Annotated in this window: 48 protein-coding genes and 2 tRNA genes (2 of these 50 running past the window's edge); 39 read left to right on the forward strand and 11 right to left on the reverse strand. The window is 62.8% G+C overall.

Annotation, left to right across the window (positions count from 1 at the left end; genetic code table 11):
• Window positions 1-997 carry the 5' portion of a response regulator gene (locus LCH97_RS01505; RefSeq protein WP_227303044.1) on the reverse strand. 227 nt of this gene lie to the left of the window's left edge, so only the first 997 of its 1,224 coding nucleotides appear in the window; it begins with the start codon at window positions 995-997; its stop codon lies beyond the left edge, outside the window.
• 214 nt (window positions 998-1,211) lie between these two features.
• On the opposite strand from LCH97_RS01505, the gene LCH97_RS01510 reads away from it, so the two are divergent.
• Both LCH97_RS01510 and LCH97_RS01515 read left to right on the forward strand, forming a co-directional pair.
• Window positions 1,212-4,028 carry a valine--tRNA ligase gene (locus LCH97_RS01510; protein ID WP_227305229.1) on the forward strand — a complete coding sequence of 939 codons (2,817 nt, stop codon included), beginning with the start codon at window positions 1,212-1,214 and terminating at the stop codon, window positions 4,026-4,028.
• A gap of 55 nt (window positions 4,029-4,083) precedes the next feature.
• The gene (locus LCH97_RS01515) at window positions 4,084-4,833 is read left to right on the forward strand and encodes a hypothetical protein (RefSeq protein ID WP_227303045.1); all 750 of its coding nucleotides are present in this window, start codon (window positions 4,084-4,086) and stop codon (window positions 4,831-4,833) included.
• Between the two features lie 563 nt (window positions 4,834-5,396).
• On the opposite strand, the gene LCH97_RS01520 is transcribed toward LCH97_RS01515, so the two are convergent.
• The 3 genes from LCH97_RS01520 to LCH97_RS01530 form a co-directional block, all read right to left on the reverse strand.
• Window positions 5,397-6,506 carry a GGDEF domain-containing protein gene (locus tag LCH97_RS01520; RefSeq protein WP_227303046.1) on the reverse strand — a complete coding sequence of 370 codons (1,110 nt, stop codon included), beginning with the start codon at window positions 6,504-6,506 and terminating at the stop codon, window positions 5,397-5,399.
• Between the two features lie 151 nt (window positions 6,507-6,657).
• Window positions 6,658-6,733, reverse strand: a tRNA-Glu gene (locus LCH97_RS01525).
• 42 nt (window positions 6,734-6,775) lie between these two features.
• Window positions 6,776-6,851: transfer RNA gene (locus LCH97_RS01530), tRNA-Ala, on the reverse strand.
• A gap of 168 nt (window positions 6,852-7,019) precedes the next feature.
• Between LCH97_RS01530 and hpnC the strand changes: the two genes are divergently transcribed.
• The 8 genes from hpnC to LCH97_RS01570 are packed head-to-tail and all read left to right on the forward strand — an operon-like array spanning window position 7,020 to window position 13,570.
• Window positions 7,020-7,856, forward strand: coding sequence for a squalene synthase HpnC (gene hpnC / locus LCH97_RS01535; protein WP_227303047.1), 837 nt, complete (start codon window positions 7,020-7,022; stop codon window positions 7,854-7,856).
• Window positions 7,853-8,698 (forward strand): presqualene diphosphate synthase HpnD, encoded by an 846-nt coding sequence (gene hpnD, locus LCH97_RS01540; RefSeq protein ID WP_017507910.1) that lies wholly within the window; start codon window positions 7,853-7,855, stop codon window positions 8,696-8,698. The genes hpnC and hpnD overlap by 4 nt, the downstream gene beginning before the upstream one ends.
• Window positions 8,695-9,987 carry a hydroxysqualene dehydroxylase HpnE gene (hpnE, locus tag LCH97_RS01545; RefSeq protein ID WP_227303048.1) on the forward strand — a complete coding sequence of 431 codons (1,293 nt, stop codon included), beginning with the start codon at window positions 8,695-8,697 and terminating at the stop codon, window positions 9,985-9,987. Before hpnD ends, hpnE begins: the two co-directional genes overlap by 4 nt.
• Window positions 9,971-10,723: an SDR family oxidoreductase gene (locus tag LCH97_RS01550; RefSeq protein WP_227303049.1), complete on the forward strand. Its 753-nt coding sequence runs from the start codon at window positions 9,971-9,973 to the stop codon at window positions 10,721-10,723. Before hpnE ends, LCH97_RS01550 begins: the two co-directional genes overlap by 17 nt.
• A 9-nt stretch (window positions 10,724-10,732) precedes the next feature.
• Window positions 10,733-11,404, forward strand: coding sequence for a hypothetical protein (locus tag LCH97_RS01555; protein ID WP_227303050.1), 672 nt, complete (start codon window positions 10,733-10,735; stop codon window positions 11,402-11,404).
• A gap of 50 nt (window positions 11,405-11,454) precedes the next feature.
• A complete protein-coding gene (gene radA / locus LCH97_RS01560; protein WP_227303051.1) occupies window positions 11,455-12,825 on the forward strand; it encodes a DNA repair protein RadA in 1,371 nt (456 codons plus the stop codon).
• Between the two features lie 8 nt (window positions 12,826-12,833).
• Entirely contained in the window at window positions 12,834-13,394 is a 561-nt protein-coding gene (locus tag LCH97_RS01565; RefSeq protein ID WP_227303052.1) for a sigma-70 family RNA polymerase sigma factor, read from the forward strand.
• Window positions 13,395-13,399: 5 nt separating this feature from the next.
• A complete protein-coding gene (locus LCH97_RS01570; RefSeq protein ID WP_227303053.1) occupies window positions 13,400-13,570 on the forward strand; it encodes a zf-HC2 domain-containing protein in 171 nt (56 codons plus the stop codon).
• A 134-nt stretch (window positions 13,571-13,704) separates the two neighbouring features.
• On the opposite strand, the gene LCH97_RS01575 is transcribed toward LCH97_RS01570, so the two are convergent.
• Window positions 13,705-14,067, reverse strand: a complete 363-nt coding sequence (locus tag LCH97_RS01575) for a DUF2325 domain-containing protein (protein ID WP_227303054.1) — start codon at window positions 14,065-14,067, stop codon at window positions 13,705-13,707.
• A 259-nt stretch (window positions 14,068-14,326) separates the two neighbouring features.
• Here LCH97_RS01575 and LCH97_RS01580 point away from each other — a divergent pair, with 259 nt between their 5' ends.
• Complete coding sequence (locus LCH97_RS01580) at window positions 14,327-16,387, forward strand: TonB-dependent siderophore receptor (RefSeq protein ID WP_227303055.1); 2,061 nt, start codon at window positions 14,327-14,329, stop codon at window positions 16,385-16,387.
• Window positions 16,388-16,484: 97 nt separating this feature from the next.
• Here LCH97_RS01580 and LCH97_RS01585 read toward each other — a convergent pair whose 3' ends face one another.
• The 3 genes from LCH97_RS01585 to LCH97_RS01595 form a co-directional block, all read right to left on the reverse strand.
• Window positions 16,485-18,026, reverse strand: coding sequence for a DHA2 family efflux MFS transporter permease subunit (locus LCH97_RS01585; protein WP_227303056.1), 1,542 nt, complete (start codon window positions 18,024-18,026; stop codon window positions 16,485-16,487).
• A 9-nt stretch (window positions 18,027-18,035) separates the two neighbouring features.
• Window positions 18,036-19,184, reverse strand: a complete 1,149-nt coding sequence (locus tag LCH97_RS01590; RefSeq protein WP_227303057.1) for an HlyD family efflux transporter periplasmic adaptor subunit — start codon at window positions 19,182-19,184, stop codon at window positions 18,036-18,038.
• 308 nt (window positions 19,185-19,492) lie between these two features.
• The gene (locus tag LCH97_RS01595) at window positions 19,493-20,923 is read right to left on the reverse strand and encodes an efflux transporter outer membrane subunit (RefSeq protein ID WP_227303058.1); all 1,431 of its coding nucleotides are present in this window, start codon (window positions 20,921-20,923) and stop codon (window positions 19,493-19,495) included.
• Between the two features lie 100 nt (window positions 20,924-21,023).
• Here LCH97_RS01595 and LCH97_RS01600 point away from each other — a divergent pair, with 100 nt between their 5' ends.
• Window positions 21,024-21,641, forward strand: a complete 618-nt coding sequence (locus tag LCH97_RS01600; protein ID WP_227303059.1) for a TetR/AcrR family transcriptional regulator — start codon at window positions 21,024-21,026, stop codon at window positions 21,639-21,641.
• A 71-nt stretch (window positions 21,642-21,712) separates the two neighbouring features.
• Here LCH97_RS01600 and LCH97_RS01605 read toward each other — a convergent pair whose 3' ends face one another.
• Complete coding sequence (locus LCH97_RS01605) at window positions 21,713-22,819, reverse strand: hypothetical protein (RefSeq protein WP_227303060.1); 1,107 nt, start codon at window positions 22,817-22,819, stop codon at window positions 21,713-21,715.
• 207 nt (window positions 22,820-23,026) lie between these two features.
• A complete protein-coding gene (locus LCH97_RS01610) occupies window positions 23,027-24,709 on the reverse strand; it encodes an AarF/ABC1/UbiB kinase family protein (RefSeq protein WP_227303061.1) in 1,683 nt (560 codons plus the stop codon).
• A gap of 270 nt (window positions 24,710-24,979) precedes the next feature.
• Between LCH97_RS01610 and LCH97_RS01615 the strand changes: the two genes are divergently transcribed.
• The 9 genes from LCH97_RS01615 (at window position 24,980) to LCH97_RS01655 (ending at window position 35,581) form a co-directional block, all read left to right on the forward strand.
• Entirely contained in the window at window positions 24,980-25,804 is an 825-nt protein-coding gene (locus tag LCH97_RS01615; RefSeq protein ID WP_227303062.1) for a C40 family peptidase, read from the forward strand.
• Window positions 25,805-25,933: 129 nt separating this feature from the next.
• Entirely contained in the window at window positions 25,934-26,146 is a 213-nt protein-coding gene (locus LCH97_RS01620; RefSeq protein ID WP_017507977.1) for a hypothetical protein, read from the forward strand.
• Between the two features lie 8 nt (window positions 26,147-26,154).
• On the forward strand, window positions 26,155-27,402 hold the full coding sequence (locus LCH97_RS01625) for a lipoprotein-releasing ABC transporter permease subunit (protein WP_227303063.1): 1,248 nt from the start codon (window positions 26,155-26,157) through the stop codon (window positions 27,400-27,402).
• Complete coding sequence (gene lolD, locus LCH97_RS01630) at window positions 27,395-28,081, forward strand: lipoprotein-releasing ABC transporter ATP-binding protein LolD (protein ID WP_227303064.1); 687 nt, start codon at window positions 27,395-27,397, stop codon at window positions 28,079-28,081. Before LCH97_RS01625 ends, lolD begins: the two co-directional genes overlap by 8 nt.
• Window positions 28,082-28,110: 29 nt before the next feature.
• A complete protein-coding gene (locus LCH97_RS01635) occupies window positions 28,111-29,394 on the forward strand; it encodes a mechanosensitive ion channel family protein (protein WP_227303065.1) in 1,284 nt (427 codons plus the stop codon).
• A gap of 9 nt (window positions 29,395-29,403) precedes the next feature.
• Window positions 29,404-30,027, forward strand: coding sequence for a response regulator transcription factor (locus LCH97_RS01640; protein ID WP_227303066.1), 624 nt, complete (start codon window positions 29,404-29,406; stop codon window positions 30,025-30,027).
• Complete coding sequence (nudB, locus tag LCH97_RS01645) at window positions 30,024-30,470, forward strand: dihydroneopterin triphosphate diphosphatase (RefSeq protein WP_227303067.1); 447 nt, start codon at window positions 30,024-30,026, stop codon at window positions 30,468-30,470. The genes LCH97_RS01640 and nudB overlap by 4 nt, the downstream gene beginning before the upstream one ends.
• Window positions 30,471-30,558: 88 nt before the next feature.
• Window positions 30,559-31,272: a response regulator gene (locus LCH97_RS01650; protein ID WP_227303068.1), complete on the forward strand. Its 714-nt coding sequence runs from the start codon at window positions 30,559-30,561 to the stop codon at window positions 31,270-31,272.
• Window positions 31,273-31,297: 25 nt separating this feature from the next.
• On the forward strand, window positions 31,298-35,581 hold the full coding sequence (locus LCH97_RS01655; RefSeq protein ID WP_227303069.1) for an ATP-binding protein: 4,284 nt from the start codon (window positions 31,298-31,300) through the stop codon (window positions 35,579-35,581).
• Between the two features lie 120 nt (window positions 35,582-35,701).
• On the opposite strand, the gene LCH97_RS01660 is transcribed toward LCH97_RS01655, so the two are convergent.
• Entirely contained in the window at window positions 35,702-36,355 is a 654-nt protein-coding gene (locus LCH97_RS01660; RefSeq protein ID WP_227303070.1) for an SOS response-associated peptidase, read from the reverse strand.
• A 141-nt stretch (window positions 36,356-36,496) separates the two neighbouring features.
• Here LCH97_RS01660 and LCH97_RS01665 point away from each other — a divergent pair, with 141 nt between their 5' ends.
• The 18 genes from LCH97_RS01665 to LCH97_RS01750 all read left to right on the forward strand — a co-directional run.
• Window positions 36,497-36,991: a hypothetical protein gene (locus tag LCH97_RS01665; RefSeq protein WP_227303071.1), complete on the forward strand. Its 495-nt coding sequence runs from the start codon at window positions 36,497-36,499 to the stop codon at window positions 36,989-36,991.
• Between the two features lie 134 nt (window positions 36,992-37,125).
• Complete coding sequence (locus LCH97_RS01670; RefSeq protein WP_255619259.1) at window positions 37,126-37,830, forward strand: endonuclease/exonuclease/phosphatase family protein; 705 nt, start codon at window positions 37,126-37,128, stop codon at window positions 37,828-37,830.
• 204 nt (window positions 37,831-38,034) lie between these two features.
• Entirely contained in the window at window positions 38,035-38,691 is a 657-nt protein-coding gene (locus LCH97_RS01675; protein ID WP_227303073.1) for a PepSY-associated TM helix domain-containing protein, read from the forward strand.
• A 6-nt stretch (window positions 38,692-38,697) separates the two neighbouring features.
• Window positions 38,698-40,482, forward strand: a complete 1,785-nt coding sequence (locus LCH97_RS01680; RefSeq protein WP_227303074.1) for an efflux RND transporter periplasmic adaptor subunit — start codon at window positions 38,698-38,700, stop codon at window positions 40,480-40,482.
• A complete protein-coding gene (locus LCH97_RS01685) occupies window positions 40,479-42,425 on the forward strand; it encodes a MacB family efflux pump subunit (RefSeq protein WP_227303075.1) in 1,947 nt (648 codons plus the stop codon). Before LCH97_RS01680 ends, LCH97_RS01685 begins: the two co-directional genes overlap by 4 nt.
• Before the next feature lie 12 nt (window positions 42,426-42,437).
• Complete coding sequence (locus tag LCH97_RS01690) at window positions 42,438-43,829, forward strand: efflux transporter outer membrane subunit (RefSeq protein WP_227303076.1); 1,392 nt, start codon at window positions 42,438-42,440, stop codon at window positions 43,827-43,829.
• Window positions 43,830-43,960: 131 nt separating this feature from the next.
• Window positions 43,961-45,148 (forward strand): DUF3857 domain-containing protein, encoded by a 1,188-nt coding sequence (locus LCH97_RS01695; RefSeq protein ID WP_227303077.1) that lies wholly within the window; start codon window positions 43,961-43,963, stop codon window positions 45,146-45,148.
• A gap of 59 nt (window positions 45,149-45,207) precedes the next feature.
• A complete protein-coding gene (locus LCH97_RS01700; protein WP_227303078.1) occupies window positions 45,208-45,720 on the forward strand; it encodes a DUF2271 domain-containing protein in 513 nt (170 codons plus the stop codon).
• Window positions 45,721-45,735: 15 nt separating this feature from the next.
• The gene (locus LCH97_RS01705; RefSeq protein WP_227303079.1) at window positions 45,736-46,578 is read left to right on the forward strand and encodes a DUF4198 domain-containing protein; all 843 of its coding nucleotides are present in this window, start codon (window positions 45,736-45,738) and stop codon (window positions 46,576-46,578) included.
• A gap of 84 nt (window positions 46,579-46,662) precedes the next feature.
• Window positions 46,663-47,676: an FAD:protein FMN transferase gene (locus tag LCH97_RS01710; RefSeq protein ID WP_227303080.1), complete on the forward strand. Its 1,014-nt coding sequence runs from the start codon at window positions 46,663-46,665 to the stop codon at window positions 47,674-47,676.
• Window positions 47,673-49,028, forward strand: coding sequence for a sulfite reductase subunit alpha (locus LCH97_RS01715; protein ID WP_227303081.1), 1,356 nt, complete (start codon window positions 47,673-47,675; stop codon window positions 49,026-49,028). The genes LCH97_RS01710 and LCH97_RS01715 overlap by 4 nt, the downstream gene beginning before the upstream one ends.
• A gap of 204 nt (window positions 49,029-49,232) precedes the next feature.
• Window positions 49,233-51,476: a catecholate siderophore receptor Fiu gene (locus LCH97_RS01720; RefSeq protein ID WP_227303082.1), complete on the forward strand. Its 2,244-nt coding sequence runs from the start codon at window positions 49,233-49,235 to the stop codon at window positions 51,474-51,476.
• A gap of 102 nt (window positions 51,477-51,578) precedes the next feature.
• Complete coding sequence (gene hemP, locus LCH97_RS01725; protein ID WP_227303083.1) at window positions 51,579-51,767, forward strand: hemin uptake protein HemP; 189 nt, start codon at window positions 51,579-51,581, stop codon at window positions 51,765-51,767.
• A gap of 162 nt (window positions 51,768-51,929) precedes the next feature.
• Complete coding sequence (locus tag LCH97_RS01730; RefSeq protein WP_227303084.1) at window positions 51,930-52,691, forward strand: hypothetical protein; 762 nt, start codon at window positions 51,930-51,932, stop codon at window positions 52,689-52,691.
• Window positions 52,692-52,986: 295 nt separating this feature from the next.
• A complete protein-coding gene (locus LCH97_RS01735; protein WP_227303085.1) occupies window positions 52,987-53,724 on the forward strand; it encodes a methionine ABC transporter ATP-binding protein in 738 nt (245 codons plus the stop codon).
• Window positions 53,725-54,411: a methionine ABC transporter permease gene (locus LCH97_RS01740; protein WP_227303086.1), complete on the forward strand. Its 687-nt coding sequence runs from the start codon at window positions 53,725-53,727 to the stop codon at window positions 54,409-54,411.
• Window positions 54,412-54,454: 43 nt separating this feature from the next.
• Window positions 54,455-55,264, forward strand: a complete 810-nt coding sequence (locus LCH97_RS01745) for a MetQ/NlpA family ABC transporter substrate-binding protein (protein WP_227303087.1) — start codon at window positions 54,455-54,457, stop codon at window positions 55,262-55,264.
• 411 nt (window positions 55,265-55,675) lie between these two features.
• Window positions 55,676-57,545 carry the 5' portion of a TolC family outer membrane protein gene (locus LCH97_RS01750; RefSeq protein ID WP_227303088.1) on the forward strand. It continues 614 nt past the right edge of the window, so 1,870 of the gene's 2,484 nt are visible here — the first part of the coding sequence; the start codon lies at window positions 55,676-55,678; the stop codon falls past the right edge of the window.

The following is a 57,545-nucleotide window of genomic DNA, read 5'->3' on the forward strand; positions in this document are numbered from 1 at the left end:
CAAACTCCTCGCCGCCAAAGCGGGCAATGTGCTTGCCGGGGAACTGGGCGCGCAGCAGGTCGGCCACCAGTTTTAGCGCCAGGTCGCCGATATCGTGGCCAAAGCGGTCGTTGATGTGCTTGAAGTGGTCGATATCGACCATGGCCACGCCAAACGGCTGGGTCTGCTTCAGTACGTTTTCAAAGAAATAACGGCGGTTCGGCAGGCCGGTCAGCGGGTCTTCGTGTGCTGCCCGCGACAGTGCGCGCAAGTTTTCCACAAATTCCACGTTACGTGTCACGCGGCAAAAAAACTCTTCGTGATTGAATGGCTTGTTCAGGTAATCGTCCGCGCCGGCCTTGATGAAGCGGGCAGTCATGGCCGGGTCCTGGCTGGCGGAAATGCCGATAATGGCCAGCTCTTCGTGGCTGCGAAAACGGCGGATCTCGCTGACCATGGTTACCCCGTTTTTGCCCGGCATGTCGTGGTCGGACAGCACCAGGCGGATGGTCGGGTCGTCGCGCAGCATGCGCAGCGCGGTATCGGCTTCCGGTGCTTCCAGCACCTCGTACAGGTGGCGGCGCAGCAGCTGGCGCAGGTAGCTGCGGATGGTTACCGAGTCGTCCACTACCAGCACCCGTATGCCGGGGTTGTGGTGGATGCGGCGTATCATCTTGATGGTGTATTCGAACGCAGCCGGCGTGTCTTTGGGCACGTAGTCCACCACCGCCTGCAGCAATACCTTTTCGCGCGTTTCCATATCGCTGCGCGCTGTCAGCACGATAGTCGGGATTTTCCTGGCCAGTACAATCGGCAGGGTTTCGCCATCGGGGGCATCTGGCAGGCAATAGTCCAGCACGCAAGCCATGAAACTGTGCTCGCCTTGGGCCAGAATGGTTTCCACTTCCCGCAGGGTAGTGGCGCACACCACAGAAAAGCCGTCGTTTTCGATGATGCGCTGCATGGTGCGCAAGACAGAGGTGTTGTCCTCTACCAGTAAAATCTTGTTGCTGGACATGGTGTTCAAATCTGGGCCAGGTTGCAGCCGCCTGGTGGCGGGCCATATAGAAAAGCAGTGTTGCTTAACCATATATACATGGCTTTTGTGCGGATTGTCGCGGCCAACGTGTCATCTGATAACGCTTCATGGCAGCAAGCGGGACGCAGTGCAGCAGATCGGTTTATAATTTCAGCCATTTTTGCCTCACTCAGACCGAATTCACACCATGACCATGGAACTTGCCAAAAGCTACGAGCCGGGCGACATCGAACGTCGCTGGTACGATCAATGGGAACAGTCCGGCTACTTCAAGCCGCACATGGACACCACCAAGCCGTCCTTTGCCATCCAGCTGCCACCACCTAATGTGACCGGCACGCTGCACATGGGCCACGCCTTTAACCAGACCATCATGGATGGCCTGACCCGTTACTACCGCATGAAGGGCGACAACACGGTGTGGATTCCGGGTACCGACCACGCCGGTATTGCCACCCAGATCGTGGTAGAGCGCCAGCTGGCCGAGCAAGGCATCAGCCGCTTCGACCTGGGCCGCGACGCCTTTACCGCCAAGGTATGGGAATGGAAAGAAAAATCCGGCGGCACCATCACCAGCCAGATGCGCCGTGTAGGCTGCTCGGTAGACTGGGGCCGTGAATACTTCACCATGGACGACGTACGCGCCGATGTGGTCACCGAAGTATTCGTGCGCCTGTTCGAGCAAGGCCTGATCTACCGTGGCAAGCGCCTGTCCAACTGGGACGCCAAGCTGGGCACCGCCATCTCCGACCTCGAAGTGGTTTCCGAGGAAGAAGACGGCCACATGTGGCACATCAAATACCCGGTAGTGGGCAGCGATGAGTTCATCACCGTGGCCACCACCCGTCCGGAAACCCTGCTCGGCGACGTGGCCGTCGCAGTGAACCCCACCGACGAACGCTTTGCCCACCTGGTCGGCAAACTGGTCGAGCTGCCGCTCACCGGCCGCCAGATTCCGGTTATCGCTGACGAATACGTCGATAAAGAATTCGGCACCGGCTTCGTCAAGATCACCCCGGCCCACGACTTCAACGACTACGAAGTCGGCAAGCGCCACAGCACCCAGCTGATCAACGTGATGAGCCTGGACGCCACCATCCTGGCCAAAGCGCAAGTATTCGGCTTTGACGGCAGCGCCCAGGGCAGCATCGAGCTGCCGGCTGCCTACGCCGGCCTCTCCACCGCCGACGCCCGCAAAGCCATGCTGAAAGACCTGGAAGCCCAGGGCCTGCTGCTGGAAACCAAACCGCACAAACTGATGGTGCCGCGCGGCGACCGTACCGGTACCGTGATCGAGCCGCTGCTCACCGACCAATGGTTTGTGGCCATGAGCAAAGTGGGCGAGGGCGACGCCACCGGCCAGTCCATCGCACAAAAAGCCATCGACGCTGTGGCCAGCGGCGAAGTGCGTTTCATCCCGGAAAACTGGGTCAACACCTACAACCAGTGGATGAACAACATCCAGGACTGGTGTATCAGTCGCCAGCTGTGGTGGGGCCACCAGATTCCGGCCTGGTACGACGAAGACGGCAACATCTACGTTGGCCGCACCGAAGCCGAAGCCCAGGCCAAAGCGCCGGGCAAAACCCTGCGCCGCGAACAGGACGTGCTGGACACCTGGTTCAGCTCCGCCTTGGTGCCGTTCTCCACCCTGGGTTGGCCGCAAGACACGCCGGACCTCAACGCCTTTGTTACCAGTAACGTGCTGGTTACCGGCTACGAAATCATCTTCTTCTGGGTAGCCCGGATGATCATGATGACCAAGCACTTCACCGGCAAGGTACCGTTCCGTGACGTTTACATCCACGGCATGGTGCGCGACCACGAAGGCAAGAAGATGTCGAAGTCGGAAGGCAACGTCATCGACCCGGTCGACCTGATCGACGGCATCGCGCTGGCCCCGCTGGTAGAAAAACGTACCACCGGCCTGCGCCGCCCGGAAAAAGCCCCGGCCATCGCCAAAGCCACCGAAAAGTTGTTCCCGGACGGCATTCCGGCCTACGGCACCGACGCGCTGCGCTTCACCATGGCCAGCTACGCCACGCTGGGCCGCTCGGTGAACTTCGACTTCAAACGTGCCGAAGGCTACCGCAACTTCTGCAACAAGCTGTGGAACGCCACCCGCTTCGTGATGATGAACGTGGAAGGCAAAGACTGCGGCCAGGACGAAACCCTGCCGCTGGAATACAGTTTTGTCGACCAGTGGATCATCGGCCGCCTGCAGCAAGCCGAAGCCGACGTGACCAACGCGCTGGAAACCTACCGCTTCGACCTGGCCGCCCAGGTGATCTACGAATTCATCTGGAACGAGTACTGCGACTGGTACGTGGAGCTGGCCAAGGTGCAGCTGCAAACCGGTAACGAAGCGCAGCAGCGCGCCACCCGCCGCACCATCGTGCGCGTGCTGGAAGTCGCCCTGCGCCTCACTCACCCGCTGATGCCGTTCATCACCGAAGAGCTGTGGCAAACCGTGGCCCCGCTGGCCAACGCCAAGCACACCGACAGCATCATGCTGGCGCAGTGGCCTGTTGCCGTGCCGGAGAAGATCAATGCCGCCGCCAACGCGCGCATGGACGCCTTCAAGGACATGGTGAACGCCGTGCGTAACCTGCGCGGTGAAATGGGCATCGGCCCGGCGGTAAAAGCGCCGCTGTTCATCGAAACCGCCGACGCCAGCATCGCCGACTTCGTGCCCTACCTGAAGCTGCTGGCCCGCCTGACCGAAGGCAGCATCGTAGCCGCCCTGCCAGCCGACGACGCGCCGGTGGCCATGTCTGGCAATGCCCGCCTGATGCTGAAGGTGGAAGTGGACAAAGCCGCCGAAACCGCCCGCCTCACCAAAGAGCAGGGCAAGGTGGAAGCGGAGCTGGCCAAACTGACCGCCAAGCTGGAAAAACCGGGCTACATCGATAAAGCCCCGGCGCATCTGGTAGAGCGCGACAAGGCGCAGCTGGCTGAGCTGAATGACAAGCTGGAGAAGGTGAAGGCGCAGTTGGTCAAGTTGGCTTGATAGCGCGTTGTCATTCGTGATAAAACCCCCGTCATCGAAAGGTGACGGGGGTTTTATGTATCCTAAAGGTGTGGTCTTGAGTCATGGTTTTGCTCTGTTTTTGCTGATTATGTCTTCAAGGTGTTTTGCTGAGAAATTGAATGGTGGTCAAGTGAGCTCTCCAATTGAAATAAAGCCGGTAGTTGTTGATATTTCAACTAGTGTTACAGATTATGTTCAGCTTGGAACATTGGTTGTGACTTTGCTACTTTTTCTTGGGGCATCTTTTTTGTCTTGGAGAGCACAGAAGGATGTTATTAAAAGTCAGGAAGAGTTAAATCGTCAAAATTACAATGCGGCAAGGATGCAGCTTGCCCAAAAAGATCGTGAACTGCGGTCAGTTGTTTGTAATAATAGATTGCAGTGGATGCAAACTCTGAGGGAGTCTTATGTTGATTATGCAGCTATGCTTCATGAATTCTCTTTGGGTAATAAAAACAGCTCTATATCAGAAATTCTGAAAAAACAAATTGATTTTTTAATGCTGCTAAATCCAACCGATAGAATTCATCAAAAAATTCTTGATCTCGAATTGCAAGCTTTGGAGTTCATGAAGAATAGCGATTCACGCTATAAAGATTGCTTGGATGATATGGAAATATTGATTCAATTTGTAATTAGATTGGAGTGGAGGTTGGCAAAGCTGGAGCTATCGCAAAGATTTCCTGAAAATCATGTGGAGGCGGAAAGGCAAAAACTTATTGATAAGTGGCGAGCCGAGATAAAAAGATTTGATTATGCCTGTAGAAAGTATGGTTTGGATTGATTGATAATCTTGGTCTGGTCTAAGTGAGCACGGTAAGTTGGGCTGAATGAAATGAAGCCCAACGTTTGCCGCATGCCGTCACGGTATCGCGGCCAACCTTTTTGTTTTGTGTGCCGCTGCGCGGCGCGATTGTCTGCCGCTTTCCGCGCGGCGGCGGGGTACTTTCTTTTGCGTCGCCAAAAGAAAGTACCCAAAGAAAAGGCGACCCGGGGCTGCTCGAAACCCCGTGCCAAACGGCCCGCCCCAGGCGCCGCCGAACTCGCCCCTTGCTAACGGCGCGGGGCTCAAACAAATCGGCGTCTTGCGCGTGCGAATCTTCGATTCGCTCAGCACAATCCTGGGGCAAGCCGTTTGACCCGGCTCGCTCCAACGGGATGGGGCGGCGCTGGTGCGGTAGTAGTTTGACGTAGGGTGGGCAAAAACCGGAGGTTGTGCCCACCATGTAGTTTGGGCTAAATGAAGCAATGCGTAGCGTTTGCCGCGCCCCGCAGGGTTGGCCGCCGCAGCTATGCCAGGGCGGCCAACCTTTTTATTGGGTGGTGCCACTGCGCTGCGGGCGGGGCTTACAGGATAACGACCTGGTTGCGGCCCTTGTTTTTGGCTTGGTACAGCGCCTGGTCTGCGCGGGAGAACAGGCTGTCGAAGCCTTCGTCCGGCAATGTGCTGCTGGCCAGGCCGATGCTGACGGTAAAGGTAATGACTTCGTGTTTGCTGGTTTGCAGCTCGGTGGCGGCGGCTTTGAGGCGTACTTGTTCGGCCATGCGGGCGCTGTCGTCGGGTGTCAGGTAGCTCAGAATGGCGAACTCTTCACCGCCTATGCGGTAGCAGCTGCTTTGCGGGTGGTCGATTTGCTGCAGTATCTCGGCCAGGCTGGTAATAGCGCAGTCGCCGTAGTAGTGCCCGAAGCGGTCGTTGATGGCCTTGAAGTGATCTATGTCGATGATGAGCAGGCTTTTGGCAGGTAGCTTGCTGCCGTGTTTGCTGGCGTGCTCCAGGTCTTGCTTCAGCCGCCTGCGGTTGCCTAGCCCGGATAGCGGGTCGTGTTCGGAGGCGTGTTTGAGCTTTTTTTCGATAAGGTGCCGCTTGAGGTAGTTGTCGGCAATGGCGTATTGCGTTACCAGGGTCAGCAATAGCCCGCACCACATGAGTATGCCGTAGTGCAGGTGGGGAAAGTGCTCGGCCAGGCCGGCGGCGGCGTACAGGTGTGGCAGCAGGATGGCGACCACGGTAAAGGACATGCCGGGGATGACGGGCAGGCATTGTGCGGCCAGCACCGAAATGAGCATGCCGTACATGAAGCCGGTCATGCCATAGATAAAGCCGTTGTCCAGCTGCTTGAGGATTTCGATAAAGACAATGATGCTGCCCAGCAAAAAGGCTACCAGCAGCGTAATCAGGGTGTGGCGCGTGTATCTGGCGCGCAAAAACGCGGCGCCCAGTGGCAGGCCAAGCAGGTAGTAGGCGCGGTACGGTATGGTAAGTTCGGCGTGGATGGGGTCGACAGCGAGATCCCACAGCCACAGGGTGGGCATGGTCAGCGCGACGATGATCAGCGCGATGGCAGCGTAGTGGCGGTGCTCGACAAACTTGGCTTCGGCAAACGCCTCATCCGAGCGCAGCAGTACTGATAGGCGGTGCCTGGCGTCTGCCAGCAGCGAAGAAAGCGTTTTCATGGCATTTTCTGCAAGCGGGAGATAAGTTGTCCATAGGCTTGCTCGTGCTGGCGCTCAAGCTTTTATCCATATGTTTCTATAACTTTTTATCAGGCTTGGTATGCGCATGCAAACGATAAAAGCCCGCTGCTTGCGCAACGGGCTTTTGTCTTGGCGTCCCCACGGGGATTCGAACCCCGGTTACCGCCGTGAAAGGGCGATGTCCTAGGCCTCTAGACGATGGGGACTTATCCATCAAACCTGCCAGGCGGCAGATTCTTGTCTGTTAGTGGTGGAGGTAAGCGGGATCGAACCGCTGACCTCTTGCATGCCATGCAAGCGCTCTCCCAACTGAGCTATACCCCCACGAGGCGTTACCGCGTTGTGTGTTGGTCACAACGTGGGGCGCATAATAGACGCCCGTTTTGGGCGTGTCAAGCATGGTGCTGCATTTTTTTCGTTAAATGGCCGGCGCTGCGGTTTGCTGCCTACTTGCCTTTATAATGCGCGCTTTGATTCTGCCAGGTGCGTGCCATGTCGGTAGGGCATTACGAAAACTTTCCGGTGGGTTCCATCCTGCTGCCACGGCGCATGCGCCGGGCGGTACACGCCATCTACCACTTTGCCCGCTACGCCGACGATATTGCCGACGAGGGCGACGCGCAGCCGGCACAAAGGTTGGCCGCACTGCAGGCGCTACGCGACGAGCTGGGCCGTATCGAGGCCGGGCAGGCGCCGCAGACGGCGCTGATGCAGCGCCTGGCGGGGGTCATCGCCGAGTACACGCTGCCGCTGGCGCCGTTTTACGACCTGCTGTCGGCGTTTAGCCAGGACGTGGAAAAAACGCGCTACCAGAATTTTGCCGAGCTGGTGGACTACTGCCGCCGTTCGGCCAACCCGGTGGGGCGGCTGATGCTGCACCTGTACGGCGAGCACGACCCGCGCAGCGTGGCCATGTCGGACGGCATTTGCACCGCGCTGCAGCTGATCAACTTCTGGCAGGATGTAGCGGTAGATTGGGACAAAGGCCGCGTGTATATCCCGCAAGAAGACCTGGCGCGCTTTCGCGTGGCCGAGTCTCAGATCGCCGCGCGCGACGCCGGCGGCGTGTGGCCCATGCTGATGGACAAAGAAGTAAAACGTGCGCTGGCCATGCTGGAAGCCGGCTCGCCGCTGGCGCTGAAGCTCAAGGGCCGCCTGGGGCTGGAGCTGCGCATGATCGTGCTGGGTGGCGAGCGCATACTGAAAAAGATTCACGACGCTCGTGGCGATGTGCTCACACAGCGCCCGGTGCTGGTGTGGAAAGACTGGCTGTACATTATCTGGAAGGCGTTTAGCGCGCCGTACAGCAAAAAGAGGAGGCGGGCGTGACCCCCCAACAATATTGCGAAGACAAAGCGGCCAACAGCGGCTCCAGCTTCTATAGCAGCTTCCGTTACCTGCCGGCCGACAAGCGCGACGCCATGGTGGCGCTATACGCGTTTTGCCGCGAGGTGGACGACGTGGTAGACGAGATTCACGACGACAACGTGGCGCGTACCACGCTGGCGTGGTGGCGTACCGAGCTGGCGGCGCTGTACGAGGGCACGCCCACGCACCCGGTGATGCAGGCGCTCAAGCCGCACGTGGCCGCGTTCGACCTGCCGCAAGCCTGGCTGGCCGAGATTATCGACGGCATGCAGATGGACCTGGACGTGCCGCGCTACAGCCGCTACAGCGACCTGCAGCTGTACTGCCACCGCGTGGCCGGGGTTGTGGGGCAGCTGTCGGCTCAGATTTTCGGCTACACCGACCGCGCCACGCTGAAATACGCGCACGAGCTGGGGCTGGCGTTCCAGCTCACCAACATCATCCGCGACGTGGGCGAAGACGCGCGCCGTGGCCGCCTGTACCTGCCGGTGGAAGACCTGCAGCGCTTTGGCGTACCCGCGGCCGACATCATGGCCTACAAGGAATCGCCAGAGTTTGACGCGCTGATGCGCTTCCAGATCCAGCGTGCGCGCGAAAGCTACCAAAAAGCCTGGCAGCTGCTGCCGGCGGCAGACCGCAAGGCGCAGCGCATCGGCCTGGTAATGGCGGCCATCTACCGCGCCACACTGGACGAAATCGAGCTGGACGGCCCGCGCAAGGTACTGAACCAGCGCCTGTCGCTGTCCCCCGGCCGCAAGCTGTGGCTGGCGTGGAAAACCGCCACCTTCGGCTACAAGCCTTGACCCCACGCATTGCCATTATCGGTGCCGGCTGGGCCGGGCTGGCGGCAGCCATCGAGCTGGCGCCCGCGGCCCGTGTGGTGCTGTACGAGGCCGGCAAAGCCGCAGGCGGGCGGGCGCGGCGCGTGCCGCTGGGTGGCATGGCGCTGGATAACGGCCAGCACATCCTGATCGGCGCCTACCGTGAATGCCTGCGCCTGATGCGCACCGTAGGCGTGGATGTAGACGCACAGTTGGCCGCACAGCCGCTGGTGTGGCAGCAGGTAGACGGCATGGCCATGCGCTGCCCGGCCTGGCCGGCGCCGTTGCACCTGCTGGCGGGCCTGCTCACCGCCCGTGGCCTGCGCTGGCGCGACAAGCTGGCGTTGGCACGGCTGTTGACCTGGCTCAGGTGGCAGCGCTGGCAAATCGGGCAAGATGCGCCGGCTCAGGCATGGTTGGCCGCACACGGCCAGAGCGAGGCGCTGCTGCAGCGTTTCTGGCAGCCGCTGATTCTGGCCACGCTCAATACGCCGTCGGTGCAGGCATCCATGCAGCTGCTGGCTAATGTGCTGCGCGACAGCCTGGGTGCGCCGTCGGCGCGTGACAGCCAGCTACTGCTGCCCCGTGTGGATCTCTCTGCGCTGTTTGTCGACCCCGCGCTGCAATGGTTGGCCGCACAGGGCGTGGCTACCCGGCTGGGCCAGCGCGTGGCCGCGCTGCAGCCCGAAAACGGTGGATGGCGCGTGGATGGCGAGTATTTCGATGCCGTGCTGGTGGCGGTAGCGCCGTACCACGCCGCCGCCTTGCTGGATCATGCGCCGCTGACAGCACTGCTCAAGGCATGGCAATACCAGCCGATAACTACCCTGTACCTGCAGTTTGAGGACAGGGTGCGGCTGCCCGCCGTGATGACCGGCCAGGCCAGCGGTATCGGCCAATGGTGGTTCGACCGCCAGGCATTAAGCGGCGAGCCGGGGCTGGTGTCGGTGGTGATCAGTGCCGACGGCCCGCACGCCGCGCTGGCGCGCGACGCGCTGCTGGCGGCGGTGCTGGGCGAAATGCAGCGCCATGTGCCGGATTTGCCGCCGCTGAAACAGCATTGGCAGATTACCGAGCAGCGCGCTACTTTTGCGGCCAACGTTAGCCTGGCACGCCCGGCAGTGCGACTTGGCGTAGAATCCGCCTATCTCGCGGGCGACTGGCTGTGTGCCGACTACCCGGCCACACTGGAAGGGGCTGTGCGCAGTGGTGTGACAGCCGCCCGAACCCTCATGCAGGACTGGACTAAAAAGAATGACGCAAACGTTTGAAAAAGATTATCTGGCTGGCCGCGTGGTGCTGGTTACCGGTGCTACCCAGGGCATAGGCCGCGAAACGGCACTGGCCGCCGCCGCCCACGGTGCTACCGTAGTATTGTTGGCGCGCAGCGTGAAAGGCCTGGAAAAGGTATACGACGAAATCGTAGCGGCAGGCGGCCCGGAACCGGTAGCCATCCCGCTGGATCTGCTCAAGGCCAGCGATGACGACTTCAACACCATGGCCTACCAGATCAAGCACGCGGTAGGCCGCCTCGATGGCATCGTGCACTGCGCCGCGCACTTTTACGCGCTGTCGCCGCTGGTGGACCAGCGCATTGACGAATGGATGAACCAGTACCGCATCAACACGGTAGCGCCGTTTGCGCTGACCCGTGCCTGCATGCCGCTGCTCACTAGCGCAGCCGATGCCAGCGTGGTGTTTGTGGGTGAAACCCACGGCCAGCAGCCGGGGCCATTCTGGGGTGCGTTTGGCGCGTCCAAGGCCGGCGTGGGCTATCTGATGCAGGTGGCGGCGTCCGAGTGGGACGTGTACCCGAACCTGCGGGTAAACCTGTTGGTGCCAGGCCCGGTGAACTCGCCGCAGCGCACGCGCACCCACCCTGGCGAAGCCAAGAGCGAGCGTGGCGAGCTGGCCGACCTGATGCCGCACATGCTGTACTGGCTAGGCGGCGCCAGCCGTGGCCGCAGTGGCGAAACCACGGTGCTGGATTTGCGCACTATTGCATAAGGATACTGAATGCGGGCTTATCTGTTACTGCCCATGCTGGTGTTGCTCACCGGTTGCAACTGGGTCATGAATGTCAGCGGGCTGGCGGCCGAGTCCAACAAGGCGATAGGTGCGTCTTGTCGGCAGACCGGCCGTTCGCTGGAGGAGTGTTACAACCGTAACCCCGACGCAGATAAGGCGCAGGTGTATGCCGGCTGGCGCGAAATGCACGAGTACATGACCAAGAACAAGCTGGAAACGGTGACTCCGCCACCCGACCCTGTCTTGCCGCCTGCCGCGGCTGCCGAAGCATCGGCACCGCCGCCTGCGCCCGCAGGCGAAGCGGCGCATGGCGACCCGGCTCAAAAAAAAAGTGATCAGCCTGTAGCTGCCCCGGCGGCGCACGGCGGCGCAGCGGCTCCGGCACACGGTGCTGCCGCTGCGGCACCTGCAGTGCCCGCTGGCAAACGGGTGATTACCAATGAAGAGGCCGAAGAGCTGGCCAAGCACGACCCGCTGATTGACTCCATCCTGTCTACCGTACGCGGGGCCGAGAAGGTCGAAAATGCCGACAAAGGCGCGCCTAGCGCCACCGACAACCGTCTGCTGAATATCCTGAACGACCTGGAAGCCGAGAAAAGCGGCACCGCCCCGGCCGCCAAACCCGCACCTGCCCCGGCCAAACCCGCCGCATCACACTAGCCTGCGCTGGCTGCCGTGACCTGACGGCAGGACTGGCTCATAATTCCCCCATGGCAAAACTCAAAACGCAATATCAATGCGGCGAGTGCGGTGGCACCTCGCCCAAATGGCAAGGCCAGTGTCCGCACTGCGGCGCCTGGAACAGCCTGGCCGAAACCGTGGCCACCCCGCCTGCTGCTGCGGCCAACGCGCGCTTCCAGAGCTGGACTGCGCAAACGCAGCCGGTACAGCAGCTGTCGCAAGTACAGGCCGCCGAAGTGCCGCGCGAATCGTGCGGTATCGAAGAGCTGGACCGTGTACTGGGCGGCGGCATCGTGAAAGGTGCTGTCATCCTGCTGGGCGGCGACCCCGGCATTGGCAAATCCACATTGCTGCTGCAGGCGCTGGCGACCATCGGTGCCAACCGCAAGGTGCTGTACGTATCCGGCGAGGAATCGCCGCAGCAGATTGCCCTGCGTGCCAGCCGCCTGGCGGTGGATGCCAGCCGCGTGCGGCTGCTGTCCGAAATCCGCCTGGAAGCCATCATCCCCGCACTGCAGGCCGAAATGCCCGAAGTGGCGGTGATCGACTCCATCCAGACGCTGTATTCCGACCAGGTGACGTCGGCCCCCGGCTCGGTATCGCAGGTACGCGAGTGCGCGGCGCAGCTGACGCGTATCGCCAAGCAAAGCGGCATTACCATTATTCTGGTGGGCCACGTCACCAAGGAAGGCTCGCTGGCCGGCCCGCGCGTGCTGGAGCACATCGTGGATACCGTGCTGTATTTCGAGGGCGATAGCCACTCCAGCTACCGCATGATCCGCGCCATCAAGAACCGCTTTGGCGCGGCCAACGAGCTGGGCGTGTTCGCCATGACCGACCGCGGCCTGCGTGGCGTGTCCAACCCGTCGGCCATTTTCTTGTCCAGCTACCGCGACGACGTGTCCGGCTCCTGCGTGCTAGTGACGCAAGAGGGCAGCCGCCCGCTGCTGGTGGAAATCCAGGCGCTGGTGGACGACGCGCACGGCTTCCAGCCCAAGCGCCTGAGCGTGGGCCTGGAGCAAAACCGCCTGGCCATGCTGATGGCGGTGCTGAACCGCCACGCCAGCATTGCCTGCTTCGACCAGGACGTGTTCCTGAACGCGGTGGGCGGGGTGAAGATCAACGAACCGGCCGCCGACCTGGCGGTGATTCTGGCCATGGTATCGTCGCTGCGGAACAAGCCGCTGCCCGAGAAACTGGTGGTGTTTGGCGAGGTGGGGTTGTCTGGCGAGGTGCGCCCGGTGGCGCGCGGCCAGGAGCGCCTGAAAGAGGCCGCCAAGCTGGGCTTCGAGCGCGCCATCGTGCCGGCGGCCAACAAGCCGCGCCAGGACATAGAAGGCCTGGAAGTCATCGCGGTCGAGCGCCTGTCCGAGGCGGTCGATTTTTGCATTCGTCGCTAAGGAACCTCATGAGTGCCAGCCCAGAACAGATAGAAGCCGAGCGCCCCTGGCTGCTGCGCTACGCCCGCGCCCAGCTGCAAGACCAGGCCGCCGCCGAAGACGCGGTGCAGGAAGCCCTGTTGGCCGCACTGGAGGGGCGCGAGCGTTTTGCCGGCCAGGCCAGCGTGCGTACCTGGCTTATCTCCATACTGCGCTTCAAGCTGGTGGATACCATACGTCGCCAGCAGCGCGAGGTAGCCACCGACCTGAGCGAAAACACCGACCTGTCCGACCTGGATGGCCTGTTTGATGGCCAGGGTGCGTGGCAGCAGGCGGTGCGCGCCTGGGGTGTGCCGGAAGAGGGGCTGTTGGCCAAGCAGTTCTGGCAGGTATACCAGCACTGCGCGCAGGCGATGCCCAAGCGCACCGCCATGGTGTTTGCCATGCGCGAGGTGATGGATATGGACATCGCCGAGATTTGTCAGAACTTATCGATAACAGCGACTAATTGCTCTGTGATGTTGTACCGCGCGCGCATGAGCTTGCGCGAATGCCTTGAGCTACGCTGGTTCCAGAAGGAGGGGGCGTGATGGGGATGAGCTGCAAACAGGCTAGCCGCCTGATTTCTGATGGCATGGACCGCCCGCTGAGCCGCAGCGAACAAGTGCGTTTGTCGTTTCACCTGCTGTTGTGCCGCAATTGCCGGCATTTTCGTCAGCAAATGCAGCAGCTGCGTAGCGGTATCCGCCGCGCCCGCGACGAATAAGGGCAGGGCGTGTGGCCAGCTAGGCCGCGGACGATGCCTCTAAAAAGACGGCCAGCGTGCTACCCGCCGCTGGCCGTATCACATGAAGAGGAAGCGATCGTCCGCGTACGGACTCGTTATGTCTGGTGTGCAGCTTAGTGCTTGCGCACCTTGCCGCTGCTACCGGGTTTCTGGCAGGCATTGGGGCAGCTGGCACAGTGCTGTTTTTCGGTAAAGCCGACACAGTTCAGCTGCTGCTTCAGCGAGCATACCGAGCGGCGGCAGGCGATGAAGCGCACTTTTTCTTCGTTGGCCAGCTCGCGAAAGTGCTTCATCACGTTGTGGCCCAGAAAGTCGGTAAACAGGATCAGCAGGTCGGTGCCGGCCGGCAGGCGGTCCAGCTTGCGCTGGTGCGAGCTGTTACGGCCGCTCAGGTGTTTGTGGATGCTGATGCCGAACTCGTCCAGCACCCCCGGGATATTGCCCAAAGTATCTGCTCCTACCAGCATGGCATTCATGTCATCCGCTCCTGCATTGATTGATTCGATGGCTGGATGATATCCATTCTCATTCTTGTTATCAAGAATAATTCTCATTAAAAGTTTGTGACTGTCGCGCAAATATGACATTGGCCGCAGTGGCGCGGGTCATCTCCGCTTTGTCCGCCTTTGTAGCAGGGTTGATGCTGTAAATAACAATCAGTATTATTCGCGCCCCATTACAACAGCCGTGCCGCCAAGACGGCTACGGCAGCCAACCCTCTCCGGACCCGAACGCATGATGCACACCCTTACCCCCCGAACCCTGCCGCTCTTGGTACTGGCCGCGCTGGCCGGCCCGGCGCTGGCCGACGTGACCCTGCCCACAGTCACCGTTAGCGCAGACGAGGCCGCTGCTAGCGCCGCCCGCCTGCCGGACGTCACCACCGCCACCCGTACCCGCACGCCGGCCAAACTGGTACCGCAAACCATCGATAGCGTGAAAACCGAACAGATCACTGCCTACGGCCAGCGCAGCCTCAGCCAGGCGCTGGTCGGCGTGCCGGGCGTAGACGCCAGCGGCGATACCCGCTTCGATGGCGTTACCATCCGTGGCTTTGGCGCCGGTACCGATATGTATCTGGATGGTTTTCGCGACGACATGCAGTACACCCGCGACCTGGGCAATATTGAACGGGTAGAGGTGCTGAAGGGCCCGGCAGCCGTACTGTACGGCCGTGGCAGTAGCGGCGGCATCGTCAACCGCATCAGCAAGCGCCCGCAAAAAGGCTTGCCGTCTACCCTCAGCGCCGAAGTGGGCAGCCATGACCGCTACCGCCTGCAGGCCGACCTGAACGGCGAGTGGCGCGATGATGTGCGCGTGCGCCTGAACGCCGCGCAAGAAGAGTACGGCAGCTTCCGCAACGGTGTGGAGGGCAGCCGCAAGCTGTTTGCGCCGTCGCTGAACTGGCGCCTGGCACCGGACCTGAACTGGCTGTTGCAGTACGAATATAACGAGCACACCCGCACGCCCGACCGCGGCATCCCCGGCGTGAACGGTGCACCGGCCAATGTGCCGCTGGAAAGCGTGTATAGCGACACCCGCCGCGATAGCATCCACGACGTGTCGCAGTCGCTGCGCTCGCGCCTGAGTTACGACCTCAACGCGCAGTGGCAGCTGCGTCACCTGCTGGGCCTGATCCGCCTGGATAGCCAGTTCGACAATACCTACGTTACCGGCGTCAGCGGTAACAATGTGAACCGCCAGCGCTGGCAGCAAGACCTGAAGGCCGACAACCTGCTCAGCCAGACCGAGCTGGAAGGCGAGGTCTACAGCGGCAACGTCAAGCACCAGCTGCTGCTGGGTGTCGATCAAGGCTGGCAGGAGCGCAGCCCCAAGCTGTACAACAACGCCAGCACTATCGCTGCGGCCAACCTGTATCGCCCAGCGACCCTTGCACAGTACAACGGCGCCATGCGCGTCAACAGCGACGCCCAGCACCGCGTGCGCAGCCGCGGCGTGTACGCGCAAGACCAGCTGACGCTGGGCGATTGGCAATTGCTGGCCGGCCTGCGCCACGACGTGTTCCATGTGAGCAGCCGCCGCGTTGATACCGGCGCCAGCGAGTCGCGCAACAGCAGCAGCCTCAGCCCGCGCCTGGGCGTGGTGTGGAACGGCCTGCCGGCGCACGCGCTGTACGCCAGCTACAGCAAGACCTTTGCCCCGGTGGGCGGTAGCCTGATCGGCCTGACGCCGGGCAGCCAGGGCAATACGCTGGACCCGGAATACACCCGCCTGTACGAAACCGGCATCAAGAGCGACTGGCTGGGCAACCGTGTGGCCACCACGCTGTCGCTGTACCGTCTGGAGCTGTACAACCGCCGCACCACCGACCCGGCCGACCCCAGCCGCACCATCCTCAACGGCCTGCAACGCAGCGAAGGCGTGGAGCTGAGCGCCCAGGCCCGCTTGCCGGGCCAGGCCTATCTGCGTGGCGGTGTGGCGGTGCAGGATGCCAGCCTGGTGCGTGCCGAGCCGGCCAACCAGGGCAAGCGCCCGGCCAACGTGTCCAAGCATAACGGCAGCCTGTTCGTGGGCGTGGACGCCAGCCAGGGCTGGTTTGGCGAGGTGGGCGTTACGGCGGTAGGCAAGCGCTTTGCCGACAGTGCCAACACCACGGTGCTGCCGGGCTACCAGCGCTGGGACGCCCGCGCCGGCTACCGCCAGAAAGCGTGGGACGCCACCTTGGCGGTGGAAAACCTGAGCGATCGCCGCTACTTCGTCAGCGCCACCTCCAGCGCGCAGATCATGCCGGGCAACCCGCGCCAGTTCCAGCTGAGCACGCGTTACCGCTTCTGAGTGGTGTAGTGCCCCGTTAACGCACAAGGCCTGCCGGCAATGCCGGCAGGCCTTGTGCGCATCTTGCGGCCAACCTTGCGCCAGGCGTTAACAGGCCCTAGTGCGCCTGGCTGGTGTCGGCCACGCGGGTGGGGCGCGGTGCCAGCCAGATCATGCAGGCGGCCAGCACGAAAGACAGGCCGGACAGCCAGAACAGCTCGTTGGTAGACAGCATGATGCTTTGCGACTGGATCAGCTGCCCCAGTTGCTGTCGACCGGCATCGATACTGCCACCGCCCAGCTGCTGCAGCGCCTGAGGGCTGCTGTCTACCAGTGCTGTCAGTTCGGCGTGGTAACCGCTTGCCTTGTCGTCCCACGCGGTGGTGACGATGGAGGTGGCAAAGGCGCCGGACAGCGTACGCATGAAGCTCATCAGGCCGGCGGCCGACGCCATTTCTTCCGGTTCCACGCTGGCCATGGCCAGGCCGGTGAGCGGCACAAAGAAAAACGGCATGCCCAGGCCCTGGAACAGCAAGGGCAGCGCCACTTGCCAGAAATCCATGTCGGTAGTGGCAAAGCTGCGGTACAGGGTGACCGCCCCCAGCCACATCACGCCGGCAAATACAAGCGGGCGCGGGTCCATCTTTTGCGACAGCTGCGCGGCCAACGGCGCCACCAGCACCGCCAGAATGCCGCTCATCGCGGTGGCGTGGCCGGCCTCGGTGGCGGTGTAGCCCATATAGGCCTGCAGCCACTGCGGCGTCAGCACCGTGGCGCCAAAGAACGAGCCGAACGCCAGCGAAATGGTGGCCACGCTCACCCAGTAGCCGCGGTGGCGGAACACACGCAGGTTCACTACCGGGTTGCGCTCGGTCAGCTCCCAGATCATAAAGGCGGCAAAGCCGATGGCGCTGACCACGGCCAGGCCCACGATGATGGGCGAGCCGAACCAGTCCAGGTTCTTGCCTTCGTCGATCATGATCTGGAACGCGCCCACCCACAGCACCAGCAGCGCCAGGCCTATGGTGTCAAAACGCATCTTCATGAGGGGGCTCTGGTAGCGTTTCAGCAGCCCCCAGCCAAAGTAGCCGCAGGCAATGGCAATGGGCACGTTGATGTAGAAGATCCACGGCCAGCTGGCTTCGTCGCACAACCAGCCACCCAGAATGGGGCCCATGATCGGCGCCACCAGCGTGGTCATGCTCCACAGGCCGATGGCGGCACCGGCTTTTTCCTTGGGGAAGATCTGCAGCAGTAGTGTCTGCGACATCGGCATCAGCGGGCCGCCGGCCAGGCCTTGCAGCACGCGGAACAGGATCAGCATTTCCAGCGAGGTGGCCATACCGCACAGCAACGAAAACACGCCGAACAGTATCATGGCACCGGCAAACAGCCGTACGGTGCCAAAGCGTGCTGCCAGCCAGCCGGTAAGCGGTACGGTAATGGCCTCGGCCACTGCGTACGAGGTAATGACGTAAGTGCCCTGGCTGGACGACACGCCCAGGCTGCCGGCGATATTGGGTACCGACACGTTGGCGATGGTGGTGTCCAGCACGGCCACGAAGTTGGCCGCGGCCAGCAGCAGGGCCGCCAGCCATAGCTGGCCACCTTGCAGCGGCACAATCGGCGCAGAAGCGGGTGGGGAGTGGGGCGCAGACATGCGGCTTCCTTATTCGCTACGGGTATCGATGGTGGCGGTCATCGACAGCCCCACTTGCAGCGGGTGCTGGCGCAGCTCGGCCGGGTCCAGCGCAATGCGTACCGGTACGCGCTGCACCACCTTGATCCAGTTGCCGGTGGCGTTCTGCGCCGGGATGGTGGCAAACGCCGCGCCGGAGCCGCCAGCCAGGCCGGCTACCTTGCCGTGGTATTCCACCTCGCTGCCGTACAAGTCGGCTTTCAGCGTGACCGGCTGGCCGATGCGCACGGTGCGCAGCTGGCCTTCCTTGAAGTTGGCATCCACGTGTACGGCTTGCAGCGGCACTACTGACAACAGCTGGCTGCCGGCCTGCACGCGCTGGCCCAGCTGCACCTGGCGTTTGGCCACCACGCCGTCTACCGGGGCGCGGATCACGGTGCGCGCCAGATCCACGCGGGCCTGGTCACGCTTGGCGCGCGCCAGTGTTACTTCCGGGTTGGTGTCCACGCTGGTGTTACGGGTCAGGGTCTGGTTGGCTTTCAGGCTGCCTTCGGCGGCGCGCAGGTTGGCCGCACTCTGTTTGGCGGCCGCTTCGGCGGCCTGGTACGCTGCCTCGGCCACGTTCAGCGCACTGCGGGCATTGCTGACTTCCTCGCCGGACACCGAGCCGTTTTTGGCCAGTGCCTGGCGCCGGTTGTAGTCCAGCCGCGCGCGTTCCAGCTCGGCCTGTGCCGATGCCAGCTGTGCCTGGCTGCGCACCTGCTCGGCAGCGCGGGCCTGGACTTGTGCGCCCAGACCCTCGTCGCTGGCCAGATAGCCCTGTACGCGGCGCTGGGCGCGCGCCAGCTCGGCTTCGGCCTGCGCCAGCGCCAGGCGGGCGTCGGTATCGTCCAGCAGCACCAGCACGTCGCCGCGTTTTACCGCCTGGGTATCCACTACGGACACCTGGCGTACGGTGCCGCTCACCTCGGGGGTGAGCTGCGCCATTTCGGCAGCTACGTAGGCGTTGTCGGTGCTGACATGGTGGGACGCTACCAGGTACCAGTAGCTGCCGTAGGCCAGCGCGCCGACGGCGACCACGCCGCCCAGCAGGGTAAACAGGGTTTTGCGGCGTGCCGCCGGCTTGGCCGCATCGGCCGGGATGTCTTGCGCGGGCAGGGCTTGGGTGTGTTCGCTCATGATGTGCTTTCTCTCAATCGGTGTTGTCGGGTCAGGTCGGCTAGGGCCTGTTAACGCTATTTTTGATGCGGCGGCGCTTGTCAGGTGGCGGCAATGCGCGAAAAACCAGGCGCAGCAGGGCGATCCCTGCCAGCACGGTTTGACAAAGCAGTGCCCCGCATGGCGCGCGCCCCGAAGGGCAGGCCCGATAAGCTTCCCACTGCGGCGTTGTCAGGCTTGCGCTGGGAACCACCCAGCGCATCGCCCTCCGCCTGGCATTGGAAAACTTCTCGAGCCTGCGCCGCAGCAAGAAATAGTGTTAACAGGCCCTACTGGTCGCTACCCAGCGCCTTGGTCAGGGCGATGTCCAGCTGTGCCTGCTGGCTTTGCAGCTGGGTCAGCGTGCGGCGGGCGGCAATCACGCTGTCTTCGGCATTCAGTACGTCCAGATAGCTGGCCAGGCCGCCCTGGTAGCGGTCGTGGGTGAGCTCCCACGCCCGTTCGGCCGCCTCGGTGGCCTGCTGGCGCTGTGCCAGCTGTGCGGCCAACCCTTGCTGGCGGGTGTACGCCTGGGCGATGTCCTGTAGCGCTTGCAGCAGGGTCTGGTTGTAGCTGGCAACGGCGTTGTCGTATTCGCCGCGAGCACTGCGGTAGCTGCCTTGCAGCGCGTCCTGGCGGAACAGCGGCAGGCTGATGGCCGGGCCGAAACCGGCAATGCCGGAGCCGGCACGGGTCAGCGCATCCAGCCCCAGGCTCTGCGCGCCGACGTAGGCGCTCAGGTTGACGTTAGGGTAGAAGCCGGCACGGGCAACCTGGACGCGGCTGGCGGCGGCTTCGGCACGCAGGCGGGCGGCGGCGAGGTCGGGGCGGTGGCCGATCAGGTTGGCCGGCAGCGTGGCCGGTAGCGCCTGGGCCTGGCTGACAGTCAGCGCCGGGCGTTGCAGTGCCAGGCCGCGGTCCGGCCCGGCACCCAGCAGCGCGGCCAGTGCCTGGCGTTGCAGGGTGATGGCTTCGTCGGCGGCCAGTAGCTCAGCTTGGGCAGCGGCGCGGCGCGAGGCCGCCTGGGCCACGCTGGCGCGGTTTTCCAGCCCCTGGCTTTCGCGTTCGCGCATCAGGCCTTCGCTCTGGCTGCGTACCTTCAGCGCCTGCTGGCAGGCGTCACGGTCGGCAAACAGGCGCGCCAGCTCGGCGTACTGGCTGGCCACGGCGGTGGTCAGCAGCAGCCGGCTTTGCGCCAGCTCGGCCTCGGCAGCGGCTTGTGCGCTGCTGGCGGCGGCGATGGCGCTGCGGTTCTTGCCCCAGAAATCCAGCTCGTAGCTGACGTCCAGCGCCACGCGGCTGCTGGTGTTGAAACCCGGCGGCACGAAGGCGGCTGGCATGCCGTTATTCAGGCTCTGGCGCAGGCGGGTGAAGTCGCCGTTGGCGCTGACGCCGGGCTGCCGGGTGGCGCCGGCCTGCTGTGCCAGGCCTTCGGCTTGCAGCAGACGGGCGCGGGCACTGTCCAGCGACGGCGACTGCGCCAGCGCTTCTTGCATCAGCTGGTCCAGCTGCGGGTCCTGATAGCGCTGCCACCAGTGCTCGCCCGCCCACTCGCCGTGGCTGTCCGGCAGCGTCTGCTGGCTTTGCAACTGGCTGGCCGGCAGCAGGGCGGGGCTGGCGGGCAGGTCGGGAATGCTGGCACAACCGGCCAGCAGGCTGCCGGCACCCAGCAGCAGGGCCAGGCGGGTACGCGCATGGAAAGCGGGAAGGGTCTGATTCATGATTTTGATCAATAATTAAACTGTACGGTACAGTTATAATCGTGGTGTACAATGGCTGTCAACATAAAATTGAACTGACTGGTTCAGTATTGGGGTGAGCATGCGCGTCAAGACCGAAGCAAAACGCCAGAGCATCGTGGATGCCGCGGCCGGGGTATTCATGGAGAAGGGCTACGAGGCGGCGTCGATGGCGGAGATTGCCAGCCGCGCCGGCGGCTCCAAGGCCACGCTGTACAGCTACTTTCCGTCCAAGGAAGAGCTGTTCCTGATGGTGATGAAAACGCTGGCGGAAGAGCGCATGAGCCAGGCCCACGCGCGGCTGACGGCAGATGGCGACTTGCGCGCGGCCTTGTTGCGCTTTGGCGAGCAGATGCTGCGCAACCTGCTAAGCCCGGAAATCGCCGCCTTGCGCGGTATCGTGCTGGGCGAGGGGCGGCGCTCTGGCGTGGGGCAGCTATTCTTCGATAATGGCCCCGCCATCGGCTGGGGCAAGTTGGCCGCGTTTCTGGAAGGGCAGATGCAGGCCGGCCGGCTGCGCCAGGCCAAGCCGTGGACCGCTGCAGTGCATTTGCTGGCCTTGCTGGAGGCCGAGTTCATGGAGTGGTTTATCGTGGGCGCGCGCGAGATGCCGACCGACGAGGCCATCAGCGAGGCGGTAGTCGCTGCTGTGGATGTGTTCCTGGCTGGTTACGCACCCTCGTCAAGCGAGGGCGACTGAGCCGGGACGGGAATAAGCACAAGGGCGGCCTGCGCATGCAGGCCGCCCTTGTGCTTGGTAAAGCATGTGGCTCAGGCGGTAAGGTCTACCTGCGAAATCAGCCCGGCCTGGCCGCCCTCGGTCAGGTAGACGCCGGCTTTGCGCATCTGCGCCACGGTCTGGTTGGCCGCATCGGTATGGCGGAAGGTGGCGTCCACGTGCGGCAGCAACAGCGCGCCGATGCCCACGTCCATCAGGCTGGTCAGCTGATCCTTGCCGTCTTGCTGGCCCTGCCACAGTTGCAGGCGGGCAAAGAGCGGGTCGCCCTCGTCGATGGCGCCGTTGCCGTCGCTGTCCAGTGCGGCCAGCTCGCCAAAGCCGTCGCCGCTTTGCGGGCCGAACAGCTCGTTTTGCTGGTCGATCTTGCCGTTGCCGTTACGGTCCAGCGCCAGCCAGCCGCCGTTTTTTGGCACCGGCAGCGTGTTTTTCTTGCCGTCGTTATCGATGTCGAACTGTACGGTGGCGCCGGACAGCGTACCGGCGTCGTGGCCCAGGCTGATCATCAGCGGGTCGCGCGCGGCCGCGCCGAAGTTCAGCGTTTCTGTGCTGCTTACCGAGAAGCTGCGTTGCAGGCTGACGTCCAGCTGGAAGTTCAGGCTGCGGCCGTCGCGGGTGGTGATGTTGCCGCTGGCGGAAAACTGCAGCGATTCCTGCTCGCTATAACGCGTTTCGCGCTCGATGCGCAGGCCCCAGTCCTCGTTGCCTTGTTCGCGGCGTGGCGTGCCACGCTCTTGTTGCTGCTCGCCCTGCATGGCCTGATCTTGCGCGGCCGCTTGCAGGTGTTGCTTGTCCAGCGGGTACACGTCGGACAGGTCGATACGGATACCGAAAGTAGACTCCAGGATATTGCGCAGCAGCGACAGTGTGGGGCTGAGGTCGGCTTCCAGCGGGCTATCGCTTGCCTGCACGTCGCTTGCGCCCTGGCTGGCATTGCTCTGGGCCAGGCTTTGGCCAATGGCGGTTGCCGGGCTGGCTTGCTGCGCAGCGGCGCGGCGGCCGCTTTCGCTGATGTCCACCTGGTCTTGCGGGGCGTTTTGCCGCGCGCCTTCCTGCCAGAAGGTAATGCGCTGCTGGGTGCTGTGGGTTTGTTCCAGGTAGTGCTGGCTGCTCAGGTCTAGCGACAGGCTATCGATTCTCATGGCGGTTCTCCTGCTGGCCTGTCTGCGCCGCAGGGGGCAAGAGAGGCGATTCGATGCGCTTATATCGGCAGCATGGCGGCAGGGCTTAGCCTTTTTTGATAGCAGGTGTTAATAAAAACAGCCGCTACCCAAGGGGTAGTGGCTGCGCTTTGCGGAGACGCAAAATCAATATGGATCAGTGGGTTGTGGCAAGGTTGGCCGCAGGGGTTACAGGTGCTTGCCGGCGCGCCAGATCGACCAGATCAACCACAGGCTGTTGAAAAAAGCAGCCATGAAGCCCAGAAAGCCAAACAGCGGCAGGCCGAACAGTGTGGGGCCGCCCTTCACTGTCATCACGATGGACGAGCCGATAATCAGGCAGCCGGTGACAATGCCCATGGTCAGCCGGTTCACGCTCTTGTCCAGCTGGTGGCCAAACTGCTCCAGCCGCTTCAGGTCGAGGTTGATGCGGAAGCGGCCGTGGCGAATGTCCTTGCCAAGGCGGATGATGTCGCCCGGCAGGTTGGCCAGCATGCCCAGGCCCTCGGTTACCGTGGTCTTGCCGCGCTTGAACAGGTTACGCGGGTCGTAGCGCGCCAGGATCAGCTGTTTGACAAATGGCGCCAGGTGTTCCACCAGCTGGAAATCCGGGTCCAGCTGGCGGCCCAGGCCTTCCAGGGTGATCAGCGCCTTGAACAGCATGGCCATGTCCGGCGGCAGCAAAATGCCGTGGTCACGGATCAGCGCCATGATGTCGTTGATCAGCTGGGTGATGTTGAGGTTTTTCAGCGGCACATGGTCGTACTGGAACAGGATCTCGCCGATATCCTCGGCAAACTGTTCTTCGTCTACCGGCGTGCTGCCGGTCCACTCCAGCAACACGTTCATCATGCCGCGTTCGTTGCGCTCGGCCAGTGCGGCCAACATGTCCACGATTTCGTCACGGCGCTTGTGCGATAGCCGGCCCACCATGCCAAAGTCGATGAAGGCGATGCGGTTGTCGGCCAGGAAAATTACGTTGCCGGGGTGCGGGTCGGCGTGGAAGAAGCCGTTGATCAGGATCATCTTCAGTACCGCATCGGCACCGCGCTTGGCCAGCAGCGGCGGGGACAGGCCGGCGCCAGGCAATGCGTCTACCGGTGTGGCTGACCAGCCGGCGATATAGTCCTGTACGTTCACCGCCGGGCGGGTGTAGTCCCAGTACACCGCGGGCACGCGGATATGCGGGTCGCCGGCAAAGTCTTTGCCGAAGCGTTCCATATTGCGTGCTTCCACCGCCAGGTCCAGCTCGCGCCGTAGCGAGCGCGAAAACTGCGCCACGATTTCGGATGGCTGGAAGCGGCGCGCGTCGGGAAACTCCAGCTCGATCAGGTGCGCAATGTGTTCCAGGATGCGCAGGTCGGCCTCTACCTTGTCTACAATGCCGGGGCGGCGCAGCTTGACGGCCACCTCGGTGCCATCTTTCAGTAGCGCGCGGTGTACCTGGGCGATCGAAGCCGAGCCGATGGGTTTGCGTTCGAACTCGGCAAATACCTCGTCCGGTTTGCAGCCTAGCGCCTGTTCCAGCAAAGCATCCAGAAAGCCATCGCCTATCGGTGGCACCGTGCTTTGCAGTTTCTCGAATTCGGTAATCCACTCCGGGCCGAACACGTCCACGCGGGTGGACAGGATCTGGCCCAGCTTGATGAAGGTCGGCCCCAGCTCCTCGAAGGCACGGCGCACACGGATGGGGGCCGGTATGGCATTGGCCGGGTCTGGCAGCGTGATGTTCAGCCATTCGCCCGCCTTTTCTACCGCACGTGGCAGCCGTAGCCGCTGTGCGAATTCGCCCAGCCCGTGGCGGAACAATATGCCGCTGATCTGTTTCAGACGGGGCAGGTCGCGCATGGCGATGAGGGTTTCTCTGAGCATGGCTATCGTCGGGGTAGGGCCGGGTGGCCGTTGCGGGAGTGCGCGCCCATGATGGTGGCGTGGCCAGTATCGCAATATTTCACCCGCATCGACAATAGCCGCCGGCCGCGCCGGTATGGCCGCCGTTATTGGGTGATAGCAATACATTGCCGCTTGGTGGCCGGGGGGAACGATGGTATCGTTCAGCACTATTTTGTTCAAAACCAGCTAACAGATGCGCTGCCAGGCTGCCCGCGAGGGGCGGTGCCGGTGGCATACAGTCTTGAACCTATGAAATTTTACCAATCTATTCTGGCCCTGTTTCTGGCCGGTTTCATGGCCGTAGCCCATGCTGCGCCAGACACCGCGGCGGATGGCGAGGCCGACCCGATCGCCCGCTTTGCCTCGCCAGGCGAAGAGGCTGCCGGCGATCTGTTGCTGCAGGCCATGAGCCTGATCGGCGTCGCCTACCGCTTTGGCGGCAGTAACCCGGAAAGCGGCCTGGATTGCTCCGGTTTTATCCAGTACGTATTCAAAAAGTCCCTGCGTGTGAACCTGCCGCGTACCTCGGCCAGCATGGCCCAGGTTGGCCGCGAGATCGACCGCGATGAACTCAAGGCCGGTGATCTGGTCTTTTTCAATACGCGCGGCTTTCGCTATTCCCACGTGGGCATGTATCTGGGCAATAACAAGTTCATTCACTCACCGCGTACCGGCAAGAGCATCGAAGTAGTCAATATGACTCAAAGCTACTGGGCTACCCGCTATAACGGTGCCCGTCGTGTGGCGCGTGCCGGCATGCCGGTAGCGGCGGCCGAGGTGGAAAAACCAGCCAGCAATGTGGCCGCTGCCAGCACCGGCAAGCGCAGCTACCGCAAGGTCGAGGCGGCGGATACCGAACAGCGTAGCGTGAAGGGCAAGAAGAAAAAGAACGCACGGGATGATGCGCCGGTAGCCAAGGGCAAGAAAGGCAAAAAAGCCGAGCAGGGCAGCAGCGCACGTAGCAAGAAGAAAGCCGGTGCCGAGCAGGCCGTCAGCAAGAAAAGCAGCAAAAAAAGCAGCAAGTCATCTGATGGCGCCAAGAAAAAGGCGCCAGTGAAGAAGAAAAAAGACTAGGCGCCGCCCGCAGTCTGGCGTGACACAATCTGTACCCGAGGCCCCGCTTCTGCCGGGCCTCGCCATTTACAGGGCGCTTATTGCCCGGCTGGCCAGCCCCGTGCTGGCGGCCATACCGAAAGGCCAACAATGAAACCGGATCTGCCAATCTGGCATGCCCCCGACGGCAGCGTGGTGTCGTGCACCGAAAAAGTAAAAGTGATGACCGAGAATATGGAAGAGCTGGCCCAGGTGGCACAGGACGCGTTTGAAGATGCCATCCTGATGGGCTGCGACGAGCATCAGGTGCGTGCTTTTCTGGTGGCCATGATGCAGCAGCTGGACAACCCTTACCGAGCCTGAACCCGCCCATGTCTTTCCCTTACGAGGTCTTTATCGGCCTGCGTTATCTGCGCGCCCGCCGGCGTAACGGCTTTATCTCTTTTATCTCGTTGATGTCGGTGTTGGGCATTGCCCTGGGCGTGGCCGCGCTGATTGTGGTGTTGTCGGTGATGAACGGTTTCCAGCAGGAAATCCGTGGCCGCATGCTGTCGGTGGTGTCGCATCTGGAAATCGGCAGCTACGACGGCCAGATCGCTAGCTGGCAGCCGCTGCAGGCCCAGCTGCGCCAGCAGCCGCACGTGGTGGCCGCCGCCCCGTACGTGAATGCACAGGGCTTGTTATCCAGCCGTGGCAATGTGCGCGGTGCGCTGGTGCGCGGCATCGACCCGGCTGCCGAGCAGACAGTGGTGGCGCTGGGCAAGGAAATGCTGCGCGGCAAGCTCACTGACCTGGAGCCCGGCAGCTATCGCATCGTGCTGGGTGTAGAGCTGGCGCGCCAGCTGGGTGTGGAAGTGGGCGACAAGGTGACACTGATCACGCCGCAAGGCAATGTAACCCCGGCTGGCATGATGCCGCGCCTGAAGCAGTTCACCGTGGCCGGCGTGTTCAAGGCTGGCATGTTCGAGTACGACTCCTCGCTGGCCATGATCTCGCTGCGCGACGCGCAGGTGCTGTTCCGCCTGGGGCAGGACGTGTCCGGTATCCGCCTGAAACTGGATGACACCATGCTGGCGCCGCAGGTCAAAGCTGCGTTACAACCGCAGCTGGCGGCCAACCTGGTAGCCACCGACTGGACCGACATGAACGCCAATTACTTCCGCGCGGTGCAGATCGAAAAACGCATGATGTTCATCATCCTGACGCTGATCGTGGCCGTGGCCGCGTTCAACCTGGTGTCCACGCTGGTGATGGTGGTTACCGACAAGCAGGCCGACATCGCCATCCTGCGCACATTGGGCGCCAGCCCGGCCAGCATCATGAAGATCTTCATGATCCAGGGCTCCATTGCCGGGGTGCTGGGCACGGTCGCCGGCGTGGCCGGCGGCTTGCTGCTGGCCTACAACCTGGGCGCGGTGCTGTCTGCGGTGGAAAGCCTGATTGGCGCCAAGCTGCTGTCCAGCGATGTATACATGATCGATTACCTGCCCACCGACATCCAGCTGGGCGATGTGTCTACCATCGGCCTGATCTCGCTGGCGCTGGCGCTGCTGGCAACGATTTACCCAAGTTGGCGCGCCGCCCGTGTGCGCCCGGCGGAGGCCCTGCGTTATGAGTAATATCCTGAGCTGCCAGGGTCTGGCCAAGCGCTACAGTGAAGGCAATCTGGCGGTAGACGTGCTGAGCGGCATCGATCTGACGGTCGAGCGTGGCGAGTTTGTCGCCATTGTGGGCGCGTCAGGTTCGGGCAAGAGCACGCTGCTGCACCTGCTAGGCGGGCTGGATGCGCCCAGTAGCGGCAGCGTCAGTGTGCTGGGGCAGCCGCTGGCCGGCATGGACGAAGCGGCGCTGGGGCGTTTTCGTAATCGCCACCTGGGCTTTGTCTACCAGTTCCACCATTTGCTGCCCGAGTTTACCGCGCTGGAAAACGTGATGATGCCCTTGCTGATTGCGCGCCAGCCGCGCGAGCAGGCGGCGGCGCAGGCACAGGCGCTGCTGGCCCAGGTCGGCTTGGCCGCACGTGCCGGCCACAAGCCGGGCGAGCTGTCTGGCGGCGAGCGCCAGCGCGTGGCCATAGCCCGGGCACTGGTAACCCGCCCGGATTGCCTGCTGGCCGACGAGCCCACAGGTAACCTGGACCGTGGCAACGCGGCAGCGGTGTTCGACCTGCTGCGCCAGCTCAATAGCGAGCTGGGCACCAGCATGGTGATGGTGACGCACGATCGCGAGCTGGCGGCGCGTGCCGATCGCGTGCTGACATTGGGGGCGGATGGCTTGCAGCCATTGCCGCAGCCCTGACTAACGTTTGATCAAGATAAGGACCTGTGATGCTGCAACACGACTCTACCCTCACATTCGACCGGCTGGTCGCTGCCATACAAGGCCCCACCGGCTGGATGGAGCTGCTGGTGGCTGCCGTGGGTATCGTGCTGGCGTTCTGGCTGTCGCGTCGTATCCACGCCCGTTACTTTGCGGCCAACCCCGCGGACTGGGGCTTCGGCAAGTACCTGATGTACCGCCTGGTGCTGCCGCTGTCGGCACAGCTGTGGACACAGCTGGCAGCCGTGCTGTGGCAGCTGGCGGTAGGGGTGCGCTCCGAGCTGTTGGTGGTATCGGCTACGCTGCTGTTCTGGATGTCCGTCATCCGTATTCTCACGGCCGTAGTGCGCCATGCCCTGCCGGATGGCAAGCTGGAGCGTAGCACCGAACACTTTATGGCCATGCTGTTGTGGACCGGCTTTGCCAGCTGGGCGGTAGGGGTGGATACCGTGGTGCTGGACTGGCTGGAGTCGATCAGCTTCCGCGTAGGCAAGAACGAAATCGACCTGCTGATGATCCTGTCCGCCCTGGTGTGGGTGTCGGTGATCATGGTGGGCGCGCTGTGGGTCAGCAAGCTCATCGAAAAGCGCGTGATGAAGCTGTCCGACGTCGACCTGAGCCTGCGCATCGTGTTTACCAAGCTGGCGCGCACGCTGCTGATGGTGACCGGTGTGCTGGTGGCGCTGCCCATCGTGGGCATCGACCTTACCGTGCTGTCGGTATTTGGCGGTGCACTGGGTGTGGGCCTGGGTTTTGGCCTACAGAAAATTGCCAGTAACTATGTGTCCGGCTTCATCATCCTGCTGGACCGCTCCATCCGCATTGGCGACCGCCTGATGGTGGACAACCGCGTGGGCTATGTCAGCAAGATCACCAGCCGTTTTGTGGTACTGAAAAGCGCCGACGGCTCGGAGGCGCTGGTGCCGAACGACACGCTGATTGCCAATACGGTGATCAACCAGTCGTATACCGACAAATCGCTGTGGATCAGCCTGCCTATCCAGGTGGCGTACGGTACCGACCTGCCGCAGGCGCTGGCGCTGCTGTGCCAGGCGGCCACGCACCCGCGCGTGAAAACCGACCCGGCGCCGTCTGCCTTTGTGGTGGCGTTTGCCGACTCGGGCATCAATCTGGAAGTAGGACTGTGGGTAAGCGACCCGGAAAACGGCATGCTGTCGCTACGCTCCGAGATCAATCTGCGTATCTGGCAGCTGTTCTGCGAGCATGGCATCCAGATACCGTACCCGCAGCGCGAGGTACGCGTACTGAATCCGGCCGGTAACGAAGCATAGGGAGGCGGGATGAGCAAACAGACTCTGGCGGTAATCGACGACGATCTGGCGGTAAGGCAGTCGCTGTTATGGCTACTGGAAACGCCCAGTCTGGCGGTGAGCGGCTTTGAGAGTGCCGAGCGCTTTTTGGCGCAGGGCAGTGCTGCGGCCAACTTCAACTGCCTGATTGTGGACCTGCGCATGTCTGGCCTGAGCGGCATCATGTTGCTGGAAAAAATGGCGCAATGGCCGTACTGCCCGCCCGTCATCATGCTGACCGCCCACGGTGACGTGCCGCACGCGGTGGCGGCATTCAAGCTGGGTGTGGCGGATTTTCTGGAAAAGCCGTTTGACGACGCCCGCCTGCTGGCCCTGGTGGACGAATGCCTGGCACGCGATGCGCAGGAGCGCGAGCGCTACCAGCGCCGGGTACGGGTAGCCGAAGCGCTGGCCACGCTGACCGAGCGCGAGCGCGAGGTGATGCAGCATATTCTGGCCGGCCTGCTTAACAAGCAGATTGCCGAGGTACTGAGCATCAGCATGAAAACGGTAGAAGTGCACCGCGCCCGCGTGTTCGACAAGATGGGTGTGAAGTCGGCGGTAGAGCTGGCCGGGGTGATTACCGTACTGGACGAGGCAGGCAGCAAGACATGAAGCCAAGCAAGCAGCCGGTTTCCGTGCTGGTAGTGATTCACACCGCCGATCTGCAGGTTTTGTTGATAGAGCGTGCCGACAAGCCAGGCTACTGGCAGTCGGTTACCGGTAGCCGCGAGGGCGACGAAGCGATTGCCGACACCGCCCGCCGCGAGGTGGAAGAAGAAACCGGTTTCGCCGCCGCTGACGGCCAGTGGCACGACTGGCAGCAGCAGAATGTCTATGAGATTTTCCCGCATTGGCGCCATCGTTACGCGCCTGGCGTGACCCACAACACCGAGCATGTGTTCAGTCTGCAGCTGGCTGGCGCCCTGCGGCCAACCCTGGCACCAGGCGAGCACCTGGCCTGGCAGTGGCTGCCCTGGGAGCAGGCAGCCGAGCGGGTGTTTTCCCCTTCCAATGCGGCGGCCATTCGCGCGCTAGCACAGCGTTTTTTGCCTTAATCTACATATTTCCCTTATGTATCCTTGCGCCATTTTGTAGCAGATACCATCATGTGAAGTGTCGGTGGGATAAAAGCAAGGGGGCGATATGACTATGGACTTTTCCAGGCTGAAAATACTGGTGGTGGACGACCAGATGCTGGTGCGCTCGTTGCTGACCCAGTCACTCAAAGCCATGGGTGTCCAGCCCGACAATATCTACCAGGCAGTGGATGGTGCCACGGCCAAGCGCGCGCTGGATGGCAAGCCGGTTGATATCGTCTTGTGCGACCTGCAGATGGAGCCGATGAACGGCATGGATTTGCTCAAAGAAATCCGCTGTGGCCGCACCATGAACCCGCCCAATATGCCGTTTGTTTTCCTGTCGGGCCACGCCGAGAAGCAAAATATCGTCCTGGCTGCCCAGTTGCACGCCGACGGTTTTGTCATCAAGCCACCCAAACCGGCCGAGCTGGAAAAAAACATCAGCGCAGCCATGGCGCGCGCGCGCCCGGAGCCAGACCCGTTTGCCTACTACACCATTCCCACCGGCTCTGCCCATGACAAGTTTGTCTTTGGCGAACAGCTGCAGGCGGCTGCCCGCAAAATGGACGAAGATGGCCACCCGGTAGAGACACTGGCTTTGAAAGAAGTGAAAGCCGGCCGCATTCTGGGCGAGGACTTGTACAACAAGACTGGCCAGCTGCTGCTGCAGCGTGGCAGCGAGTTGACCATTACCCAGCTGCGCGTACTGGTGAATTACCCTGACCGCTTTGGTGTACAGAAAGTGGTGTTGCGCAAGGACGATCCTGTCGAAGCCTGAGTTGTACGCCGTACGCGGAGGTGGTATGAAAGAAGCATCGCGTAATGCCGGGCAAACCTCTGATATCGGGCGTGCGGCAGTCTTTATCGTTTTGCTGCTGGGTGCTATCCAGCTGGTGGCGTCGGCGCTGCTGATCCGCTCGGGCTATATGGGCTATGTGCGGGCGGTGGAGCACGAAGAGCTGAACCAGGCCAGCCAGCAGTTGTTCCTGGCTGCCCAGGCGTTCAGCAGGGAAAACGATCATACGCTGGCGCTGCTGTCCGCCGCCAGACAGCCCAGCCGCGCCAGCCGGGCTGCGTTGTTGCCGCTACGCGAGCAGGCAGACGCGGCGCTGCGCCGCGCGCTGGCCATGCCCCGGCAGAATGATAGCAGTGCAGACCTGCACGCCGAGATTGTCGCCAAACATAAGCACCTGCTTGGCCGCCGCGTGGATATCGACAAAATCCTGCTGCGCCACCCCTACCAGATGGACGAGAACGCCAGCTTTGGCTGGCGGCTGTCCATGGCATCGGTATTTGCTTCTATTGATAAAGCCCTGCGCCAGGATACCTACGACCTGGGTGATGAGGCCGACCCCAGACTAAACCGCATGGCCGAGGTGAAGTTCGATATCTGGAGCCTGAGCCAGGTACTGAGCGAAGAAGCACATGCACAAAACCTGCGTGCCGAGTTCAAGCGCCGGCTGAACTCCACTGACGAATACCAGCTCACGCGCAACCGCGAGCGTGCGCTGCTGATTGTGGACCGGCTGCGTGACAGCATCCGTTTTCTGGGCCAGCCAGACCTGCAAGACCGCCTGCGCCAACTCAATAGCGCTATTCTTACCCTGAACCGGCAAACCGACCTGCAACTGCAGCAGCTTGACGGCCAGAGCCAGTCCTTGCCGGACAAGCGTAGCCATAACCAGACCTGGACCGCACTTAGCCAGCAACTGGACGATTTCTTCCTGGCACTGACCCGCCACACCCGCGACAAAGTCAACAGCTATCTGGACGAATACATTACCGGCCTGGCTTTGAACATCCTGTTTACCGCGCTGGTGATGTGCCTCTATATCTACCTGCTGCGCCGCATGCGTACGCATATCCTGTACCCGCTGCAGCGCCTGCAGCACCTGCTGGATGCGGCTGCCGATGCCATTCTTACCGTAGACGACGAACGCAAGGTGATTGTGGCCAACCACGGCGCCGAGCGCATGTTTGGCCGCAGTAAGGAAAACCTGTGCAATCTGCCCATTGGCGAGCTGCTGATCATAGACTCGCAAGACAGCGACTGGATGGAAAGCAGCGATGGACTGGACCGCTCGCTACCCGGGCGCGGCATGTGCGCTGATGGCAGTATTTTCTACGCCGGGGTGTCCATCAGTGCCCTGAAAGACAAAGCACGCGGGCGGGACCGCTACCTGTTGATTGTGCGTAACGAGCAAGAGCGGCGCGTAGCGGAAAAATCGCTGGCCAAGAGCCTGCAGTTGTTATCCGGCATTCACCGGGTAGAGGGCCTGCTGTTTGCCCGCAGCCCGCGTCATGCGGTGTACCACGAGATACTGCGCATCCTGCTGGATTACTTCGGGCTGGATGCCGGCCTGATTCTGGCGCTGGAAGCCGGGCGTGACAAAACCTCGTCCTTCCATGTGCAAGCCAGCCTGGGCGCCAACCCCTTGCCCGACTGGGTAGAGGACTTCCGCCGCAAGCCCTATGTGCAGGCCTTGCAGCTGGGGGCACAGCAGAAAATCGTACGGGAAGAGGGCTGGCTCTACCTGCCGGTAGAAGTTGACGCCCGTACGGTGATGGTGGCCGGCCTGCAGGATTGCCGCCTGAGCGATGAGCAATACCAGGCGCTGCAGCCTATGCTGGGCACGTGCGGCAGTATTGTGAGTTTCTATGCCGAAGAAGACCGCCGGCGCAATTCCGAGCGCCACCTGCGTGAAGTACTGCAGCAGGAAGAAGCCATTTATAGCGCGTCGCCGGTTGGCCTGCTGCGCCTGAATCGCGATTACGCTATCGTGCGCGCCAACCGTACCGCCGAAACCCTGTTTGGTGCCGGGCAAGATGGTTTGCAGGGCTTGAGCCTGCAAGAAATGCTGGCCACCGAGCAGGAATGGCACGCACTGTACCGCCAGCTGGAACATGCCCGCCAGCACGACTGCCAGCTGAGTACCGAAATTGAATGCGTGCGGGTAGGCGGGCAGCCGGTATGGGTGATGTTTACCGGCCAGCTGCTTTTCCCGGGCATGGCCGAGCACGACATGATTCTGGCGTGCATGGACGTATCCGACCGCCGGGCTGCCGAAGAAGGTTTGCTGCATGCGCGTGACGAAGCAGCCGAAGCGCGCAGCCAGCTGGTGGTGGCCATCGAGACACTGGAGGAGGCGTTTGCTTTCTTTGATGTGCACGACAAGCTGGTGTTGTGCAACCGGCGTTTTGCTGAGCTGGTCGCGCTGGGCTATACGCCAGAGTTGCTGCATGGCCGTACATTCGAATCCATCGTGAAAGCTGCGCTGGAAGAGGGCGAGCACCCGGAAGCCGGCATGGATAACGCCAGCTGGGTGGCCGAGCGCCTGCGCCGCCACGCCAGTGGCAGTGCCTCGTTCCAGCTGCAGGTAGGCGACCGCTGGTTCCAGGTTAGCGACCACGCCACACCGGGCGGTGGCTCGGTGTGCATTCACGCCGATATCACCAGCCTGAAAATGCAGGAAGGTGACTTGTTGCTGGCGCGAGACCTGGCCGAGCAGGCCAACCGGGCCAAGAGCGGTTTCCTGGCCGCCATGAGCCATGAGATCCGTACGCCGATGAACGGCGTGCTGGGCATGCTGGAGCTGCTGGCGCTGACCCGGCTGGAGGCAGAGCAGCGCGAATCGGTAGAAACCATCCAGGAGTCTGCCCGCACCTTGCTGCGCCTGATCGATGACATCCTGGATTTTTCCAAGATCGAGGCCGGCAAGCTGGACATCACGCCGGAAACCGCGTCCATTCCCGACATCATGCACAAGGTGCATCAGCTGTACGAAGAAATGGCGGCGCGCAAAAACCTGCAGTTCCATCTGGAAATCGACCCGCAGCTGGCCCCGGCGGTACAGGTAGACCCACTGCGCCTGCGCCAGATATTGCAGAATTTCTGCAGCAATGCGCTGAAATTTACAGCAGAAGGCACGGTGACGCTGCGTGTCCGTTGTCTGGAAAGCAGCCCGGGCCAGCAAAAGCTGCGCTTCGAGGTGCAAGACACTGGTATCGGCATTTCCCGCGAGAACCTCAGCCGCCTGTTCGAGCCCTTTACCCAGGCTGAAAGCTCTACCGCCCGCCGCTTTGGCGGTACCGGGCTGGGGCTGACCATCTGCCGCCGCCTGGCCATGCTGATGGGCGGCGAAGTGGCCATGGAAAGCCAGGAAGGGGTCGGCACCACAGCATCGCTGGAAATGGTCATGCCGCTGGGCGAAGTGGGGGATATCCGCACCGCGCCGGTAGAGATCAGCGCCGAAGCCGTACTGGAAAGCAAAGCCGAAGTAGCGGCCAACCTGTTGCCGGTACTGTTTGTGGAAGACAACCCCACCAACCGCAAACTCACGCTGAAACAATTCGAGCTGCTGGGTTACCCGGTGGACTCGGCGGAAAACGGCGTAGAGGCGGTAAGCAAGTGGCAAAAAGGCGAGTACTCGCTGATTCTCACCGACTGCCACATGCCGGAAATGGATGGCTACGAGCTGGCGCGCACCATACGCTACTACGAAGGGATTGTGTTCGACTCGCGCCATATCCCCATTATTGCGTGCACCGCCAACGCCTCGCATGAAGAGCTGGAAAAAACCAGCGCCGCCGGCATGGACGACTTCATGACCAAGCCCTTGAGCCTGGGCACGCTCAAAGCCATGCTGGAAAAATGGATCACGCAGGCGAATGACGATGCCATCAAGGAAAGCGAACAGCGCAAGTTGCCGCAGGAAGAAGGCCAGACCGATAACGTGAGCTTTGCCATGGCCATGCCGATAGACCGCAGCGTGCTGGAGGTGTACAGCTCGGGCGACTGGATGATGGAACGCGCCATCCTGGACGAGTTCCTGCTGGCCAACGACGAAGATGTCGCCGCACTGCAAGCCGCTGTGGACGAGGCAAACGTAGAGCGCGTGGCCTGGAGCGCCCACCGCATCAAGGGTGCCAGCCGCATGGTGGGTGCCATGATGCTGGGCGATGCGGCCGAGCTGCTGGAAAAAGCCGGCAAGGCGGCCGACCTGCCCACCATCCAGACCGAGTGGCCGGGTTTTGTACAAAACCTGGCGGTGCTGAAAGCCTGGCTGGCTACCCAGCCGGTGGCTTAGCGCTAGGCCGATAGTAGGAGAAAACCCTAGCCCCGACCTGGCGCCCTTATGGGCTAGCGTCGGGGCTTTTTGCGCCCTTACGCCGCGCTATGCTGGGGTTGCCGCTTTTGATTAAGCTGCTTAAAACAGTTCCAGCGTCACCGGGCCTTGCGGTGCTGCTTCATGCTGTAACAGGCTGGCCGGGTAGGGCTGTAGCAGGGTATGCGCCTCTGCGGTGGTGCCGGCTTGCAGCCACAAACCATAGTGCTCTGGCGGCACAATCGCCAGGCTGCGCTTTTCCTCTCCTGGCCGGTGCATGCGCTGCAGCAGGGGGTGCGCATCGGCATTGATGGTGATCTGGCTAAAGGCATGGCTGATGCGGCCATCCGGCTCGGCCCAGCTGCGCCAGATGCCGGCGACGGCAAAGGGGCTGCCATCCGCCATGGCGATGCGGTGCCGTACCGCGCGCCCGCTTTCGTAGCACGGCTCGAAAAAGGCCAGCATGGGTACCAAGCAGCGTCGGCCGCCGTGCCAGGCGTCGCGGTAGGTGGCCAGCCGGCCTAGCGTTTCGGCGCGCGCATTCATCGTGCTTAGCCGTATGCCCGCCGGCAGGTGGCGTCGCGGGACAAAGCCGTAGTTGGCCGCCAGCGCTTGCAGTGCACCGTCTGCAGCGGCGGTAATGATGGGGGCGGTATAGTCTTGCCAGCACTCGTCCGGCCAGCCTTCCGGTGGCGGTTCGGCGCCAAAATGCTCGGCCAGCTGTTGGCGGTGGGCGGGGAGATAGTTCACACACATGGGCGCCATCATAGCAGCCAGGGTCGCTTGCAGGTTTTATTGCAATCATGTTGCCGGCTTGGTTTTGCCTTATCATCTTGGGCTTTTGTCATAATCAGGCTGGCAGTGTCGTGCTGGCTATTCGCCTTGACAGGACCCCTCATGCATAAATCCGTTCTTGCCGCAGCGCTATGTGTGCTGCTGGCGTCCAGCCCCTTTGCGCTGGCGCAATCAGCGCCGCAGGCCTCTGCTGCGGCGAGTGAGCCATCCGATGCCCTGATCGACTTTTTGTCCACGCCGACCTTTTCGCCGCAGCAGCAGAAACGCCTGCAGCAAGCGCTGCATCACAAGCAGATGATGTCGCGGCTGGCCGCCTTTGCCGGCCTGACGCCCGCACAGCTGGATGCAGAAGCGGCCGAGCGCCAGTTCTGCCTGCTATCGGGTTACTTGTTACATAACGAGCTGGCCGCACAGAAGCGCACGCCCAGCCAGCTGGCCCAGGCGCGTAGCTGGCTGCTGTCCCCAGGCTGGTGCGAGCGCGTGAGCCGCGAGCAGGCACAAGGCATGACGCAAGAAGACGTGCTGGGCATAGACGGCGTCATCACCTTGTATTACCTGCTGTACCTCGACATGCAGCCCCGCCTGGCGGGCGGCTAGATCCTGTCGCAACGCCTCTGTAGCCCGGCACCGTCGCTTAGTGGCCTACACTGATAACATCGCGCCGTGCTGGCGCCGTTTGCCGGGTTGATATGCGCGCCATTCACGTCCTTACCTATAATTTGCACAAGGGCATGTCGCCCTTGGGTGGGCGGGTGCGCTTGCCGCAGATGGCGGCGGCGCTGCAGCAGCAGGGCGCTGACGTGCTGTTTTTGCAGGAAGTGCAGGGGCGGCATGACGGGCGGGCGGCACGGCACGAAGGTTGGCCGCAGCACAGCTATCTGGCGCAAGCGCTGGCGCACGAAGCCTGCTATGGCATGAATGCGCGCTACGACCACGGCCATCATGGCAATGCGGTGTTGTCACGCTTTCCGCAGCAGCTGGCGGCCAACCATGATCTGACGGTTAGCCGGCTGGAACAGCGCGGCTTGCTGCACACCATCATCCAGCCTGCCGGCTGGCCTGTGCCGGTGGCCTGCCTGTGCGGCCACTTCAACCTGCTGGCGCACGACAGGCGGCGGCAGTACCGCGTGTTGCTGGACTACCTGGCCCGGCACGTGCCGCCGGCCATGCCGCTGATTCTGGCCGGCGATTTCAACGACTGGCGCCGCGAAGCCGACCGCCACCTTTTGCAAGAAGCCGGCCTGTACGAGGCGCACGCCAGCGTGCATGGCCAGCATGGCCGTAGCTTTCCGGCCCGCTTGCCACTGCTGGCGCTGGACCGTATCTATGTGCGCGGCCTGGTGGTAGAGCAGGTGGCGGTGTGCCGCGGCCAACCTTGGTCTGCGCTGTCGGACCACCTGCCTTTGCGTGCCAGCTTGCGTTTGCCCGCCTGCTGATGCCGCTGCCTGGCCTGAGCGTTGCCAGTGTGTAAACGTTTTGCGGCATTTCATTAAGGATTATGAAGCGGGCGGTAAAAAGCGCATCGGCGTTATTGCAAATCATTCCTGTTATATCTAACATCGCCCCTCGCTGTACAAGCCAGCCGCGACCAGCGGCAAGCCAGTCAGTTCCTTTTTTGCTACCAGAAACCGAACCCGTCCATGGCTTTCCGACTCTTTTCGCGCCGCGCACCTGCTGCGGCCAACCCTGCTGGCGGCATCGCGCTGCGCACCCTGTTGCAATGGCACTGGATCAGCTCCGCCATCTGCCTGGGGGGCATGCTGCTGTTTGCCATTACCGGCTTCACGCTGAACCACGCCAGCCAGATCGAAGCCAAACCCGTCATCCACAACCAGCAGTTCCCGCTGCCCAAGGCCCAGGCCGACCGCCTGCAGCTGCTGGCCGAAAGCGAAGCGCCTCCCCCCAAACTGCCGCAAGCTACACAAACCTGGCTGGCCGAGCTGTGCCGCTGCCAGGTAGCCGACGCGGTGCCGGAGTGGTCGGCCGACGAAGTCTATCTGCCGATGCCACGCCCCGGTGGTGACGCCTGGTTGCGCGTTAGCCTGGCCGAGCAGCTGGTGGAATACGAAGTGACCGACCGCGGCTGGCTGGCCTATTTCAACGACCTGCACAAAGGCCGCCACACTGGCGAGCTTTGGCGCTGGTTTATCGACGCCATCGCCATCGGCAGCGTGCTGTTCTGCGTTACCGGCCTGCTGATCCTGCAAAAACACGCCGGCAACCGCCCGTCCACCTGGCCGCTGTTTGGCCTGGGTCTGTTGCTGCCTGCCCTGATTGCCCTACTCACCATTCATTGAGCCGACATGAAACCGACTCCCTCCACCCCTCGTCGCCGTAGCGGCAAGCGCATGGCGCTGGCCGGCGGTATTGTTGCCGCACTGGCCGCCGCCGGCTGGTACGGCTGGCAGCACTATCATGCCCAGGAAGATGCCCTGTCCCGTTACCTGATTGCCAGCGTGCAGCAGGGCGATATCGAAGACCTGGTCACCGCCACCGGCAGCCTGCAGCCTAGCGACTACGTAGACGTGGGTGCGCAGGTGTCGGGGCAGCTGGAAAAAATCTACGCCGAAGTTGGCTCGGTGGTGAAAAAGGGCGACCTGCTGGCCGAGATCGACTCCACCGTTTACCGTGCCACTGTCGACGCCCGCCGCGCCGCGCTGAAAAACCTGCAGGCCACCTTGCTGGCGCGCCAGTCCGACCTGCAGCTGGCCGAGCAGCAACTGCAGCGCCAGCAAAACCTGGCGCGCGACAGCGCCACCAGTGAAGAAAGCCTGCAGCAGTCGCAAGCTAGCCTGCGCAGCGCCCGCGCCCAGGTGGCGTCGGTGCAGGCGCAAATCGAGCAGGCCGAATCCACGCTGCGCGTCGATGAAACCAGCCTCAAGTATTCGCAAATTCTGGCGCCGATGGACGGCGTGGTGGTGTCGATCTCGCTGAAGCAGGGCCAGACCATCAACGCCAGCCAGTCGTCGCCTACGCTGCTGCGTATCGCCGACCTGTCCACCATGACCGTACAGACCCAGGTGTCCGAGGCCGACGTTACCCGCCTGCGCCCCGGCATGCCGGTTTACTTCACCACATTGGGCAGCCGCAACCGCCGTTACCAGGGCGAGCTGCGCAAGGTGGAGCCTACGCCCACGGTGAACAACAATGTGGTGCTGTACAACGCACTGTTCGACGTGAAAAACCAGCAGCGCAACCTGCTGCCGCAGATGACAGCGCAGGTGTTCTTTGTGGCCGCGGAGGCTCACGACACGCTGGTGGTGCCGGCCGGTGCCGTGAAGATGGCGCGCATGGCGCCGGGAAGCCGCCGCGGCCAGCCAGAAGCCTCCGGTGCGGCGGGCGAGCCGCCACGTGGCGAGGCCAGCGCGGGCAAGGGCCAGCAGCCGGCAGCAGCCGGTGCGCCAGGCAAAGAAGGCAAGACTGCGGCCAACCATCAAGAAGCGAAGCGTCAAGCGCTGCCTGCCAACGCCGCGATGGGCGCAGCCGGCATGCCGCCGCGAGCCGCAGTGGGCGAGCGCCCGGCCGGCTTTGGCGGTGCGCCGCTGTCCGACGCCGAGCGCGAAGCGCGGCGCAAGCAGTTTGAGAGCATGACACCGCAGCAGCGCGAAGCGTGGCGTGCGCGCGGTGCCGAGCAGCGCCAGGCGCAGGGCGAGGGCGCTATGGCGCCGGCGGGCCCGCGTGGCGCCGCCGCCATGCCGGCTGATACTGCCAGCGCCGGCAAAACGGACAAAGCGGGCAAGGCCGCGGCCAACCCTGCCGCCGAAACCGCCCGCGTCAAACCGCGTGCGCTACCGGTATGGAGCGGCGTGGGCAGTGGCGGCCGTCAGCAGCGTGTGCGCGAAGGCACGGTGCGCGTGGTACTGCCGGACAATAGCATCGTGGAGCGCAAGGTCACCGTGGGCATTACCGACCGCGTCAATTACCAGGTGATTGCCGGCTTGAAACCGGGCGAGCGTGTGATCGTGGGCGAAAAAGCACAGGACAAGGAAGCGGCGCGCGGCAATAACCGCAACGCTGACATGGGCCCGCCACCGGGTGCCGGCATGGCCAGCCCGATGGGTGGCAGCACAGGGGCGCGTAGCCGATGAGCCAGCCGCAGCAAGCCGTACCGCTGATCCAGCTGTCGGCGGTGACCAAATCCTACCGCCAGGGCGAGCTGGAAAGCACCGTGCTGCACGGTATCGACCTGGCCATCCACGAAGGCGAATTTCTCGCGATTGTCGGCGCGTCGGGGTCGGGCAAGTCCACGCTGATGAACATCCTGGGCTGCCTGGACCGCCCTGGCAGCGGGCGCTACCTGTTCCGCGGCCAGGACGTGAGCGGCCTGAGCCGTGACGAGCTGGCGCGCTTGCGGCGCGAAGAGTTCGGCTTCGTGTTCCAGAGCTACCACCTGATCGCCGCCGGTACCGCGGTAGAAAACGTGGAAATGCCGGCCATGTACGCCGGCGTGCCGCACGCCGAGCGCCGCGCCCGCGCCGTGCAGCTGCTACGCGAGCTGGGGCTGGAAGAGCGCTTGTACCACCGCCCCAGCCAGCTGTCCGGCGGCCAGCAGCAGCGGGTGTCGATTGCCCGCGCGCTGATGAATGGCGGCCGCATCATTCTGGCTGACGAACCCACCGGCGCACTGGACAGCAAGAGCGGCGCCGACGTGATGCGGCTGCTGAAAGACCTGTCGCAGCGCGGCCATACCGTGATCCTGATTACCCATGCCGCCGAAGTGGCCGCCCACGCCAGCCGCGTTATCGAAATCCGTGACGGCCATATCCTCAGCGATAGCGGCCGCCATGGTGAAACTGCGGCCAACTATCAGCCGCCGCTGGTGCACCGCGCTTTCAGCACGCTGGCCGATCTGGCCGAAACCGTGCGCCTGGCGCTGCGCTCGCTGCGCGGCAACCTGTTTCGCGCCGTGCTCACTTTGCTGGGCATCGTCATCGGCGTGGGTTCGGTGATTGCAATGATGGCCATTGGCGACGGCGCCAAGCAGCGCGTGGTGGACAATATCAGCGCCATGGGCAGTAACCTGCTGCTGGTACGCCCCGGCGGCAGCAACCAGCGCGGCTTCAGCCCGTCCACGCTGGTGCTGGAAGACGTGGCCGCCATCAACAAGCAGGTAGACAACGTACTGGCGGCGGTGCCGGAACAGCAAAACAGCGTGACGCTGCGCGCCGGCGAGAACGACGTTAGCACCACGCTGATTGCTACCTCGGCCAGCTACCCCTTGGCGCGTAACTGGGCGCTGTCCAGCGGCACCTTCTTTACCGAAGACGACGACGAGAGTTACGCCGGCGTGGCGGTGCTGGGCAAGACTGCGGCCGAGAACCTCTTCCCCGGCAACCCCAGCCCGCTGGGCGAGTTTGTCATGGCCAATAACGTGATGCTGCAGGTGGTGGGCATCATGAGCCGCAAGGGTGCTTCGCCCAGCGGCATGGACCAGGACGACGTGATTATCGTGCCGTACGCTACCAACAATCTGCGCATTTCCGGTTCGCGCAGCCTGCGTAACGTCAACGTGGCAGTGAAGGACGTGGCGCGTATCGATGAAACCCAGGCGGCGGTAGAGCAGCTGCTAGCCGAGCGCCACGGCAAGGTGGATTTCCAGATCCGCAATATGGCGTCCATCATCGCCACCACCGAAGAAACACAGAACACCATGACGCTGCTGCTGGGCGCCATTGCGGCCATCTCCTTGCTGGTGGGCGGTATCGGTGTGATGAACATCATGCTGGTGTCGGTGACCGAGCGCACCCGCGAAATCGGCATCCGCATGGCTACCGGCGCGCGCGAGCGCAACATCCTGCAGCAGTTTTTGATCGAGGCGCTGGTGGTGTCGGCCATTGGAGGCGCCATCGGCGTGGTGGCCGGCCTGGGTACCGCCTGGCTGATCGCCGCCTTCGATACCCCGGTCAAGATCACGGCCATGCCTATCGTGCTGGCCTTTGGCTGCGCGTTTTCCACCGGCCTGCTGTTCGGTTACCTGCCGGCGCGCAAGGCCGCCCAGATGGACCCGGTGGCGGCACTGGCGTCGGATTAGGAGTCAAGCATCATGCGTTATCAAGCTTTTACCCTGTCGCTGCTGGCGGCCACCCTGGCCGGTTGCGCGCAGACTACGCCGCCGCAAGACACCGCGCTGGCCATGCCGGAAGCCTGGCAGGCCCGCGAGGCGGCCAAGCCCGCTGCGGCGGTGCTGGACGACCATTGGTGGCAGCTGTTCGGCTCGGCCGAGCTGAACCGGTTGGTGGAGCAGGCGCTGCAAGGCAGCCCGGACCTGGCGCAGGCGGTGGCCCGCGTGCAGCAGGCGCAAGCCAGCGCCGACAGCGCGGCGGGCAGCCTGTTTCCGTCGGTTAGCCTCAGCGGCAGCAGCAGCCAGCGTGAAACCGACACAGCGGCGGGCGCCAGCAGCACCAGCAAGAGCAGCAGCCTGTCGGCCGGCCTCAGTTATGAAGTGGACCTGTGGGGCAAGGTAGCGGCCAGCCAGCGCGCGGCGGCGGCCAACCTGCAAGGCAGCCGCTACGAGCTGGCCACCGCCCGCCAGACGCTGGTGGTGGCGGTGGTCAACGCCTACTGCCAGCTGCAAGCAGTGCGCGAGCGGCTGGCGCTGGCGCAGGCCAATCTGCGCGACAGCCGCCAGTTGCTGGACATCAGCGAAGCGCGCTTGCGCCATGGTGCAGCGACCGAGCTGGACGTGAGCCAGGTGCGTAGCAGTTGGCTCACGCAGCAGGCCACGGTGCTGAGCCTGCAAAACCAGCAGCAGCCGCTGCTGAACACCCTGGCCATTCTGGCTGGCCAGCTGCCGCAGGGCTTTGGCGTGGCCGGCGAGCCATTGTTGGGCCTGAACGTGCCCGAAGTACCGGCCGGCTTGCCGTCCGAGGTGCTGCGCCGCCGGCCGGATATTGCCAAGGCTGAAAGCGAGCTGGCAGCCGCTGCGGCCAACCTGGACGCCGCCCGTGCCGCGCTATACCCCAGCCTGCAGCTTTCCGGCAGTGCCGGGCTGGCATCCACGGCCTTGCTGTCGCTATCCGGCGCCACGCAGACCCTGAGCCTGGGGGCCAGTCTGGCGCAAACGCTGTTTGATGGCGGCAAGCTGCGCGCCCAAGTAGCCAGCAGCCAGGCTGCCCGCCTGCAGCTGTTGCACGGCTACCGCAAGAGCACGTTGACCGCGCTGGGTGAGGTGGAAGACGCGTTGAACGCGGTGGCGCTGGCACGGCAGCAGGAACGCCTGCAGCAGCAAAGCAGCCGCGAGGCCGAGCGCACGCTGCAGCTGACGCGCATCCGCCAGCAGCAAGGTCTGGTGGACATGGCCACGCTGTTGGCCGCACAAAAAAACCACGCCAGCAGCCGCGACAGCCTGTTACAGCAACGGCTGGCACGACAACAAGCCACCGTCACGCTGATCAAGGCGCTGGGCGGCGGCTGGCAGGAGCAGGGCAGCCTATAGAGGCAGGCCGCCCTGCCATGGTGTGGTTCGGCAGGGCGGTGTATTCAAATCAGGTTGTCCATGTTTTTGGCATTTCCACTGATTGCAAGTTTGATATGATAATAGTTCTCAAATAGATTATTATTAGCAAAATGAACCCCCAGTGTCTGTTTCCTCTGTTTTTGCTAGCCAGCCTGCCGGCCATGGCCGAAGTCAACCTGGTGTACCACGTCGATCTGCAGTTGCAGGTTGGCCGCAGTACGCAAGAAATGACGCGGGACATCCTGCTGGAAGACGACAGCGACGTGGCACGCAACCGCGTACGCCAGCTGGAGTACCGGCCCGAAATGCAAACCGTCACCGTGCTGGAGGCCTACACCGTGTTGCCCGACGGCCGCCGCGTGCCGGTGCCGGCCAGCGCGGTGACCGACCAGCCGTATAGCAAGGGGCAAGACAACCCTTACACGCAAAGCATGCGCAGCCTGGATATTGCCTTCCCGCAGGCAGCCAAGGGGGCGCGCGTGGTGTACCGCTTCCGTACCGATAGCCAGCTGTTACCGCTACAGGTAGCGCAGGGCGACTTCTACCCGGCCAGCGTCAAGAACCTGCGTTCGGTGCGCTTCAGCCTTGGCGCGCCGGCCCGCTCGGGCCTGAAAGTGGCAGCCAATGCCGACATCCGCGAGCAGGCACCGGCCGATGGCCGCGTGCAATGGCAGGCGCAGTGGCAGTTAAACGGCGACGGCGCGCAGCCGGTGCCGCACTTTGCCTACTCGGCCTACCGCGACTGGTCGGCGCTGGGGCAGGCCTACGCACAGCTATGGCCGCTGCCGCAGCCGTCCGCTGCCGTCAAGGACAAAGCCGCGCAGCTGGTAGCCACCTGCGATGGTGAGCGTCTGAAAGAGATGCAGGCGCTGTACCGCTGGGTGGCCGAGCTGCCGGCCCCGTACCTGGCCTACAGCAGCCATGCGCTGCAGCCGCGTGCTGCCGAGCAGGTGCTGGCGCAGGGCTACGGCAATAGCCGCGACAAGGTGGCGCTGCTGCAGGTGCTGTTGGCCGCACGCGGTATCGACAGCTACCCGCAGCTGGCCCGGCGCCAGCGCAGCGCGCTGCCACTGTTGCCCACCAGCCTGGCGTTTGATTACGTGCTGTTGCACGTGCCGGCGCAGGGCAGCATGCGTGCGCAGTGGCTGGACCCGGCCGAGCGTGTCAGCGCAACGGCGTTAGCCATGCTGCCTGTTGTGGCAGACGCCACGCCGCTGATGTTTGGCAGTTTCAGCCCGGCACTGATGGGCAGCCCGCAGTTGCCGCTGCGGGCACCGTACGACCCGCGGCCGCTTTAAACCGATTTTGCATTGCAGCCTGGCTGCACTTTACCCACCCCATCCTAGCGAGTTTGAGCATGAAATACCGTTACCCCGTGGCGCTGGCGCTGGCGTCTGCCGCCGCACCAGGCATGGCGGCCAACCTGGCCGTGAAAGTAGAGCTGCCGCAGCTGAATGTGGCCGAGTACCACCGCCCCTACCTGGCCATGTGGCTGGAAACCGCCGACCAGCAGTTCGCCGGCAACCTGTCGGTATGGTACGACCTGAAAAAGAAAGACAACGCCGGTACCAAATGGCTGACCGATATGCGCCAGTGGTGGCGTAAGAGCGGCCGCGAGCTGGCCATGCCGGTAGACGGCGTATCCAGTGCCACCCGCGCACCAGGTGAGCACACGCTGGTGTTTGCCGACAACAAGTCGGCGCTGGGCAAGCTGGCACCGGGTGCCTATCAGGTAGTGGTAGAGGTGGCGCGTGAAGCCGGTGGCCGCGAGCTGGTACGTGTACCGCTGCAGTGGCCGCCCAAGGGCGAAAAGCAGACCAGTGCCCAGGGTAAGGGCGAGCTGGGCAAGATCACCGTTACCGCCAAATAAGCAGGAGCGCACACCATGAACAAGAAACTGCTCGCCCTGGCCGCCATGGCCCTGGTATCGCTGGGTGCCCAGGCGCACCGTGGCTGGCTGCTGCCGTCCGCTGGTGCCATTGAGGGTAACAAGCCGTGGGTGACCGTAGACGCTGCGGTATCCGAAGCACTGTTCGACTTCGAGCATCAGCCGCTGAAGCTGGACGGTCTCGTTATCACCGGCCCGGATGGCGCGGCGGTGAATCCGCAGAACATCACCAGCAGCCGCTTCCGTAACAGCTTCGACATCGAGCTGAAGCAGCAGGGCAGCTACCGCATCGCGTTGGTAGGCGAAGGTGCCATGGCCAGCTACAAGCTGGGCAACGAAGTGAAGCGCGTGCGTGGCACGCCGGCCAACATCGACCAGCAGATTCCGGCCGGTGCCACCGAGGTAAGCAAATCGCTCAGCGTCAGCCGTATCGAAACCTTCGTCACTGCCGGCAAGCCTACTACCGGCGTGCAGCAGGCGGTCGGCAAGGGCCTGGAGCTGCAGGCGGTGAGCCACCCGAACGAGCTGTTTGCCGGTGATAACAGCACCTTCCGTTTGCTGATGGATGGCAAGCCGGTAGCGGATATGCCGGTAAGCGTGGTGCGTGGCGGCGTGCGCCACACCGGCCTGCTGGACGAGCAGGTGTACACCACCGACGCCAAAGGCGAAATCAAGGTGAGCTGGAAGCAAGGTGGTATGTACTGGGTAAACGCCAGCTGGCCCAAGCGCGACGCGATGCCGCAAGGCGGCCAGCCGCCGGTAGCCGGTAAGCCTCAGGCTGCCCCTGCCATGCCGCCGTTCCGCGCCAGCTACACCGCTACGCTGGAAGTATTGCCTTAACAAAGCCGGCGGGGTCGCCAGACCCGCCTGTTATGACACGGCAGGCCGCTGGCCTGCCGCTTGACATTGAAAGACAGCAATAACATGAGTGCCATCCTGATCCCCCGCCATATCGACCCGGCTTGCCCGCCCGCCAGCGCCCGCGTGGTGCGCTTTGCCGGCCACAGCATGGGGACTAGCTGGCAGGTACTGGTGGCGATCGATGGCGATGTGCCCGATTTTCTGGCCGCCGGCCTACAGCAGCAGCTGGACGGCGTGGTGGCGGAGATGAGCCACTGGGAAGCCGGCTCTGACCTGGGCCGTTTCAACCGCGCCCCGGCCGGTAGTTGGCACGCGCTGCCGGGCGGCTTTTTCACCGTGCTGCAGTACGCGTTGCAGGTGGCGGCCGCCAGCAACGGTGCCTACAACCCGGCTGCCGGCGCGCTGGTGAACCGCTGGGGCTTTGGCCCGGCACCGCGCTACGACGCCCCCGGATTTGTGCCGCCGTCGGCGGACGAAGCCAGCGCCTTGCTGGCGCAGTGCCGCTGGCAAGCGCTGCAGCTGGATGCCGCCACGCGCAGCGCCCTGCAGCCTGGCGGCGTGCAGCTGGACCTGTCGTCGGTGGCCAAGGGTTTTAGCGTCGACCTGCTTGCGCGCTACCTGCGCCTGTACGGCTACCGCCACTTTCTGGTGGAGGTGGGCGGCGAGCTGCGCGGCGAGGGCATGAAGCCGGACGGCCAGCCGTGGTGGGTAGCGCTGGCGCTGCCGGACGACAGCCAAAGCGCAGGGTTGGCCGCACCGCGGCTGGCGTTGCATGGCTTGTCGGTGGCCACCTCTGGTGACTATCTGAAGGTGTTCTGGCATCAGGGCGAGCGCTGTGCCCACACGCTGGACCCGCGTAGCGGCCAGCCGGTGCGCGGTGTGGCCTCGGTAACGGTGATCCACCCCGACTGCATGGCCGCCGACGCCTGGTCTACCGCATTAACGGTGCTGGGTGCGCACGCTGGTATGGCACTGGCCGAGCAGCAGGGTTTGGCCGCCGCCTTTTTGCTGCGCGACGGCGAGCAGCTGCAGGCGCGCTACAGCCGCGCCTTTCTGGACATGATGGAAGAACAATGATGGAACAAGTACGCCTGATCTGGGCTGCCGGCTTGGGGCTGGCTTACAGCGGTGTTTGCGTGGCGGCCTGGTATCAGTGGCGCCGTAGCCGGCGCAGCGCCAGCGTGGCAGCGCCCTTGCTAGTGGCTTACGCCAGCCAGAGCGGCCAGGCCGAGGCCGTGGCGCAGCAAAGCGCGGCTACGCTGCAGGCGGCGGGGCTAGCTGTGCAGTGCCTGCCGCTAGCGCAGCTGGACGTGGCCGCGCTGCAGCAGGCCAGCCGCCTGCTGCTGGTGGCCAGTACCACTGGCGAGGGCGAGCCGCCGGACATGGCGCGCCGTTTTGCGGCCAACCTTGCCACGCCGGCCGCGCTGGGCGAGCTGCAGTACGCCGTGCTGGCGTTGGGCGATCGCCGTTATACGCCGTTCTGTGCCTTTGGCCACGCACTGGATACCTGGTTGGCCGCCAGTGGCGCGCAGCCGCTGTACCCGTGCCTGGAGGTGGACGCGCTGGACGATGTGGCGCTGGCTACCTGGCAGCATCAGCTCGCCGAGCTGGCTGGCTTGCAGGATAGTGCGCTGGCTGCGCAGCCGCTGCTGCCTGCGGCTAGCCCTTTTGCCAGCTGGCGGTTGCAAGAGCGTCGCTGCCTGAACGAGGGCAGCAGCGGCGCAGCCACCTACCACCTGGCGCTGCGGCCGGCCGACGGCGGCGCGCTGCCGCAGTGGCAGTCTGGCGACCTGGTGGAAGTGCAGGTGCCGGCCGAGCCGGGCAGGCCGCGTGAATACTCGATTGCGTCCATTCCGGCCGATGGCTGCCTACAGCTGCTGGTGCGGGTGCGCGTGGACGGGCAGGGGCAGCTGGGGCTGGCGTCGCAGCACCTGACCCGCGACCTGGCGCTGGGTGACACGCTGAGCTTGCGCATCCGCCCGCATCGCCGTTTCCGTTTGGCCGACAATGCCACGCGGCCTTTGATCCTGATCGGTAACGGCACCGGTCTGGCCGGCCTGCGCAGCCATTTGCGCGCGCGCCAGCAGTTGGCCGCACCGCAGCCGGGCTGGCTGTTGTTTGGCGAGCGCCAGGCGGCGCACGACTTTTACTATCGCCACGAGCTGCAGGCGCTGCAGCAGCAGGGCGTGTTGCAGCATGTGGATACCGCGTTTTCGCGCGATCAGCCGCAGCGCCGTTACGTGCAGCACGTGCTGGCCGAGCAGGCCGAGCGCCTGCAGCAATGGGTGGCCGACGGCGCGGCTATTTATGTGTGTGGCAGCCTGGCCGGTATGGCCAGCGGGGTGGATGCGGTGCTGCGCCAGGTGCTGGGCGAGGCGGTGCTGGACGAGCTGGCCGCCCAGGGGCGCTATTGCCGCGATGTGTACTAAGCGCTTGTGTTGCCCGGGTTGATGTCGCCGGATGGTAGTGAAGATGTTGCGGAAGTGTGAACAGGTGTTGCGGAAGGTTAATGATAGTTGTTATCATTAGCAAATCAATAGAACCAGTAGCCAGCCAGCTGTGAGCCCTCGCCTGGGGTATTTCATGCAGTAAGCCAGCCAAAAATCACTCACGAACTACCACTGGAGAACCACTTGGCTCACTCTGCATACATCAAAAGCGGCAAGACCCTGGGTCGTCAAGCTGCTGCCATCGCCCTGCTGACCATGCCTGCCCTGGTGCTGGCACAAACCGAAGCCACGCTGCCTACCACCAAGGTGACCGCCCCGGAGCAAACCACCCCGGCGATCAAGAAAACCAAGTCGGCGTCGGTAAAACTGACCCAGCCGCTGGTGGACACCCCGCAGACCGTTACCGTGATCAGCAAGGAAGTGCTGCAACAGCAAGGCGCGGTATCGCTGATGGATGCGCTGCGTAATACCCCGGGTATTACCATGCAGCTGGGCGAGGGCGGCAACACCAGTGCCGGTGATACGTTCTATATGCGTGGTTTTTCCGCGCAAGCCAGCACATTTGTAGATGGCGTGCGTGACCTGGGCGCGGTATCGCGCGATGCCTTCAACCTGGAACAGGTAGAAGTGGTGAAGGGCGCTGCCGGTGCCGACATCGGCCGTGGTGCGGCCAGTGGTTACGTGAACCTGATCAGCAAGACAGCCAACCTGGAAGACAGCATTGCCGGCAGCGTAGGCGCCAGCACGGCCGACAGCCAGCGCTTTACGCTGGACGCCAACAAGGTGATCGACGATACCACCGCCGTGCGCGTGAACCTGCTGCGCCAGCAAGGCGGCGTGGCTGGCCGTAATAAAGTAGAGAAAGAAACCGACGGTATCGCGGTTTCCGTGGCCACCGGCCTGGGCACCAACACCGTGTTCAGCCTGAATGCGCAGCATGTAAAGCAGGACAACACCCCGGACGGCGGTACCTCCACCCTGGGTCTGCCGGGCTACTACCACAGCAGCCTGGGCAACCGTGCCGCTGCCGAGGTCAATAGCGAAAACTACTACGGCCTGGATTCGGACTACGAACACGTTACTTCAGACATGATTACCGGCAAGCTGGAACATACTTTTGCCAGTGGTAACAAGCTGACCAACATCACCCGCTTTGGCCGCTCCAAGGTTGATCGCATCCTGCATTCGCTGGGCGGCCATACCCTGAGTAACATCAATAACCCGGCTACCTGGACCGCATCCCGCATTGCGCAGTCCAACCTGCAAGACAACACCATTCTGGCCAACCAGACCAACCTGAACAGCCGCTTCAAGACCGGTAGCATCGAGCACGAACTGCTGACGGGTATCGAAATGCTGCACGAAGCGCAGAACAGCTATGGCCGTAGCAATGCCAACGGTGTCGCAGCCCCTGCGGCCAACCTGTACAACCCGAACAGCGCCGACAAGGCTAGCGTACTGCCAACCCTGACCGGTGCCAGCAACAAGGGCAGCACCGACACCCTGGCGCTGTACGCCTTTGATACACTGAAGCTGAACGAGCAATGGCAGCTGAGTGGTGGCCTGCGTTTCGAGCACTACAACACCGAAACCAACAACGTTGCCATCTCTACCGCCTCCAGCAACCCGACCCTGCCGGTAGGTACCAAAGTGCCGACTTCGCTGAAGAAGTCCGGCAACCTGTTGGGCGGCAAGCTGGGCATGCTGTTCAAGCCGGCAACCAACGGCAGCATCTACCTGTCGTACGCTACGTCGCAGAAGCCGGCAGGTGGTGACAACTTCCAGCTGGATACCTCCAATACCAGCACCAACAACCCGGCGCTGGACCCGCAAGAAACCCAGAACATCGAGCTGGGCACCAAGTGGGACTTGCTGGATAACAAGCTGGGCCTGACTGCAGCCATCTACCAGACCACCAACAAGAACGAACTGGCCAAGCTGGACACCGCTACCAACACCTTTGCCCAGTACGGCAAGCGCCAGATTCAGGGCGTGGAGCTGGGCCTGGTGGGCCAGATCACCCCGGCATGGCAGGTGAGTGCGGGCGTTGCCCACATGGAAACCGAAGTGAAGCAGGGCGCTACCGCAGCCTCTACCGGCCTGCCTTCCGACTGGTCGCCAGAGCTGAGCGCCACCCTGTGGACCAGCTACAAGGTGAATAATGCCATTACCATTGGCGGTGGTGCGCGCTACATGGGTAAACACAAAAACGCCAAGAGCCGCCCTAGCGATGCCATCCCGGGTATCGAGGACTACGTAGTTGTGGATGCCATGGCCAGCTACAAGCTGAACAAGAACGTGGACCTGCAGCTGAACGTGTACAACCTGCTGGACGAGAAGTACATCGCCAGCCTGAACAACAACCGTACCCGTTACACCCCAGGTGCGCCCCGCACCGCTAACCTGACGGCCAACTTTACCTTCTAAACCAGGTAAAGCCGCCTGAAACCGGCAGGCATGGCAGCGCGCTGCCATGCCTGCTAATGATGGTGGTACACCACCGTTTTGCCCGTATGCCAAGGCAGGAAAATGAATAACACGCCAACGCAAACCACCGTACCCGGCACGCCGAATGCACCGGCATTGCCAGCCGAGCTGCTGGATATCATCAGCAGCGACAGCCTGTTTGCCCAGCGCAAGGCATTGCTGATCGAGCATAACGGCCAGCAATACCGGCTGCAGATTACCAAGCAGAACAAGCTGATCCTGACCAAGTAGGCCATCTGGCGCGCTTGCCGCGCAGCCTGGGTTTCGGCTTCATTTTGCAGCGCACCGTTACGGGGCGCTGTTTGCATTCGGGGGTATCTGCGCAGAACAGGGCTTGCAAAGCTGGCGCCGTGCCGGTACAAAACCCCACCCTTAGCCGATGAAAGACACGCAATGGATACCACCGCCATCCAGCAAGCCGCCATTACCCTGGCCTCGCGCCGCCTGGCCGGGCAGCAGGGCCCGCAGTTGGCCGCAGCACAAGCGCCCGCCACGCTGCAGGACGCGCTGGCCATCCAGCAGGCCGTGAGCGCTTTGCTGGGCAATAGTGCGGGTGGCTGGAAGTGCGGCATGCCGTCGGACGAGCGGCTGGTGCTGGCCCCCATCTACGCCAGTACCATCAGCCACGGCGACACCTGCCACGCGTGGGTACGTGATGGCGTGGTGCGGGTGGAGCCGGAGCTGGCGTTTGTGTTTGCCGAAGGCTTGCCACCGCGGGCTGGTGCGTACAGCAGGGACGAAATCCTGGCGGCGGTGAGTAGCGTGCATCTGGCGCTGGAGCTGATAGACAGCCGCTTTGACGCCGAACCCAAGCCGCCTTTTTTGCAGGCGCTGGCCGATGGCCTGGTGAATCAGGGCTTGCACCTGGGGCCGGCGGTGCCGTTGGCCGCAGCGTTGGCTGCCTCTGCCATGCCGCTGCGCGTGCAGCAGGGCGAGTGCGACGAGCTGCTGGATGGTGCGCACCCGGCGGGTGACCCGCTGGCGCCGCTATTGTGGTTGGCAGGCTACCTGCAGCAGCAGGGGCAGGGCATTCTGCCGGGGCAGGCAGTCATTACCGGCTCGTACGCGGGCGTTATCCACTTGCAGCCGGACGAGCCGGCTACGCTGGGCTTTGGCGAGTTGGGGCAGCTGGTGGTGCGTTGCCTGCCGCGTTAGGCTATATGCTGTATACAGTATTTAAATAGCAGAAAATTCTATAAGTACAGACATTTACACTCGGCAGCTATATGGCTAATATGGCTGCCATCAGTGCTTGACGTAAATGAACATTTGGTGTTCAATTGCGATCAAATATTTGATTTAACGCCGATTTGACACAGCTTGCGGGCGTAAAACAGCTAAAGCGTGGGGGTAGTGACAGCCACTATCACCAGAATTTTCAGTAGTGAAAATTCCCCAGCTTAAAGCCCGCCAGCGATAAACCGGCGGGCTTTTTTGCTTTGGAGTTCACATGATTCACCTGAAAAACGTACACAAGCGTTTCCAGAAGCCCGAGGGCGGCTGGTTTGACGCCGTGCGTGATACCAGCCTGCACGTCCGTGCCGGCGAGATTTTTGGTCTGATCGGGTTTTCCGGTGCCGGCAAGTCCACTTTGCTGCGCCTGATCAACCTGCTGGAGCGCCCCGATAGCGGTAGCGTTACCGTGGACGGCCAGCAGCTTACAACCCTGTCTGCCAGCGCGCTGCGCCGTGCCCGCCAGAATATTGGCATGGTGTTTCAGCAGTTCAACCTGATGGCCAACCGCACCGTGGCCGACAATATTGCCTTCCCGCTGGAAATTGCCGGCTGGAACCGTGCCGAGATCGACGCCCGCGTAGCCGAGTGCCTAGATATTGTCGGCCTGGCCGACCGTGCCCAGCACTACCCGGCGCAGCTGTCTGGCGGCCAGAAGCAGCGCGTAGGCATTGCCCGCGCCCTGGCGCCGCGCCCGCACGTGATTCTGGCTGATGAGCCGACCTCGGCGCTGGACCCGAAAACCACCCAGTCCATTCTGGATTGCCTGCAGGACATCAACGCCCGTTTTGGCGTCACCGTGGTGATTGTTACCCACGAGATGCACGTGATCCGTTCCATTTGCCACCGTGCCGCGCTGCTGGATGCGGGCGAGGTGGTGGAAATCCTGACCGTGCAAGACAAGCAGGTCAGCGCGCAGTCGGCGCTGGCCAAATCCCTGCTGGAGGTGGCGTAAATGGAAGAGCTGACTTTTGCCCAGGCGCTGGCCAATTTGTCCGACCTGGCGCCGGAAATCTGGCAGGCCAGCCTGGAAACCGGCCTGATGCTGGGTATCGGCCTGACGGCAGCCATCCTGCTGGGTGGCCCGCTGGGTGTGCTGCTATACCTGACGCAGCCGGGCCAGCTGTTTGCCCACCGTAGCGTCAATGGGGTGCTGGGCTGGCTGGTGAACCTGGTGCGTTCCTTTCCCTTCATTATCCTGATGGTGTCGCTGGTGCCGCTTACCCGTGTGCTGGTGGGCTCCACCATCGGCCCGATCGCTGCGGCCGTGCCGCTGTCGTTTGCCGCCATTCCGTACTTTGCCCGCCTGGTAGAGCAGACCCTGCGCGAGATCCCGCGTGGCGTGGTAGAGGCCGCCGAGGCCATGGGTGCCAGCCCGGCGCAGATCATCGTCAAGGTGCTAATCAACGAAGCGCGTGCCGGCCTGATTTCCAGCCTCACCATCCTTACTATCAGTTTCCTCAGCTACTCGGCCGTGGCCGGCGTGGTGGGCGGCGGCGGCATTGGCGACCTGGCTATCCGCTACGGCTACTACCGCTTCCAGAGCGAAGTGATGATCGCCATGGTGCTGCTGCTGGTGGTGATCGTGCAGCTGATCCAGTTTGCCGGTAACCGCCTGGCGGCCCGGCTCGATAAACGTTAAACCCGATCAAGACAAAGAGATCTCTCTCACAAGGAGCATAAAAATGCGTCGTTTTGCCCTCAAGACACTGGCTGTTGCCACCCTCGGTCTGGCCTTTGCGGCCAACGTACAAGCCGCTGACCCGGCCAAGAAAGAAATCGTGTTCGGTACCACCGTGGGCGATTTTGGTGACCAGGTAAAGCAGGCTATCAAGCCGATTCTGGAGAAAAAAGGCTACACCGTGAAACTGGTGGAGTTCACCGACTACGTGCGCCCGAACCTGGCCCTGCAGGAAGGCTCGCTGGACGTGAACGTATTCCAGCACAAGCCTTACCTGGACAACTTCTCCAAAGAGCACAAGCTGAGCCTGAAAGAAGTGTTCCAGGTGCCTACCGCGCCGCTGGGTGTGTACCCGGGCAAACTGAAGTCGCTGAAAGACGTGAAAGAAGGCAGCACTGTCTCCGCGCCGAACGACCCGTCCAACTTCGCCCGTGCGCTGGTGATGTTCAACGACCTGGGCTGGGTAAAGCTGAAAAAAGGCATCAACCCGCTGACCGCTTCCGAGCGTGATATCGAAGTCAACGTGAAGAAGATCAAGATCGTGCCGCTGGAAGCTGCCCAGCTGCCGCGCTCGCGCGCTGACGTGGACTTTGCAGTGGTCAACGGCAACTACGCCATTTCGTCCGGCATCAAGCTGACCGAAGCCGTGTTCCAGGAAAAGAGCTACGCCTACGTAAACTGGGGCGTGATCAAGGCGGCTGACCTGAACAAGCCGTGGGCCAAGGACGTGATTGCTGCCTACAAATCGAAAGAATTCCGCGCCTGGGCCGAGCCGAAGTATCCCGGCTACAAATTCCCGGCAGACTGGAAGTAAGCGTTTTACCCGTGCTGCGCTGCAGTACGGCTTTTCCTTGAAAACTCCTGGCATTCAAGGCTTCCTGGCGGACTTCGGTCCGCTTTTTTTTGCTTTTTTGCCCAGCGGGTGGGCTTGCTTTGGTATCTGATTGGTATTTTTCTGGAGGGCTGTTTCAGCCAGCTGGCAAGCTGTGGCGCGTTTTGTGATTTTTTAGCATTAAGGTGATTCAGTTTGTGCGTTTTGCTTAAAGTAATGTAGCAGGACGGTGTGCATTTCAATACAATTGGCTAATTAAAAAATCCGGCTACTTTGCCTGTTGCAGGTCGCCGGGATATCGATACATAGCAAGGGTGGCACACTTTGGATATCTGCAAGAAACCCCTCAGAATTCTCACTCTGGCCCTGATGCTGTCGGGCCTGACACCTGCAATGGCGGCAGGTCTGGCCAATGTCAGCATCAAAGCCGAAGGCCAGGCACTGCGCCTGCAGCTGGATGTGCCTGCTGGCACCTTGCATAGCGGCCTGCAAATTCAGGACAGTACCGAAGTCGTGTTGCTGCTGAAGGATATTGATACCGCAGCGCTGAATGCCCAGCTGGCCAAGCTGGCGGCCCATCCTTTCATCAAACGTATCGATACCTTGCTGCCAAGCCAGGGGCTGACGCCACTGCGCATCGAATTTACCCGCCCTGTCAAAGTACTGGACGAAAAACTGGTTTCTACACTGGATAAACGTTCGCGCTGGGAGATGGTGTTTGCGCCGGATGCCAAGCGTGTGCTGCCCCCCAAACCCGCGCTGGAGCAGATGCTGGTTGTGAACCGCGAAGGGCGCGCCGACCTGCGCCTGGTAGGCTCGGCCACGCTGGAAGCGGCTATGTCGTTTGACTCCGACGGCCGCCAGGTGGTGCTCGAGCTGGCCGGTATCAGCCGCAAGAGCCTGGAGCGCGTGATTGCCGCTACCGACCTGACGCGCAACCCGCTGCTGAAGAAAATGGCGGCGCTGGATGGTGAAAATGGCAGCAGCCGCCTGGTGGTTACCCTGGCAGCCGACGCCGACGTGGTGGCCGGCGATGGCGTAGTCAGCGGCGGCAAGGGCGAGATTCTGGTGTCGTTCGTGCCCGATGCGCCTGCCGGCGAGCAAGCCGCCAGGCTGTCTGCCATGCAGGTAGCCGAATCCGCGGGTGCGCTGTCGGTATTTGCCGACAATCTGGATGGCCGCACTTTCAGTGCCTTTACCCTGGACAAGCCGCCGCGCCTGGTGGTCGATGTGCTGGGTGCCCGTGCCGAAGACATCAAGCCGCTGCTGCCCCGCATCAGCAGCCAGAGCGATACCCTGCGCGGCGTGCGCCTGGAAGAAACCCGCCTGGGCTCGGCCCGGGTGATTTTCGACCTGCAGCGCCCGCAGTCCTTGCTGGCTTCCGGCCTGCAAACGCAGGGCAACCGCTGGATCGTGTCGCTCAATGGCAAAGGCCACATCCCGGGTGACCAGGGTGCCAACGCGCTGGCAGCGTTTGCTGGCGAGCCGGTATCGCTGGAGCTACGCCAGCGCCAGGACGCTGCCGACCTGCAGCGCCCGAAAATGCTGATCAAGCCGGTAGTGCTGTCTGGTCAGGCCGGCCAGCCGCGTGCGGCCAACCCTGCGCTGGTGCAGTCCGGCCTGCCGCAGCTGTTCGAGCGCGCCCTGGAAAACGACCCGAAATACCTGAGCGCCAAAACCGACTTCCTGATCTCGGCTGAGGGTGTGCCGCAGGCGCGTGCCGCCTTGCTGCCTACCGCCGTGATTGACCTGAGCCGCTCGATGGCGCACCAGAAAATTACCGAAGCGCCGAACAAAGCCTTCCCCACCGGCAGTACTTCTTACCCATCGTCCAGCTGGTCGCTGACTATCAGCCAGCCGGTGCTGAAAATGCCGGCTATCTTCAAGCTGGACCAGGCCGAACTGGCGGTAGAGCAGGCCAAGCTGAACGTGGTGGCTGCCGAGCAAGACCTGCTGCTGCGCACCGCCTCCAGCTACCTGGCCCTGTTGGCCGCACTGGATGGTGTGGAGCTGTCCAGCGCCGAGCGCGAAGCTACCCAGAAGCAGTACGAGCTTGCCAAGTCCCGTCTGGAAAACGGCCTGGGTACCATTGCCCAGGTGCACGACACCGAATCGCGTTACAGCCTGTCGCGTGCGCGTGAAATCGAAGCCCGCAACCGCCTGCAGGATGCGCGCAGCGCATTGAAGGAAATCGTAGGGAGCGATGTGGCGGCTTTGCTACCCTTCAAGGCACATTTTGACCCTGCCATGCCGCAGCCCGCCA

It is taken from the genome of Vogesella sp. XCS3 (assembly GCF_020616155.1).
Classification (GTDB): domain Bacteria; phylum Pseudomonadota; class Gammaproteobacteria; order Burkholderiales; family Chromobacteriaceae; genus Vogesella.

What these genes read in the sequence shown, in the direction of transcription:
- LCH97_RS01510 (WP_227305229.1), top strand. Translation starts at nt 1,212, where the DNA reads ATGGAACTTGCCAAAAGCTACGAGCCGGGCGACATCGAACGTCGCTGG.
- LCH97_RS01515 (WP_227303045.1), top strand. Translation starts at nt 4,084, where the DNA reads ATGTATCCTAAAGGTGTGGTCTTGAGTCATGGTTTTGCTCTGTTTTTG.
- LCH97_RS01520 (WP_227303046.1), bottom strand. Translation starts at nt 6,506, where the DNA reads ATGAAAACGCTTTCTTCGCTGCTGGCAGACGCCAGGCACCGCCTATCA.
- hpnC (WP_227303047.1), top strand. Translation starts at nt 7,020, where the DNA reads ATGTCGGTAGGGCATTACGAAAACTTTCCGGTGGGTTCCATCCTGCTG.
- LCH97_RS01550 (WP_227303049.1), top strand. Translation starts at nt 9,971, where the DNA reads ATGACGCAAACGTTTGAAAAAGATTATCTGGCTGGCCGCGTGGTGCTG.
- LCH97_RS01555 (WP_227303050.1), top strand. Translation starts at nt 10,733, where the DNA reads ATGCGGGCTTATCTGTTACTGCCCATGCTGGTGTTGCTCACCGGTTGC.
- radA (WP_227303051.1), top strand. Translation starts at nt 11,455, where the DNA reads ATGGCAAAACTCAAAACGCAATATCAATGCGGCGAGTGCGGTGGCACC.
- LCH97_RS01565 (WP_227303052.1), top strand. Translation starts at nt 12,834, where the DNA reads ATGAGTGCCAGCCCAGAACAGATAGAAGCCGAGCGCCCCTGGCTGCTG.
- LCH97_RS01570 (WP_227303053.1), top strand. Translation starts at nt 13,400, where the DNA reads ATGAGCTGCAAACAGGCTAGCCGCCTGATTTCTGATGGCATGGACCGC.
- LCH97_RS01575 (WP_227303054.1), bottom strand. Translation starts at nt 14,067, where the DNA reads ATGAATGCCATGCTGGTAGGAGCAGATACTTTGGGCAATATCCCGGGG.
- LCH97_RS01580 (WP_227303055.1), top strand. Translation starts at nt 14,327, where the DNA reads ATGATGCACACCCTTACCCCCCGAACCCTGCCGCTCTTGGTACTGGCC.
- LCH97_RS01585 (WP_227303056.1), bottom strand. Translation starts at nt 18,026, where the DNA reads ATGTCTGCGCCCCACTCCCCACCCGCTTCTGCGCCGATTGTGCCGCTG.
- LCH97_RS01590 (WP_227303057.1), bottom strand. Translation starts at nt 19,184, where the DNA reads ATGAGCGAACACACCCAAGCCCTGCCCGCGCAAGACATCCCGGCCGAT.
- LCH97_RS01595 (WP_227303058.1), bottom strand. Translation starts at nt 20,923, where the DNA reads ATGAATCAGACCCTTCCCGCTTTCCATGCGCGTACCCGCCTGGCCCTG.
- LCH97_RS01600 (WP_227303059.1), top strand. Translation starts at nt 21,024, where the DNA reads ATGCGCGTCAAGACCGAAGCAAAACGCCAGAGCATCGTGGATGCCGCG.
- LCH97_RS01605 (WP_227303060.1), bottom strand. Translation starts at nt 22,819, where the DNA reads ATGAGAATCGATAGCCTGTCGCTAGACCTGAGCAGCCAGCACTACCTG.
- LCH97_RS01610 (WP_227303061.1), bottom strand. Translation starts at nt 24,709, where the DNA reads ATGCTCAGAGAAACCCTCATCGCCATGCGCGACCTGCCCCGTCTGAAA.
- LCH97_RS01615 (WP_227303062.1), top strand. Translation starts at nt 24,980, where the DNA reads ATGAAATTTTACCAATCTATTCTGGCCCTGTTTCTGGCCGGTTTCATG.
- LCH97_RS01620 (WP_017507977.1), top strand. Translation starts at nt 25,934, where the DNA reads ATGAAACCGGATCTGCCAATCTGGCATGCCCCCGACGGCAGCGTGGTG.
- LCH97_RS01625 (WP_227303063.1), top strand. Translation starts at nt 26,155, where the DNA reads ATGTCTTTCCCTTACGAGGTCTTTATCGGCCTGCGTTATCTGCGCGCC.
- lolD (WP_227303064.1), top strand. Translation starts at nt 27,395, where the DNA reads ATGAGTAATATCCTGAGCTGCCAGGGTCTGGCCAAGCGCTACAGTGAA.
- LCH97_RS01635 (WP_227303065.1), top strand. Translation starts at nt 28,111, where the DNA reads ATGCTGCAACACGACTCTACCCTCACATTCGACCGGCTGGTCGCTGCC.
- LCH97_RS01640 (WP_227303066.1), top strand. Translation starts at nt 29,404, where the DNA reads ATGAGCAAACAGACTCTGGCGGTAATCGACGACGATCTGGCGGTAAGG.
- nudB (WP_227303067.1), top strand. Translation starts at nt 30,024, where the DNA reads ATGAAGCCAAGCAAGCAGCCGGTTTCCGTGCTGGTAGTGATTCACACC.
- LCH97_RS01650 (WP_227303068.1), top strand. Translation starts at nt 30,559, where the DNA reads ATGACTATGGACTTTTCCAGGCTGAAAATACTGGTGGTGGACGACCAG.
- LCH97_RS01655 (WP_227303069.1), top strand. Translation starts at nt 31,298, where the DNA reads ATGAAAGAAGCATCGCGTAATGCCGGGCAAACCTCTGATATCGGGCGT.
- LCH97_RS01660 (WP_227303070.1), bottom strand. Translation starts at nt 36,355, where the DNA reads ATGTGTGTGAACTATCTCCCCGCCCACCGCCAACAGCTGGCCGAGCAT.
- LCH97_RS01665 (WP_227303071.1), top strand. Translation starts at nt 36,497, where the DNA reads ATGCATAAATCCGTTCTTGCCGCAGCGCTATGTGTGCTGCTGGCGTCC.
- LCH97_RS01670 (WP_255619259.1), top strand. Translation starts at nt 37,126, where the DNA reads ATGTCGCCCTTGGGTGGGCGGGTGCGCTTGCCGCAGATGGCGGCGGCG.
- LCH97_RS01675 (WP_227303073.1), top strand. Translation starts at nt 38,035, where the DNA reads ATGGCTTTCCGACTCTTTTCGCGCCGCGCACCTGCTGCGGCCAACCCT.
- LCH97_RS01680 (WP_227303074.1), top strand. Translation starts at nt 38,698, where the DNA reads ATGAAACCGACTCCCTCCACCCCTCGTCGCCGTAGCGGCAAGCGCATG.
- LCH97_RS01685 (WP_227303075.1), top strand. Translation starts at nt 40,479, where the DNA reads ATGAGCCAGCCGCAGCAAGCCGTACCGCTGATCCAGCTGTCGGCGGTG.
- LCH97_RS01690 (WP_227303076.1), top strand. Translation starts at nt 42,438, where the DNA reads ATGCGTTATCAAGCTTTTACCCTGTCGCTGCTGGCGGCCACCCTGGCC.
- LCH97_RS01695 (WP_227303077.1), top strand. Translation starts at nt 43,961, where the DNA reads ATGAACCCCCAGTGTCTGTTTCCTCTGTTTTTGCTAGCCAGCCTGCCG.
- LCH97_RS01700 (WP_227303078.1), top strand. Translation starts at nt 45,208, where the DNA reads ATGAAATACCGTTACCCCGTGGCGCTGGCGCTGGCGTCTGCCGCCGCA.
- LCH97_RS01705 (WP_227303079.1), top strand. Translation starts at nt 45,736, where the DNA reads ATGAACAAGAAACTGCTCGCCCTGGCCGCCATGGCCCTGGTATCGCTG.
- LCH97_RS01710 (WP_227303080.1), top strand. Translation starts at nt 46,663, where the DNA reads ATGAGTGCCATCCTGATCCCCCGCCATATCGACCCGGCTTGCCCGCCC.
- LCH97_RS01715 (WP_227303081.1), top strand. Translation starts at nt 47,673, where the DNA reads ATGATGGAACAAGTACGCCTGATCTGGGCTGCCGGCTTGGGGCTGGCT.
- hemP (WP_227303083.1), top strand. Translation starts at nt 51,579, where the DNA reads ATGAATAACACGCCAACGCAAACCACCGTACCCGGCACGCCGAATGCA.
- LCH97_RS01730 (WP_227303084.1), top strand. Translation starts at nt 51,930, where the DNA reads ATGGATACCACCGCCATCCAGCAAGCCGCCATTACCCTGGCCTCGCGC.
- LCH97_RS01735 (WP_227303085.1), top strand. Translation starts at nt 52,987, where the DNA reads ATGATTCACCTGAAAAACGTACACAAGCGTTTCCAGAAGCCCGAGGGC.
- LCH97_RS01740 (WP_227303086.1), top strand. Translation starts at nt 53,725, where the DNA reads ATGGAAGAGCTGACTTTTGCCCAGGCGCTGGCCAATTTGTCCGACCTG.
- LCH97_RS01745 (WP_227303087.1), top strand. Translation starts at nt 54,455, where the DNA reads ATGCGTCGTTTTGCCCTCAAGACACTGGCTGTTGCCACCCTCGGTCTG.